Source organism: Agromyces atrinae, from assembly GCF_013407835.1.
Classification (GTDB): domain Bacteria; phylum Actinomycetota; class Actinomycetes; order Actinomycetales; family Microbacteriaceae; genus Agromyces; species Agromyces atrinae.
In genome coordinates this window covers 3,316,101-3,373,204 of the sequence record NZ_JACCBI010000001.1, presented here as the reverse complement: position 1 = coordinate 3,373,204, position 57,104 = coordinate 3,316,101, and the positions used below count along the sequence as shown (strand labels likewise).

The following is a 57,104-nucleotide window of genomic DNA, read 5'->3' as shown; positions in this document are numbered from 1 at the left end:
CGCGAGGTCGAGGATGACGACGTGCGCGCCACCCGCGACGAGGGCCTCAGCCGTGGCCCGCCCGAGCCCCGAGGCTCCGCCGGTGACGAGCGCTGATACTCCGTCGATGTTCATGAGAGCCTCTCGATGATCGTCGCGTTGGCCATTCCGCCGCCTTCGCACATGGTCTGCAGCCCGAACCGGCCGCCGCTCGCTTCGAGCTCGGCGACGAGGGTCGTCAGGAGGCGCGTTCCCGACGAGCCGAGAGCGTGCCCGAGGGCGATCGCACCTCCGCGCGGGTTGAGCTTCGCCGGGTCGGCCCCCGTCTCCCGCGCCCACGCGAGCGGCACCGACGCGAAGGCCTCGTTGACCTCGAACGCGTCGATGTCGTCCATCGAGAGCCGGCCGCGGTCGAGTACGCGAGCGGTCGCGGGGATGACGCCCGTGAGCATGAGGAGCGGGTCGCTCCCGGTCACGGCGAAGGCGTGGAAGCGTGCCCGCGGCCGCAGCCCCAGCGACGCGGCCCGGTCGGCGCTCATGATGAGGGCCGCCGAGGCGCCGTCGGTGAGGGGCGACGAATTGCCGGGTGTGATCGACCAGTCGACTTCGGGGAAGCGCTCGGCGAGGGCGTCGGTGCGGAACGCGGGCGCAAGACCGGCGAGCCGCTCGGCCGTCGTGCCCGACCGCACCGTCTCGTCGACGCGACCCTCGACGCCCGGCACGGTGATCGTCTCAGCGTCGAAGAGACCCGCGCTCGCGGCATCCGATGCCCGTCGGTGCGACTCGGCGGCGAAGTCGTCGAGTTCGCCGCGCGAGAATCCCCACCGTGCGGCGATGAGCTCGGCCGAGACGCCCTGGTTCACAAGTCCCTCCGGGTAGCGCTCGCGGAGGCGCGTGCCGTACGGGTCGGCCCCCGCGGCACTCGATCCGAGCGGCACACGGCTCATCGACTCGACGCCGCACGCGATGACGATGTCGTAGGCGCCCGACTGCACACCCTGCGCGGCGAACGTCGCCGCCTGCTGGCTCGATCCGCACTGCCGGTCGATCGTCGTCGCCGGCACCGAGTCGCGGAAACCCGCGGCGAGCGCGGCGTTCCGTGTGATGTTGTAGCTCTGTTCGCCGATCTGGCTGACGCACCCGCCGATCACGTCGTCGATCGTCGCGGGGTCGAGGCCGTTCCGCGCGACGAGGGTCTCGAGGACACCGGCGAGAAGGTCGACGGGGTGGATGCCACTCAGCAGCCCGCCCGGTTTGCCGCGCCCGCTCGGGGTACGGACGACGTCGACGATCACGGCTTCGTGGCTCATTCCCCCAGCCTATGTCGCGCCGCAGTAGCGTGGGTGGGGTCGATTCGTTCCGCCTGCCACCGGTGTCGCAGAATAGCGACACAGCCGAGACAGACCCGCCACCGCTCCGGTCGGCGCCGTTCCTAGCGTGGAGTCATGAACATCACACGGAGAAATCCCGCCCTCGCCTCCGCCCTCCTCGGCACCGCTCTCGTCGGCACGCTCGCCCTCACGGGATGCACCCTCGAGCTCTCGCCCGACGGCGCACGATCGACGAGCGCGACCTCGCCCGCTCCCGAGACCTCGGCGCCCGCCCCCGAGTCGACGGCTCCCGACGCCGACGAGCAGACGGATGACGGCGGCGAGGCCCTCACGGAGGGCGACGCCGTCGCCTCACGCGAGCAGTACCGCGCCGCCGCATCGCAGCAGATCACGTGCCCGACGGGCACGGTCGACGTGCAGGCGACCGCGCAGGTCATCGAACTCGTCGACGACTGCGATACCGTGACGGTCTCGGCCGACGGCGGCGTGCTCGTCGCCCGGTCGATCGGGTCGCTCACGATCACCGGCGCCGTCGCAACCGTCTTCGTCGACGACATCGGCTCGATCACCGTCGACGTCGGGGCCGATGCCGCGACCGTGCTGTGGGAGTCGGGCAACCCGACGATCACCGATGCGTCGATCGCCTCGACCCTGCTGCCGATCGACCAGATGGTGAGCGGACGATGAGCGCCGACGTCACGCCCTACACGGTGCACCCGACACCGCAACCGCCCGTGTACGACGCCCCCGTGCGCCGCACCAACGGCCTCTCGATCGCCGCGTTCGTGCTCGGCCTCCTCGGCTTCGCCGTGCTGCCCGTGATCTTCGGGCACATCGCACTGCGGCAGATCCGCCGGAACGGCGACGCGGGCTCCGCGTTCGCGATCGTCGGCCTCGTGCTCGGCTACCTCGCGATCGCCGTGTACCTCGTCGCGGGCATCGCGCTCACGAGCGGCATCATCTGGGCTGTGAACGCCTGATGACGACGTCGCCCCGCGTGCTCCTCGTCGACGACGAGGAACCGATCACCTCGACGCTCGCGCCGTACCTCGAGCGCAGCGGATTCGCGGTGCGCGTCGCGGGCGACGGACTCGAGGCCCTCGCCGCGCTCGAGGAGGGCCCCGCCGACATCATCGTGAGCGACGTGCTCATGCCGCGCCTCGACGGGCGGGCCCTGGTGCGCCGCCTCCGCGAGGCGTCGGACTGGACCCCTGTCATCCTGCTGACGAAGGTGGATGCCGCGTTCGAGCGCTCCGCCGCCCTCGACGAGGGTGCCGACGACTACCTCGGCAAGCCGTTCGATCCGCCGGAGCTCGTCTCACGCATCCGCGCCGTGCTGCGGCGCACGACCCCCGGCGAACGCACGCTCGCGACGGCCGGCCGGCTCGTGAGCGGCCCGCTCGAGTTCGACCGCACCGCCCGGCGTGTGCGGCTCGACGGAGTCGACGTCGAGCTCACGCCGCGCGCGACCCTGCTGCTCGAGTACCTCATGAGCCACCCCGACGAACTGCACACGCGCGAGCGGCTCCTCTCGACCCTGTGGGGTTTCGAGTTCGCGATCACGACTCGCGCGATCGACCACCGGGTCGCCGAGATCCGCCGTGCGCTCGGCGACGACGCGCAGAACCCGCGGTTCATCGAGACGGTGCAGAGCTCTGGGTACCGCTTCGCCGGAGAGGTGAGGGGAGCATGACCGCGAAGCGCGCCGTCCTCGCCGTCATCCCCCTCGTCGCGGGTGCCGTGCTTGCCGTCATCCTGCTCGTCGCGGACGCGAACCCGTGGCTGCGCATCGGCGTGCCGATCTCGACGCTCGCCCTCGGCGCGGGCGCGATCGTGTCAGCCGTTCTTCTCCTGCGGGGGCGCCGAGCAGGTCGTGAGCGCGCCGCCGTCGATCGTGCCGTCGCCGAGGCCCGCGAGGCCGAACGGCAGGAACGCCGGCGGTTCCTCGCGCGACTCGATCACGAGTTGAAGAACCCCGTCACGGCGATCCGCACCGCGCTGGCCGCAGCCCCGACCGACTCACCGCTCCTCGACGTCGCCGCCAAGCAGGCCGCGCGGGTGAGCGCCCTCGTCGACGATCTCGCGAAGCTCGCCGACCTCGAGACCCGGCCGATCGAACGTGCCGCCGTCGACCTCGAGAGCGTCGCACGCGACGCCGTCGATGCGGCCGAGGTCGCGCACGGTGGGCGCGATTTCCACGTCGAGTTCCCGACCGTGCCGTGGCCCGTGCCGCCCGTGCGCGGCGACGCCGACCTGCTCGTCGTCGCGGTCTACAACCTCGTGGCGAATGCCTCGAAGTACTCCGACCCCGGCGCCCGCATCGAGGTGCGTGCCTCCGAGGCCGACGGGTTCGTGAGCCTCGAGGTCTCCGACACCGGCTGGGGCATCGCCGCCGACGACCTCGCGGGCGTGTGGGACGAGCTCGCCCGCGGCCAGAACGCGCGTGGCGTCGACGGCTCGGGCCTCGGGCTCGCGATCGTGCGCGTCATCGCCGAACGCCATGGCGGCTCGGCCGTCATCCGCTCAGAGCCCGGCGTGGGCACCCGCGTCGTGCTCCGTCTGCCCGCGGTGTGAGCGCCGGCGTCTCGTGACGCTCAGGCGACCGCGTCGTCGACGAAGCGCACGTCGTACTCGGCGACGCGCTGCGGCACTCCCTCGAACGCGCGGGCGCGGCCCTCGGAGGCCATGTACGTCTCTTCGAGAGCCGTGAACGCCGCGACGTCGCCCTCGGCGCTGACCGCCCAGACGAACTCGTTCGACTCGCGGAGGCCATAGGCGAAGTCGATCGCGAAGCCCGCGGCGGGGCGCACGACCGGCATCCACTCGGTCCACCACGCGAGGAACGCGTCGTACTCCCCCTCGACGAGGCGGTAACGACGGAGCTGCACGGTGGTGGTGGTTTCGGTCATGGCCTCATTCTGCCAGGTGCTGGTCAGCCCCACCGAGGAACGCGAGCGCGGCGTCTTTGAACGTGCGCGACGTGAGCGTCGAGATGTGATCGCGGCCCGGGATCGACAGGAAACCGGCGCCCCACTCCCGAGCGAGCTCCTCGGCACCGGCCGGCACGGGGTCGTTCTCACCGGCGACGAACAGGACGGGGATGCCGCGCGGCTCGGTCAGATCGGCGCCGGCGACACCCGCGACGAGCGCCGCGAGGGCCTCGGGATCGGCGCCAGCGGCGAGGGCGGGAGCGAGCACCGCGGTGATCATCGCGTCGCTGGACGCTCGCCCCTCGCGCAGCAGCCCATCGACCTCGGCGAGATCCCAGCGGGCGAACAGCTCGTCGGGGCCCGCTCCACCGAGCACCAACCGACCGATGCGATCGGGCGCGAGCCGGGCGAAGGACGCGGCGACGCGACACCCGAGCGAGTAGGCGACGACGTCGACCTGATCGGCTCCGGCTGAGTCGATCACGGCGAGGAGGTCGGCTCCGAGCCGGTCGATCGTGTAGGCGTCGGCGACGGCCGGCTTGTCGCTCTGACCGTGACCGCGGAGGTCGACGGTGATGGCCGCGCGACCCGAGTCGACGACGGCGCGAATCCACCCCGTGCGTTCCCACGTGTCGACGGTGTTCGAAGCGAAGCCGTGCACGAGCAGCACGGGCGACCCGTTGCCGCCCGCGTGCACCTCGTAGGCGATGAGCGCGCCGTCGCGGGCCTCGGCGTAGAGCGTCACGACGCGAAGGCCTCGTCGGTCGTCGTGATGTCGACGCCGGCGTGCGCCATCTCGGCGAGAGCGGCATCGCTCGACTCGGCGGCGACGCCCGCGACGAGGTCGGTGAAGACGCGGATGTGGCGGCCGTGACTCACGCCGTCGAGCGCGCTCGCGCGCACGCAGTAGTCGGTCGCGATGCCCACGACGTCGACGTCGACGATGCCGCGGTCGGCGAGGATGTGGGCGACCGTCGCGCCCGAGTCATCCGTGCCCTCGAAGATCGAATAGGCCGGCTCGCCCTGCCCTTTTCGCACGTGCACGTCGACCTCGTCGACCGAGAGCTCGGGGTGGTACTCGGCCCCGTCGGTTCCCGCGACGCAGTGCTCCGGCCACGTGTCGACGTAGTCGGGGCTCTCGTGGAAGTGCCCGCCGTTGTCGTTGTCGGGGTCGTGCCAGTCGCGTGAGGCGACGACGAGCGAGTACTCGTCGGCGTGTGCGTCGAGGAAGCGGCTGATGCCCGCGGCGACCGCGTCGCCCCCGTCGACGCCGAGCGCGCCGCCCTCGGTGAAGTCGTTCTGAACGTCGATGATGAAGAGCGCCCGAGTCATCCCTCGATTATCTCTCTGGATGCGCGCTCGCGGGGCGAGGCGTCAGGAGTTCGAGAGGTTGTCGCCGCAACGGTAGATGCCCGCGGCGAACGCGTCGAGCGCTTGCTTCGCGTCGTCGGAGACGTCGCCGAGGGCGTACATCGCGAACGTGAGCGGAGTGCCGTCCTCGGCGTGGACGATTCCGGCGAGCGTGTAACCGGTGTCGATCCACCCGGTCTTCGCGAACACCGAGCCGTCGGCGACCGCGCTGTCTCCCGTGAAGCGGTCGGAGTACGAGAGCGAGCCGCGCGGGCCTCCGGCGATCGGAAGCGAGTCGAACACGAGGCCGAGGTTGCCCTCGCGCGCGTTGATCTTCACGAACAGCCGCGTGAGGTAGGCCGGTGCGACGGCGTTCGAGTCGCTGAGCCCCGAACCGTCGATGACGGTGATGCCCGTCGTGTCGATGCCGTACGGCATGAGTCCGGCGACGACGCCCGCCTGGATCGCGTCGAACGTGTTGCCCGAGCCCGACTGGATCGCGACGAGGCGCGCGAGCATCTCGGCGACCGAGTTGTCGGAGACGATGAGCGCCTTGTCGATGAGATCGGCGACCGACGGCGACGACACCTGACCGAGCAGGGCCGCGTCGGCCGGAGCCGTTCCGCGTTCGATGGTGAGACCGCCGCCGAGTGCGTCGGCGAAGGCCTCGCCGGCCTGACCGATGGGGTCAGCCGAACGATACGACGTGTTCGACGAGGGGTCGTCGCGGGCTCCGTCGACCTGCAGCGCCGTGATCGGCGACATGTACCCGAGCTCGCGCTCGGCGGGCGCCCACGTCGGGTGCCATTCGTCTCCGCCGAAGTACGACGCGTCGAGGATCAGCTTCGTCATCGGCGGGTTGTCGGGGTTCGCCTCCCATGCCTGCTCGACCTGGTCGGCGAGGTCGTCGAGGTGCGCGGCGCCCGGGTAGACGGTCTCCGTGCCGCTCGGCGTGCGCGAGAGTGTCACATCGCCGCCTCCGACGAGCACGACGGAGCCGGGCTCCGCACCCGCGACGACGCGGGTCGTCGCCCGGTAGTCGGGTCCGAGCACCGAGAGTGCTGCCGCCGAGGTCAGCACCTTCAAGACGCTCGCGGTGCGCGACGCGGTGTCGCCGCCGCGATCGAAGAGCACGGCGCCCGTCGAGGCGTTCATGACCTGCGCCTGCATGTTCGCGAGACGCGGGTCGGCCGCGAGCTCGGCGACCGAGCACGTGCGGATGCGGTCGGCGACGGGCAGGGGAATCGGAGCGGGGCGGGCCTCGGGAGTGGGCGTCGGAGTCGGCGTGGCAGCGACGGCCGGCGGTGCCTGCGGCGGCTTGCCGTTCAGCACTCCGGCGGCGAACGCTCCGCCCGCGGCGAGCACGAAAGCGACCGACACGGCGGTGATCTGGAGACCGACGCGATGGCGCACGGCGAAGCCGCGGAGCCCTGTTGCGGGCTCGCTTCCGTCATCCGTCAGGTCTGGCACCGTGAGAGTCTACGCGCGCGAACCTGATCAGACGCCGGATCGGAGTGCCGCGATGGGCTCGACCCGCGCGGCCTTCCGCGCCGGATACGCGCCGGCAGCGAGGCCCACGACGGCTCCGAGGAGCGCCGCACCGAGCACCATGACGAGGTCGATGATCGGCGTCCACTGCTGCAGGAGCGAGACCCCGACGACCGCGAACACCCCGACGGCGGCGCCGATGAGGCCGCCGAGCAGACCGATCACGATCGACTCGACCATGAACTGCGCGGCGACCGCGCGCCGCGTCGCGCCGAGGGCACGGCGCAGTCCGATCTCACCCGTGCGTTCCGAAACCGAGAGCAGCGTGACGTTCGCGATGCCGAGCCCGCCGGCGAGGAGCGCGATGACTCCGAGCACGAGGAAGACGATGTTGACGTCGGCCTGCACGCTCTCCTGGAGCTCCGATCCCGAACGCGGCGCCTGCACCGTGAAGTTCTCGGGGGTGTTCGGGCTGAGGGCGATCGGCGCCTGTTGGGCGACGACCCCGCCCGCGCCCGCGTCGATGCGCACCTGCAGTTCGTCGGCGGCGGGCAGCCCGAGATCGGCGCGGGCCGCACCGAGCGGGATGACGACGGAGTCGAGGATGTCGGGGCGACGCTCGACCCCCGCGACGATGCCGATGACGGTGTACGGGCGTTCACCGATGAAGATCGACGGTTGCGAGTCGACGCGGTTGATGCCGAGCTTCTCGGCGGCGCGTTCGCCGAGCACCGCGACACGATCACCCCGCTCGTCATGGCCCGCATCGAAGAATCGACCGGTGACGACCGAACCGCGGACGGCGTCGAGCAGGCCGGCCGAGCCCGCGAGGAGCGGCGGGCTGAACGTCTCGGGCGCAGACGGGTCATTGATCGGCACCGCCGTGATGCGGGCCTCGCCGAGCGGCACCTCGCCGATGAGCCCGGCGCGCTCGACGCCGACGAGGCGTTCGACGCGCTCGGGGGCGTCCCACGGCAAGCGGGCCGTCACCGTCTCTTCGCCCGACGCGTTGCGGGTCGAACCGGGCTTCACGATCACCTGGGTCGCCGCGACCGCGTCGAACTGCTTGCCGATCTGACCGGCCGCCGTCTGCGCGAACCCGATCGTGACGACGAGCGACGCGATGCCGAGCACGGTTCCGAGAGTCGTCATGACGAGTCGACCGGTATGACCGCCGATGCCGTGGCTGACCTCGACGAGGAGGTCCTGCACGGTGAAGCGGTCGGCGCGGGCGACCGCGGGGCGTTCGCTCGCGGCATCCGTCGTCGGGGTCTCGCCCGTCGCGCCAGTCTCGGGTACGGAAGTGTCTGTCTCGCCGCGTCGGCGACCGAATCGGGGCAGCTTCACAGTTCGCTCACCCGGCCGTCGTCGATGCGGATGCTCCGGCCGGCGCGACCCGCGACGACGGGGTCGTGCGTGATGACGACGAGGGTGAGTCCGTCGCGGTTGAGCTCTTCGAAGAGATCCATGACCTCGCTCGACGTCGTCGCGTCGAGGTTGCCCGTCGGTTCGTCGGCGAGGATGACGTGCGGCGATGCCGTGACGGCGCGGGCGACGGCGACGCGCTGACGTTCACCGCCCGAGAGCGTCGTCGGCAGGAACCCGAGCCGATGCCCGAGCCCGACGCGGTCAAGGGCCTCACGGGCGCGCGGCATGCGCTCGGCACGCGGCACTCCGCTGTAGAGGGTCGACAGCAGCACGTTGTCGAGCACCGTGCGCCGCGGCAGCAGGTGGAACGCCTGGAAGACGAATCCGATCGTGCGGGCGCGCAACGCGGCCCGAGCGTCGTCGTCGAGGGAGGCCGTCGACACCCCGTCGAGCCGGTACTCGCCGACGCTCGGACGGTCGAGCAGCCCGAGCACGTTGAGGAGCGTCGACTTGCCCGAACCGCTCGGACCGACGATCGACACGTAGTCGCCGCGGCCGATCGAGATGTTGACGCTCTTGAGCGCCTGAACCTCGGGCGGGCCGGGGAATGACCGCGTGACGTTCGTGAGCTCGATGACCGAATCGGTCTCGCTCATCGACCGACCACGACGAGTTCGCCCTCACGGATGTCGCCCGTGATCTCGACGAAGCCCTCGGCCGCGAGACCCGTGGTCACCTCGACGAGCCGAGTCTTCTCGTCGTCGTCACCGGCGACCTCGACGCGGGATTCCCCGCCGGGCCCCGCGGTGAGGGCGGCGAGCGGAACCGCGAGCACGGCGCCGTCGGTCGAGCCGATCGAGATGCTCACGCGCACGTTCTGACCGCGCAGCTGTTCGACCTGTTCGGGCGTCGGATCGGTGGGCGCGAGCACGACGTCGTAGCGCGGGCCGGAGCCCGAGCCCGCCTCGGCCTTCCGCGGTGCGACCGACGAGATCGTCGCCGCCATCTCGGTTCCGTCGGGGAGAGCGAAGGACGCCACAGCACCGACCTCGAGCAGCTTCGCGTCGCTCTCGGCGGCGGACGCGTTGATCGTGAGCGTCGCGCCCGAGACGAGCATCGCGGCGGCCTGGAGGATCGTGCCGCGTTCGACCTTCACTTCGTCGACACGTCGCGGCAGCGCCGAGAGGTAGAGCACCTCGCTCGCGGGCAGGAACGCGAGGGTCGAGTCCGACGCATCGGCGAGCACCTCGTTCGCGGCGTCGAGACCGGCGTAGGCGGCGTCGAGCGAACTCTGCGCGTCACTCGCGTCGCGCGGGGCGAGGGCTTCGTCGCGGCGGGCCTGAGCGAGCCGCAGCTGGTCCTCGGCATCGGCGACGGAGAGCTGCCCCTTGCCGGCCTTCGCCTCGGCGAGCGCGCGTTCGGCGGCCCGCACGAGGTTGTCCTGCTCGATGCGCTCGGCATTGCTCGGGCCGGCCTGAGCCTGGGCGAGCGCACGCCGCGCACTCGCGACACCGTCCTCGGCCGCGCGCACGCCGTCACGCGCACCACGAACGGCCTCGGCCGTGCCCTCGGGCGCGTCCGGGGTCGGGTAGCCGACCCGGTCGTAGAGGGCCGCGACGGCAGACGCCGTCGCCGAGTCGAACGTCGCCGACGACGGGTCGCCGACGTCGATGCCAATTGACACGAGGGCGGCCTTCAGCTGCAGCACGTCAGGGCCAGAGAGACCGACGCTCAACGTGCGGTACGCGGGCAGGTCGCCCGGCAGCACGATGACGGGCCGGCCGGTCACCTCGAGGGCGACGGATGTCGGTTCGAACGTCGCCCCGACCTCGGGCACGCGACCCGTGACGACCGCAGGGCCACCGAGACTGCCGGTCTCGATCTTGACCTCTACGGCGTCGGCGAACGCCGCGTCGCCGCGGATCGTGACGTCGTTCGAGAGTTCACGGCTCTCGATGGGCACGGTGATGAGCCCCGGTTCGGGCGCTGCGGCGTCGGCCGCGGCCTGACCGGGCGAGACGATGAGGAAGCTCACGCCGACACCGGCGATGAGCGAGACGATCGCGACGGCTGCGAGCACCCACAGGACGCGATTGCCCTGCAGCACGCGGCGCCATCCCGACACGGCCGGGTCGGGCTTCAGCGCCGCCTCGGTCGCAGCGGACTCGCCCTCGCCCTCGCCCTCGCCCTCGCCCTCGCCCTCGCCCTCGCCCTCGCCCTCGCCCTCGATGACGGTGGTCACACCGAGACCGTCGAGGCCGGAGTCATCCCCTCCGGTCGATGCGGGGCTGTCGGCGCTCTCGCCGCGCGACCGCCTCACCACCTACTTCTTACCCGTCGAGTACGCAGCGACGAGCGCGTCGAGCTCGGCCTTGTGGTCTTCGATGAACTGCTCTTCCTGAGCGAACTGAGCCGTGAGCTGCACGTTGTTGTAGTCGAGGTCCTTCGCGCAGCGGAAGTCGGCGAGCGCCATGTCGATCTCGCGCTCCTTGAGCTCCTTCAACACGGCGTCGTCGATCTGCTCGCCCTGCGACTCCTCGTAGAGCGCGTTCATCTCTTCGGAGATGCCCATGCTCGCCTCCGAGCGCGTCTTCAGGTCGGCGTAGCCGGCGTCGGCCATGCAGTCCGACCACTTCGCGTCGAGTTCGACGATCTCGGGGCGCTTCTGCAGGTCTTCCCACATCGCGCCCATCGACTCGACGAGCGGTGCGAACTCCTCGTCCTCCCAGTAGTTGGTGTCGCCCTGCACTTCGTGCTGAGCGGCGCCCTGGCAGCCGGCGGTCTCCCAGTTGTACTCGTACGATCCGTCTTCGCCGAGCTCCTCCTCAGCGGGCGGAACACCGTAGAGCGTGGCGTAGTAGGCCTCCTGCTCGGTCGCCGACAGCGACTCGACGTACTCCTGGTTGGGGTCGACGAACTCCTCGCCCTCACTCTCGGACTGCATCTTCTCGATGTCGGCCTGCGTCTGGACCATGCCCCAGCCGTTCGCAGCGACCCACTCTTCGGTGTTCTGGTCCTCGAAGTCCTCGGAGGTCATCATGACGCCCTGCGACTGGTCGACGGGCTTGTACTCGAAGCCCTCGTCGGACATGCACGCGGCGACGAGCTCTTCGCTCTTCTTCTGCTGCTCGGCCCACGCGTCTTCGTCGAACGCTGCGCCGCCGTTGACGGGCTCGAGGTACTTCGACAGCGGGCTGTCCTCCCACGACAGTTCGCCGTCGGTGCCGCTTCCGCCCGGCGACGAGCAGCCCGCCAGGACGAGCGCCGAAGCCACGGCGAGAGCTGAGAAGGTAAGCGGTCGGATGAGTCGCACGGAGTTCCCCCAGGATCGATCGAACCGGAACGAGCCGGTTCTTGCCATCGGACGCGGCCGTTCCGCCGGCGCCCGGGGTCGAGCCTAACGAGGCGCACCGACGGGCGGCATCCATCTCAGGGATGAATCAGGGTCGCTCTCCGGGTCGACCCCGGGGTCACCGCTCGCTGGGGTACACGAGCCCGATGATGCGACGGATCTCGTCGAGCGATTCCATGATGGCGACGCTCTCGTCGATCGGGAGCGCGCCTCCGCGCAGGTCTCCGTCGGCGACGAGCTTCTCGGCGGCGAGCGCCTGGAAGTGCATGCCCCGGCCCGTGACCTCCGACGCGAACGACTCGAGGACGGAGCCGTCGGAGCCGATGACCCGGAAGGTGGTCGGCGTGTACCAGACCTCGTCGATGTCGATGCGGGCGTCGGTGCCGAGCACCGAGGCGGTGTTCGGGCCCTTCGTGTCGCTCGCCGAGAGGGTCGTCGCGAGGCGTCCGCCCGAGTAGCCGAAGATCGTCGCGACCTGCGCGTCGGCGCCCGTCGCCTTGAAGCGCGCGTCGGCGAGGATCGACTCGGGGGCTCCGAAGAGGTCCCACGCGAACGAGACCGGGTAGATGCCGAGGTCGAGGAGTGCACCACCGCCGAGGGCGAGGTCGTTCAGTCGGTGCGACGGGTCGTCGGAGATGTCCTGCGTGTGGTCGGCGAGGAGCGTGCGCACTTCGCCGAGGGTGCCCGCCGCGATGATCTCGCGGATGCGCACCATGTGCGGCAGGTAGCGGGTCCACATCGCTTCGAGCGCGAGGAGGCCCTTCTCGGCGGCGAGATCGCGCACCGCGGCGGCTTCGGCCCCCGTGAGGGTGAAGGGCTTCTCGACGAGAACGTGCTTGCCGCCGTTCAGCATGAGGATCGCGTTCTCGGCGTGCAGCGGGTGCGGCGTCGCGATGTAGACGATGTCGACCTCGGGGTCGGCGGCGAGGGCTTCGTAGCTCGAGTGCACGTTCGGAATGCCGAATTCCGTCGCGAAGGCCTCGGCGGCCTCGGCGCGGCGCGAGCCGACGGCCTGAACCGTCAGGCCGTTCAGCTTCAGATCGTTCGTGAACGCGTGGGCGATGCCGCCCGTGGCCAGAATTCCCCATCGAAGTGTCATGGAGCCAGCCTAGCGGCGCGGTTTGCACACCACAGGATCGATGTAAACCCCCTGCTGCGGCGGTGCACCCGCGCCTATCGTGGAAACGATGTCGCCGCAGGCGCGGTGCGGAGAGAAGGGAATGTCATGGGCTTTCTGGACGATGCAAAAGAGACCGTCAAGGCCGGCGCCGAGAAGGTCGGTCGTGTCGTAGAAGACGGCGTGGATCGTGCCCGCGACAAGGTCGACGAGGCGAAGGCCGAAGCCGAGGTCAAGAAGACCGAAGCTCAGGCCGAGGCCGAGATCAAGAAGGCTGAGGCCGAGCGCGACTCCGTCAAGGCGCGCAACGAGGTCAAGGAAGAGCTTCGCGACAACTGACTCCAGTCGTCGTCGAACGGGTCCCGGCAATGCCGGGACCCGTTCGCCCGTTAAGGCCGTCGTGTGTGTCGTGGAGGGTCGACGTGGTCGCTCCCGGATTCGGGAACGCCGCGGGCCCTCCACGACGTGCCGGCGGCTCACCTCCAGCAGGATGCCGCTCGGATACTTCACGCTACTGCCGTGTCTGACCGCGCAACAGGGCTTGACACGCGAGTGAAAAATGCTCGACTATTCCGGCGACGATCGAATGAGAGCCGGGATGACGCGGACGAAGACGACCATCGCGACGAGCTCGACGAGGGTCTGGGTGACGACGACGGTCGGCGCGATCGCGAAGGTATCGGGCGCCGCGAGCGCGAGCGGGAGAACCACGAGCGAGTTCCGCGTCGCACCGCTGAAGACGACAGCTCGACGCGCGGGGGTATCGACCCCGAAGAGACGGCCGGTCACGTCGCCGAGCGGCACCATGACGATCGCGAACGCGATGAAGATCGGCACGGTGACGAGGAGCGAGCCGAGCGCATTCGACACGGCGGCGATCTGCGACGCGACGACCACGGCGAGTGTCGCCATCATGAGCGGGACCATGAGCGCGCCCATCGTCGACTCCACGGCTCGCGCCGCACGGTATCGACGGGCGAGGGCCTGTACCGCGGCGGCCGCAGCGAGCGGCAGCACGATGAGGGAGACGAACGCGACGACGAAGGGCTCGACGTCCATCATGGCGACGCCCTCGGCCCCGATGAACGTCACGAGGTAGACGGGCAGCAGGAGCATCTGGGCGATCATCAGCAGCGGCGTCGCCGCGAGGAGCCTCGTCGCCGCGCCGCCCGCGAGACCCGTGAAGACGATCACGTAGTCGATGCACGGCGTGAGCAGCACGAGGAGCACGCCGAAGACGAGGCCGGGATCGCCGCTCACGAAACGCGACAGCCCGAAGGCGACGATGGGAACGATGAGGAAGTTCAGCACGAGCACGGCGCCGAGGAACCGCACGTCACGGAGCGCCCGCCCGAGCGACGCGAACGGAACGGCGAGGAACGTGGCGAAGAGCAGCAGGCCGAGCACGGGCGTGATGGCCACCTCGAGGTGCTCGGACCCCGGAAGCACGAGGCCGATGCCCGCGCCGAGCGCGATGGCCGCGAGGTAGAGGGCGATCTGACGCCGCTCCATCCAGCCGACGGGGCCACGCGGCGGGGAGGCGACGGTCACGCCCCCACTCTAGGCCGCGCTCGGAGCCCGACACTGCTGCCGTTCGTGCGGATGCACGAGCGACGCCCCGGGCAAGGCCTCGATTCGCGCGGCGTGTCGGCGCGACATCCGCGGAACGGCAGGCGAAGCGGCAGGAGCGAGAACGACAGAAGGCCCCGAGTGGACTCGGGGCCTTCTGTGATGGAGCCGCCTGTGGGAATCGAACCCACGACCTTCTCATTACGAGTGAGACGCTCTGCCGACTGAGCTAAGGCGGCGTGGCCATGATCCGCTGGCGGAGCCATGGGCACGAGAGACTATGTTAGCGGGTTTCCGAGGACGGTTTGTACACGCGCGCCCCCGACGTCGGATGACGCATCAACACGTCGGATCGGAAGCCGGAACCGTGCCCTCGAGGAAGTACGCGTCGACTGCGTCGTCCACGCACGCATTCGACTTGTTGTACGCCGTGTGGCCTTCGCCCTCATAGGTGATGAGGTGGCCGCTCTCGAGCTGATCGGCGAGCGCGACAGCCCACTGGTACGGCGTCGCGGGGTCGTTCGTCGTGCCGATCACGATGATCGGATCGGCGCCCGCGGCGTGGATCTCGGCACGCGGACGGTCGCCCGTGTACGGCCACGATGCGCAGCCGATGTCGCCGTAGGTCATGAAGGTTCCCATGTACGGCGCCTGCGCTTCGATCGCGGCGGCCTTCTCGCGCATGACGGCGACGTCGTCCTGGTACTCGTAGTCGAGGCAGTTGATGGCGCTGAACGACTCGGTCGAGTTGTCGACGTACTGGCCCGACTCGTCACGACCGTTGTAGAGGTCGGCGAGGTAGAACGCGTAGTCGGCCTCACCCGCGAACACGGACTCGAAGAGCGAGTCGAGCGCGTACCAGGAGCTCTGGCTGTAGAGCGGGTAGATGATCGCCGTGAGCAGCGAGTCGGCTCCGAGCATGCGCCCGTCGGTCGCGCGGATCGGGTTGGCCGCGACGGAGTCGAGGAGCGCGCGCACCGTCGCCATCGCTTCGTCGGCCGTGCCGTCGAACGAGCACTCGTCCTGGTCGAGGCAGAACGTCAGGTAGGCGCGGAGCGCCCCCTCGAAGCCTTCGGCCTGCGCCCCCGACACCTCGGCGTTGGTCGCGGCCGGGTCGATGGCTCCGTCGAGCACGAGACGGCCGACCTTCTCGGGGTAGAGCTCGGCGTACGTTGCTCCGAGGAACGTGCCGTACGAGTAGCCGAGGAAGTTGAGCTTCTCGTCGCCGAGGATGGCGCGCAGCAGGTCCATGTCGCGTGCCGCACTGATCGTGTCGACCTGGCCGAGGAGCGCCCCGGTGTTCTCGGCGCAGGCCTCACCGAATGCCGTCGCCGATTCTCGCGCCGCGGCGATCCACTCGTCGCTGCCGCGCGGTGCGTCGATGATGCCGTAGAGGTAATCGTCCATCTCGGCGGGTTCGAGGCACGAGACGGCCGAGGAACGGCCGACGCCGCGCGGGTCGAAGCCGACGACGTCGTAGGCCTCCTGCAGCCGCTCGCTCGTCGCGTAGTCGACCGAGTCGGCGATGAAGTCGTAGCCCGATCCACCGGGACCGCCGGGGTTGACGAGCAGCGAGCCGACCTTGTCGCCCGTGGCCGGCTGGCGCACGAGCGCGAGCTCGATCTCGCCGGCCGCGGGGTCGTCCCAGTCGAGCGGAGCGGTCGCCGTCGTGCACTGGTTCGCACCGCACGACTCCCACACGAGCACCTGCGTGTAGAACGGCTCGAGAGCCGCGTCGACGTCTTCGCCCGTCGGCGTCGATGTGGCCGACGGCCCCGAGGGAAGCAGATCGAACGGCATGCAGGCCGAGAGCCCCAGGGTGATCACAGCCGCCATCGCCACGGCGATCAGCTTGGAGGTGCGGCGCATCATGCTCCCACTCGGTCGGGTCGGCGGATGGTCTGCACGAGCATGGCCTCGAGCGCGAGCGTGGGCGCCACGTTCGACTCGATGCGGGTTCGTGCGGTCTGAATGGCGTCGAGCGTCGCGAGCGAGTCGGCGGATGTCGACCCCTCGGCGGCGCGGCCGATCTCGGCACTGAGCTCACGGTTCACGAGCTCGGCACCGGTGCCGAGCTGCTCCATGAGGATGTCGCGGTAGAGGCTCGAGAGGTCGACGAGGATGCGGTCGATGCCGTCGCGCAGGCTTCGAGTGGCCCGGCGCTTCTGATCGTCTTCGAGAGCCTTGAGCTGTGATCGCAGCGCGGGCGGAACGGCCTGACCGGGTGCGATGCCGAGCGAGCGCAGGGCGTTGTCGCGCTCTTCGGCGTCGCGCAGTTCAGAGATCGCCTTGGCGTCGTCGCCCGCGATGGCGAGCAATCGGGCGGCCGCGTTCACCGCGTTCGAGACGCTGCGGATGGCGAGCGTCGTGCGCAGCGTCTCGTGCCTGCGGTCACGCGCCTCGGCGCTCGTCGCGAGACGGTGGGCCATGCCGATGTGGCTCTGCGCCTCGCGCGCGGCACGTTCGGCGACGATCGGGTCGATGCCGTCGCGACGGACCAAGAGGTCGGCGACGTCCGCGATCGAGGGCAGGGCGAGGCGAACACTGCGCACGCGCGAGCGGATCGTCGGGATGAGGTCGGCCTCGCTCGGCGCGCAGAGGATCCAGACGGTGCGCTCAGGAGGTTCTTCGAGCTCTTTGAGGAGGAAGTTCGAGGTCTGCTCGGTCATGCGGTCGGCGTCTTCGACGACGATCACACGGTGCCGGCCGATGGAGGGCGCGTAGTGCGAGCGCTTCACGATGTCGCGCACGTCGTCGCGCTTGATGATCACACCCTCGGTCGCGAGCACCTGCAGGTCGGGGTGGGAACGGGCTCCGACCTGAGCGGTCGTGCGCTCGTCGCCGTCGGGGTCGCCCGACAGCAGTGCCGAAGCGAAGGCGTAGGCGAGGTTCGAGCGGCCCGAACCGGGTGGGCCGGTGATGAGCCAGGAATGGGTCATCTGCTGGGTGGAGGCCGCGAAGGCACGCGTCGCGGCGTCGGATTCGTCGCCGGATGCCTGCTCATCGGCATCCGTCACGGTACGCCTGCTCGCGACGACGGCCGCAGCTCGGAGCACGGCGATGGCGCCCGCCTGGCCCGTCAGCTCGCTCCATACCGTCACGCGACCAGCCTACGTGGCCGCACAGACACCGTCGCCCGGGCGGTCGGGCTCAGAGCAGTCCCGCGACGCGCGCGCGGATGCGCTCGGCGATCTCGTCGACGGGGAGCGACGCGTCGACGACGAGGAACCGGTCGGGCTCGTCGGCGGCGAGCGCGAGGAAGCCCGCGCGCACGCGCGCGTGGAAGTCGGCGGCCTCGGCCTCGAGCCGGTCGAATCGCTTCTTCGCCGCGTCGAGTCGACCGCGCGCGACCGACTCGTCGAGGTCGAGGAGCACGGTGAGGTCGGGAAGGAGTCCCGCCGTCGCCCACAGTGAGAGCGCACGCACCTCGCGCGGATCGAGCACGCGGCCCGCACCCTGATAGGCCACGGATGAATCGAGATAGCGGTCCTGGATCACGACGTCACCGCGTTCGAGCGCGGGGCGCACCTTCGTCGCGATGTGGTGAGCGCGGTCCGCCGCGTACAGCAGGGCCTCGGCCCGCGGATCGATGTCGCCGCGGTGGTGCAGCACCAGTTCGCGGATCTCGAGACCGACGTCGGAGCCGCCGGGCTCACGTGTGCGGAGCACCTCGCGCCCGCGGGTGGCTACCCACTGCTCGAGCAGCTCAGCCTGAGTCGACTTGCCCGATCCGTCGCCGCCCTCGAAGGTGACGAAGAGCCCAGGGAACTCGCCCCGCACGACGGGGACGAGCTCGCCCGGCATCGTGCGTCGAGCGAGATCGGACGGGTGCTCGCTCACTTCTTCGGAGTCGCCTTCTTGGCCGGAGCCTTCTTCGCGGGTGCCTTCTTGGCCGGAGCCTTCTTGGCAGCCGGCTTCTTGACCGGTCCCTTGTCGCGCTTGATCTGCAGCAATTCGACGGCGCGTTCGAAGGTGATCTCTTCCACCGTGTCGCCACGCGGAATCGTCGCGTTCGTCACTCCGTCGGTGACGTACGGGCCGAACCGGCCGTCTTTCACCTTGATCGGCTTGCCGCTGACCGGGTCGGCGTCGAACTCCTTGAGGGCACTGGATGCCGCTCGCCCGCCGTACTTCGGCTGCGCGAGCAACTCGAGGGCACCGGGGAGGTCGATCTCGAAGATCGCGTCCTCGCTCGGGAGCGAACGGGAGTCGGTTCCGCGCTTGATGTAGGGGCCGTAACGACCGCCCTGAGCCGTGATCTCGGCACCCGACTCGGGGTCGACGCCGACGACGCGGGGCAGGTCGAGGAGGCGGAGCGCCGTCTCGAGGTCGATCGTCTGCAGGTCCATCGTCTTGAAGAGCGATGCCGTGCGCGGCTTCGGAGCCGCGGCCTTCTTGGCGGGCTTCTTCTTCGCCGCGACGACCTCACCGGTCTTCGGATCGACCGTCTCGGCCGCGGGCGCCTCCTCGGGCTCCGGCTCGAGCTCGGTCACGTAGGGGCCGAATCGGCCGTCCTTCGCGACGATCTCCTTGCCGTTCTCGGGGTTGACGCCGAGCACGCGGTCGGTCTGCACCGGAGCGTCGATGAGTTCGCGGGCCTTGGCGGGCGTGAGCTCGTCGGGTGCGAGATCCTCGGGCAGGTTCACACGGCGCGGGGTCTCGGAGCCCTCTTCGGCGACCTCGAGGTAGGGGCCGTACTTTCCAATGCGGAGCGTGATGTCGCCGTCGATGTGCACCGAGTTGATCTCGCGCGCATCGATCTCACCGAGGTTGTCGACGACCTGACGGAGGCCGCGGTGCTTGTCGCTTCCGAAGTAGAAGCTCGTGAGCCACTCGACTCGGTCGGCGTCGCCACCGGCGATGCGGTCGAGGTCTTCCTCCATCTCGGCGGTGAAGTCGTACTCGACGAGATCGGAGAAGTGGTCTTCGAGCAGACGGACGACCGAGAAGGCGATCCAGCTCGGCACGAGAGCCTGGCCGCGTTGGGTGACGTACCCGCGGTCGAGGATCGTCGAGATGATCGAGGCGAACGTCGAGGGGCGGCCGATGCCGAGCTCTTCGAGTCGCTTGACGAGGCTGGCCTCCGTGTAGCGCGGCGGAGGGCTCGTCTCGTGCCCCTTGGCCTCGAGTTCGGCGAGGTCGAGTTCTTGACCCTCGGTCAGCGGCGGGAGCTTCGCCTCACCGGGCTGCTCCTCGCTGTTGCGCTCCTCGTCCTTGCCCTCTTCATAGGCGGCGAGGAACCCGCGGAACGTGATGACCGTTCCGCTCGCCGTGAACTCGGCGAGCGTCTTCGAGGCACGCGGGTGCTCGTTCTCGGCCGTCGGACCGACCTCGATCGTGACCGTCGCGGTCGAACCCTTCGCGTCGGCCATCTGCGAGGCGACGGTGCGCTTCCAGATCAGGTCGTAGAGCTTGAAGTCGTTTCCGCGCAGCGTCGACGAAAGCGACGACGGGGTGCGGAACGTGTCGCCCGAGGGACGGATCGCCTCGTGCGCCTCCTGCGCGTTCTTCGACTTGCCCGTGTAGAGACGCGGCTTGTCGGGGATCGACTCGGCGCCATAGAGCGCCGTCGCCTGGGCACGAGCGGCCGTGATCGCCTGCTGCGAGAGCGAGGGCGAATCGGTACGCATATAAGTGATGTACCCGTTCTCGTAGAGAGACTGGGCGACGCTCATGGTCTGGCGAGCCGAGAAGCGGAGCTTCCGCGCCGCTTCCTGCTGCAGGGTCGACGTCGTGAACGGAGCGGCGGGGCGCCGGGAGTACGGCTTCGACTCGACCTTGGAGACGCGGCGGGCGACCGTCGTGTCGCGGAGCGCAGATGCGAGCGCCGAGGCGGCCTGCTCGTCGAGCACGACGGCGTCGCCCTTGAGGCGGCCGAGGTCGTCGAAGTCGCGACCGGTCGCCACACGCGAGCCGTCGAGGCGGACGAGGCGCGCGTCGAAAGCGGTACCGGCCTCCGGAGCGAAGCGCCCGATGAGGTCCCAGTATCCGGCGGCGACGAAGGCGAGGCGCTCGCGCTCACGGTCGACGACGAGTCGGGTCGCTGCAGACTGCACGCGGCCCGCGGAGAGGCCGGGTCCGACCTTCCGCCAGAGCACCGGCGAGACCTCGTAGCCGTAGAGGCGGTCGAGGATGCGTCGCGTCTCCTGCGCGTCGACGAGGGCGGTGTCGAGGTCGCGGGTGTTGTCCTTCGCCGCGAGGATCGCGTCCTTCGTGATCTCGTGGAAGACCATGCGGCGGACGGGGACCTTCGGCTTCAGCTCCTGCAGCAGGTGCCACGCGATGGCCTCGCCTTCGCGGTCCTCATCAGTTGCGAGGATGAGCTCGTCGGCGTCCTTGAGGGCGCGCTTCAGTTCGGCGACCGTCTTCTTCTTCGAATCGGACACCACGTAGTAGGGCTCGAAGCCGTGATCGACGTCGACGGAGAACTTGCCGAGCGGGCCCTTCTTGAGCTCGGCGGGCAGGTTCTTCGGCTCGATGAGGTCACGGATGTGTCCTACCGACGACAGCACCTCGTAGTCGTCACCGAGATAGCCGGCGATCGACTTCATCTTGGTCGGCGACTCGACGATGACCAGTTTCTTCGTGCCTGGCACCAGACTCCTCATGATTGTTTTCTACGGAGGGCTCCGGTCGGTCCGCCCCCCGACGGTGCACCCTCAGCCATGCGCGGAAGCTACGCTCCCGTCACCGCACACCATACACACAGTCTCGGCGAGATTGCCCAATCGGCGAGGCGGCGCAAGCCCCTTGCGCTTCGGAGGGAACGGAGGAAAATGACGGCATGGACACCCCAGCTGTGGCGACTTACACCGCGAAACTGATCGACGGGCCGCTCGAGGGAAAGACTGTTGCAACGGCCTTCCTCGGCGACGGCGGACCGCAACCTCGACTCGAGATCTCGGGCGACGGCAAGCACTACGTCTACTCACGTGGTGCAGGTCTCGAGTTCTCGACGCAGGACGACGAACGTCCGAGCGCCGTCGAGTACCGCTATATCGAGACCGTCTTCGACTGATCACTCCCACCCGGGCGGACCGGCGCGCGAGCGGGCGGTGACGGGCAGGCCGAGCACGACGAGGGATGTCGTCGCCTCGACCACCGGGCCGTCGATCGTGCAGCTCTCGAGCGTCGCTCCGCCGAGTACCGCGGCTCGTTCCGCGATCTCGCACGCCTCACCGTTGACGACTCCGGCGAGCACGTCGGCTCCGGCGAGGGCCGCCGCGTCGGCGGCGTTGGCCGCCGTCACCGTCGCGGGGAGCAGGGAGAGCACCGATACGGCTGCGCCGACGGCGAGGAGCACGGCAGCCAGCAGTCCGACGATCACGACGCTCGCTGCCCCACACTCGGATGCCAGACGTCGGTCGTCCCGCGTCACCTGAGCCGGCACGATCACGACCTCACCGTCCATGGCTCAGCGCGCACGACGCCGCCGACAGCGCGATCGGCAGAAGAGCGACTCCCGACCCCGATTCGACGCGTGCGCAGACGAAGTCGCCGTCATCCCAGGCCGAGAGCGACACCTCTCCCGCCGTCGTGCGAGCGATGGAGGTCGCGTAGCCCGCGTCATCCCCGCGGCCGAGCGCTCGCGCGGCGTCGCCTGCAGCGTCGGTCAATCGCACCTGCTGCGCGCCGACCATAACCGCGCCGAGGCAGAGCGCGAGCACGAGGGCCACCGCGGGGAGCGCGACGACGAGTTCGGCCGTCGCACTCCCCCGGTCGCTGCGCAGTCGACGAGCGAGGTCAACCCACCGAGAGCGCATTGCGCACGAGATCGGTGAGGATGCCGCGGACCTCGTCGCCGCGCAGGATGAGCACGAGGAGCCCGGCGAACCCCACGGCGGCCATCGTCGCGACCGCGTACTCGGCGGTCGCCGCTCCGCGCTCGTCGGCGAGTGCATCGACGGCTCGTGCGACATTCGCCCTGAGCCGCGAGACGGGCGCGCGCGAGACGGTGTTCTGCGGTTCCTTCATGGAAGTGTTCCTTTCTTCTGCCGCTCGGGCGGCGGTGGGTGGCACGAGTCAGGCGAGACCGTCGAACGTCGACGTGACGACGGCGATCAGGAGCGGGGCGACTCCGAGCAGCATGAACGACGGCAGAACGCACACGCTGAGGGGCAGCATGAGCTGGACCGCTGCGGTCGCCGCCCGCTCGCGTCCGGCGCTGCGCGCCTCGCGACGGCGTTGCTCGGCCTCGGCGCGCAGAAGTTCGACGGCCGGCACTCCGGCGCGCGTGCTGAGGTCGAGGATCTCGGCGGTCTGCGACTCGTCGACGGGCCGCCCCGAACCCGCGACGATGCTGCGTGCCCGCGAGACCGATGCACCACCGGTCATCGCGATGGCCACGAGTTCGATGTCGAGTCCGGGAGCCGGGTCGGCGCGCCCGGCCGCCCGCACGAGCGCGCCGTTCCATCGCCAGGCGGCGACGAGCAGCGCGACGCCGAGTGCCAGACACGCGAGCCCCAGAGGAGAGAAGAAGAGCACCTGAACCGTGTCGAATCCCATGATTGCGCCGAAGACCACCGCGATGACGGGCAACGCTGCCACGAGTCGCGCGGTCGAGCGCGGGCCGGCGAGCGCGACCTCGAGTTCGCGCTGCACCTCGGCGATGTCGCGGAGCGACGTCGCGATCGCCCGCAGACAGCCGGCGAGTGGCGCGCCGGATTCGGTCGCCACCGTCCATGCCGCGGCGAGGGCGTCCCACGCGCCCTTCTCGCGCGACGGGAGGCCGGCCGCCGCCGCGCTGATCGCGCTCCCGATCGGTACGCCCGCCCGAGCCGACCGAGCGACGGCGCGGATGACGGCGTCGACGTCACCCTCGGTCGACGCGTGGCGCCGCGCCGTCCAGCGAGCGAGCGGGCCTCGCCGCAGCACCGTGTCGGCGCCCTCAGTCGGAACCTCAGCGGCATCCGTATCGCCGTCGAGACGCGCGAGGTAGCCGAGCGCCGCGGTGGGCGCCACTCCGGCGGTCAGGAGCACGGCGAGACGTGAGGCGACGCCGGCGATCTCGTCGACGACGGTCACAGCGGCACCACCGAGAGGCGATCGCCGACGAGGGCGAACCGGCCGAGTCCGCCGATGCGACGGCCGGACGCATGCCGCTCGACGTGCACGACGAGATCGAACGCGCTGACCGTCTGACGTGCGAGCGCCGCGGCACCGAGGCCGGCGAGCGCGCCGAGCGCTTCGAGTCGCGTCGACACGTCGTCGAGCGAGTTGGCGTGCACGGTGCCCGCTCCCCCGTCGTGACCGGTGTTGAGCGCCGACAGCAGTTCGCGAAGCTCGGCGCCGCGGCACTCGCCGACGACGAGTCGATCCGGCCGCATGCGGAGCGCCTCGCGCACGAGGCTGTCGAGCCGCACTCCGCCCGCGCCCTCGAGGTTCGGTTGGCGGGCCTCGAGCGACACCACGTGCGGGTGCGTGATCTGGAGCTCGGCGAGGTCTTCGATCACGACGATCCTGTCGGTCGGTGACGCACAGCCGAGGAGTGCGGCGAGAAGCGTGGTCTTACCTGCACCCGCTGCGCCCGAGATGAGGATGTTCTCGCGGCGTTCCACGGCGTGGATCAGCACATCGTGCGCTCGGTCGTCGAACATCCCCGCGCCGTGCAGGTCGGCGAGAGTGCCGTGACCCGACCGCGGGATGCGCACCGAGATGAGCGTGCCCCGCGTCGACAGCGGGGGCAGCACGGCGTGCACGCGCACCCCTCCACCGAGCCGTACGTCGACGGCGGGCGTCGCCTCGTCGATGTGACGGCCTCCGTGCGCGATGAGCCGCACCGCGAGCGCCCGCACGGCCTCATCGCCGAGCGTCCAGCCCTCGACCCGCTCCGCGCCCTGGCCGTAGTCGGCCCAGAGGCCCGCCGCACCGTTCACGAAGAGATCGGTCGCGCCCTCGGCGTGATCCGCCAGCTCACCGAGTGCATCGAGGGCGTCATCCCGTTCGGTCGGCTCGGGTGGGCCGGCGGCCGGGGTGATCGTCGAGTCGATCTCCCCGGCCGTCGATGCCCCCGCCGATCGCCGGGAGGAGGCCGTCTGTGCCGGGCGGGCCGTCTCCCATGAGGGGGAAGCGATGAAAGCGGAGGGCATGAGACGACCGTAGAGACGGGCCGCACACCGCACACCGCGGCCGCATCGATCTGTGGAGGGCCCGCGCGCGTCATCCGTTGGGGAGGAGGGAAGCACCACTCCGCGCCACAACGAGAACAGGGCCGCCGGATCTCTCCGACGGCCCTGCGAGCTCTCACTCAAAGTAGGGGGCGGCACCCATTGGGGGGAACAGATGCCGCCGCGGCAGCGGAGGATTGGGGGGAATCACTCGCGCTGCTGGCCTGGATGTTTCGTTCAGGCGTATCCCAGTGTACGGGGTGCCCATGCAATCGCAAGTACCTTTTTCCGACGAATGAGGGGTTTCCACATTCGGCTCACGGCTGGCTCGCAGCATCGGACGATGTCGAGGATTGATCGACTCGTCGGGGTTCGCTCGCGCCCCGGCCGAGGGGATATCGTCATGGTGGGCAGGCGAACCCGTTGACGACGTAATCGCGAAGGAGCGAGCGAAGCATCATGAATGCGCAGATCGATCACAATCTCGAAGAGATCCGCCGGTTTCGACCGGCACCCGAGTTCGCAGCCCAAGCCGTGGCCTCGCCCGAACTGTACGACGCCGCAGCATCCGACAGGCTGGGATTCTGGGCCGATCAGGCACGAGAACTGCTCACCTGGTCGAAGCCCTTCACGCGCACCCTCGACTGGACGAACCCGCCGTTCGCGACCTGGTTCGACGACGGCGAACTGAACGTCGCCTACAACTGCCTCGACCGCCACGTCGAAGAAGGAAACGGCGACCGCGTCGCGCTGCACTTCGAGGGCGAGCCGGGCGACAGCCGGGCGATCACGTACGCCGAGCTCACGGCCGAGGTCAAGCGCGCCGCGAACGCACTCATCGCACTCGGCGTCGAGCCCGGCGACCGCGTCGCAATCTACCTGCCCCTCATCCCCGAGGCCGTCGTCGCGATGCTCGCGTGCGCGAGGATCGGCGCGGTGCACTCCGTCGTGTTCGGCGGCTTCAGCTCGCAGAGCCTGTCGTCGCGCATCGACGACGCCGAGGCCCACGTCGTCATCACGGCCGACGGCGGCTACCGCAAGGGGCGCGTGTTCCCCCTCAAGCCGACCGTCGACGAAGCGGTCGCCGCGGCCGAGACCGAGGTGCGCGCCGTCATCGTCGTCGAACGCACGGGCGCCGAGGTGGAATGGACCGACCGCGACGTGCGCTGGTCCGAGGCGATGGCGGATGCCTCGAGCGAGCACACCGCTCTGCCCTTCAACGCCGAGCACCCGCTGTTCATCCTTTATACGAGTGGCACGACGGGCAAGCCCAAGGGCATCCTGCACACGTCGGGCGGCTACCTCACGCAGACGGCGTTCACGCACAAGAACGTCTTCGACCTGCACCCCGAGCGCGACGTCTACTGGTGCACCGCCGACGTCGGTTGGATCACCGGGCACTCGTACGTCGTCTACGGCCCCCTCGCGAACGGCGCGACGCAGGTCATCTACGAGGGAACGCCCGACACCCCGCACGCCGGGCGCTGGTGGGAGATCATCGAGAAGTACGGCGTCACGATCTTCTACACGGCCCCGACCGCCATCCGTTCGTTCATGAAGCTCGGCCGTCAGATTCCGCACGGGTTCAACCTGCGCTCGCTCCGCCTCCTCGGCTCGGTCGGCGAACCGATCAACCCCGAGGCATGGATCTGGTACCGCCACGTCATCGGCGGCGGCTCGATCCCCGTCGTCGACACGTGGTGGCAGACCGAGACGGGCGCGATCATGATCTCGGCGCTGCCCGGGGTCACCGACCTCAAGCCCGGATCGGCGCAGGTCGCCGTGCCCGGCATCTCCATCGACATCCTCTCGGACGAGGGCGAGCCGGTCGAAGGCGTGGGCGGAGGCCTGCTCGTCGTCACCGAGCCGTGGCCGTCGATGCTGCGCGGTATCTGGGGCGACCCTGACCGGTTCCGCGAGACGTACTGGGAGAAGTTCGGCGACAAGTACTTCGCCGGCGACGGCGCACGCCGCGACGAGGACGGCGACATCTGGCTGCTCGGCCGGGTGGATGACGTCATGAACGTCTCGGGCCACCGACTGTCGACCGCCGAGATCGAATCGTCGCTCGTCGCCCACCCGTTCACCGCGGAGGCCGCCGTCGTCGGCGCCTCGGACGAGACGACGGGCCAGGCCGTGGTGGCGTTCGTGATCCTCAAGGAACGCCAGACCGCGGGGCTCGACATCGCGACCGCGAGCGAGGAGCTGCGCGCGCACGTCGCGAAGCAGATCGGCGCGATCGCCCGCCCGCGACAGGTGTTCATCGTCGGCGAGCTTCCGAAGACCCGCTCGGGCAAGATCATGCGGCGCCTCTTGCGCGACCTCGCCGAAGGCCGTCAGGTCGGCGACACGACGACGCTCGCCGACACGTCGGTCATGACCGCGATCACGGAGCAGGTGCGCTAGCGGGGCGGGTTGCGCCTGGATTGTAGGCTTTCAGCCGCTGTGTAGGTCGCATTGCCCCTGCCACGACCTACATAGCGGCGAAAGGCCTACATTGGCCAGCGGTGCCGCCCGTGCTCCACCGCTCGCAGCACCTCCGATTCCACCCATTCCCAGTCGCGGATCACCTGGTCGTAGGAGAAACGCAACACGGTGTACCCGCGCGACGTGAGCCGTGCATCTTCGGCGAGGTCCTTATTGCGCTGATGTCGGGAGGAGTGCGGACCGAACCCGTCGAACTGGAGCACGAGGCGTTCCCCGACGAGGCCATCGACGCGGTGTCCGTCGATCTTCACTTGCGGCACCATCTCGATTCCGAGCCGCGCGAGTCGCACGCGAGGCAGGCTCTCGATGCCACTGTCTGCACGACCGTCGACTGCTTCCACGATTCGACGGAACTGTGCCGTGGACGAGGCCGCGAGCTCTGCAAGTTCGTCAGACGAGAGCAGCCCGAGCCGGATGGATGAGTCGAACGCCGCAACGGCCATCTCCTCGGGCTGGCATCGAGCGATCTGGCGAAGCATGCGCGGCACCCCGACGATCGCCTCGCGCCGTCGCTGACCGTCATCCCAATGCGCACGAACACGACGGGTCGGCGAGGCGTCATCCCCCGCCGCCGACCGCCGAAGTCGAGGCTGATTGCCGGGGACGCTGACATGAAGCGCACCGTCATCGATCGCCCAGACGCCGCGCACGATCGCCGCCGAGATGCACCCGACTGCCCCACCGACGGTGATCGCCTGAGCAACGAGGGGGTGCGCACGCGGAGAGACGAACCAGTCGCGCCGCACGCGGCGAAGCGCGCCGGTCTCGAGCGCTCGTGTCAGTTCGGACGGGCGTACTCCCTGAGCGTGCAGCCGCGAACGATGAACGGCTCCGAACTCGGGAATGGTGATCGACGGCATCCACCCACCATCGCGCCGCCGGCTCGATACGGGTTCGACGGCGGCGACATCTGGGGGATCGTGCGGTGGGCGCGCCCCTGTGGAGGGATGTCACTGTAGGGGATCGTGCGGAATGTAGGCGCCACAAGCGACTCGGCGCCTACATACGTCTAGATCCCCTACAAACGCGGAGGGGTGGGTGGACAGGGTTTCGCGGGTGCGGACAGCGCGCGGGCCGGCCCGATGGTGAGGATGCCGATGACGAGGGCGCGGCCGACGGAAGACGGATGACGCGGGCTCGCGTCATCCGCTCGGCTCTACGCGAAGGCGACGACGATCTCGATCTCGACGGGGGCGTCGAGGGGCAGCACGGCGACGCCGACGGCGGAGCGCGAGTGCACGCCCGCGTCGCCGAAGATCTCGCCGAGGAGCTCGGAGGCTCCGTTGATGACGCCCGGCTGACCGGTGAACGCGGGGTCGGAGGCGACGAAGCCCGTGACCTTGACGATCTGGGTGACGCGGTCGAGCGAGCCGATCACCGACTCGACGGCGGCGAGGGCGTTCAGGATGCTGAGGCGCGCGTACGACTTGGCGTCGTCGGCGGTGACGGCCGCTCCGACCTTTCCGGTCGCGGGCAGAGCGCCGTCGACGAAGGGCAGCTGGCCCGACGTGTAGACGAGCGAGCCCGAGATGACGGCGGGCACGTACGCGGCGACGGGCGCGGCGACGGCGGGCAGTTCGATGCCGAGCTCAGCGAGTCGGTCGTGGATGCGAGACATCATTCTCCTTTGAACTGCTTGGCAGCCTGGGCTGCTGCTGCGGTGCCGCGAGCGGCGGCGTCGGCTCCGGAGGCGTCACCCACGGGGCGCTTGAGGTAGGCGACGAGACCGCCCTGCTCGTTCTGCACGATCTGAACGAGCTCCCAGCCCTGCTTGCCCCAGTTGTTGAGGATCGCTGCGGTGTTGTGGATCAGGAGGGGGGTGGTGATGTACTCCCACGTGGGCATGGCTGACCTCATTCGAGCGGTTTAACAGGGTTTGCGCTTAAGCTCCACTATATGTCTGCCCAAAAACGAACGATGAGCGGCGCCGTCGGCGGCCTGCTCGGTGTGGTCGGCCTTAGCGCCGCCGCCGGTGTGCTGGTGACCGTCGCGGTCACGCCCGCGCTCGCTGTGACCGGCATCGCAGCCAACAGCAGCATCTCGATGTTTGAGAACCTCCCTGACTACCTCGCCATCGACGACCTCGCTCAGAAGTCGACCATCTGGGCCACCAACCCGGTCGACGGCTCGCAGCTCGCGCTCGCCTCGTTCTACGACCAGGACCGCGAAGAGGTGCCGTGGGATGCCGTCAGCCAGACGGTGAAGGACGCCGCGATCGCGGCGGAGGACCCGCGCTTCTACGAGCACGGCGGCGTCGACCTCGCGGGAACGATCCGTGGTGCACTCGTCACGCTCTCGGGCAACGACGTGCAGGGTGGATCGTCGATCACCCAGCAGTACGTGAAGAACGTGCTCATCAACAACGGCGTCTCGCAGGCGACGACCGAGGAAGAGCAGGAGGCCGCGTACGAGGCGGCCACCGAGACGACACCCGAGCGCAAGCTCAAGGAGATCCGCTACGCGATCGCTCTCGAGAAGCAGTACTCGAAGGACGAGATCCTCCTCGGCTACCTGAACATCGCCGGCTTCGGTGGCCGTGTCTACGGCATCCAAGCCGCCGCGCAGTACTACTACGGCGTCAACGCGAGCGAACTGAACCTCACGCAGGCGACGAGTCTCCTCGCGATCGTCAACAATCCCGACAACCTGCGTCTCGACCAGCCCGACAGCGAGCGCAACGGCGTCAACTCGGTGAACTCGAAGGGTGAAGTCGTCCCCTACCTCCGCAACAAGGATCGTCGCGACTACATCCTCGATCGCATGCTGGAGTACGGCAAGATCACGCAAGCCCAGCGCGACGAGGCCGTCGCGACCCCCGTCGAGCCGAGCATCCACCCCTCGAGCACCGGATGCCAGACGGCCGGCGCATCGGGCTACTTCTGCGACTACGTGACGTGGGTCATCAAGAACCAGATGGATGACCCCGAGACCGAGATCAACGAGGGTGTGCGTCTGCTGCAGCAGGGCGGACTCGACATCTACACGACGATCGACCTGAACCTGCAGGATGCCGCCGACCGCACGATGCGCGAGAACGTTCCGTTCGTCGACGGTCGCTTCGACGTCGGCGCGGTCGCCGTCTCGGTCGAGGTCGGCACGGGCCGCGTGCTCGCGATGACGCAGAACAAGAACTACTCGCAGGACTCCGAGGTGCTGAACGCCGACCGAGGCTTCTCGGCCATCAACTACAGCACCGACTTCGACTACGGCGGATCGATGGGCTTCCAGCCCGGATCGACGTTCAAGGTCTTCACGCTCGCCGAGTGGCTCAACGAGGGTCACTCGCTGCTCGAGTCGTTCAACGGTTCGCGCAAGTCGATCAGCAACTTCCCCGGCGCGTGCAGCGGCGGCACCTATGTCGTCGGCGGCGGCTTCAACCCGCGCAACGACGACGGCCGCATCGCGAACAACGCCGTCGACGCCACCAAGTGGTCGGTCAACTCGAGCTACATGCAGATGGCCAGCCAGGTGCAGCTCTGCGGCATCAAGAACACGGCTGAGGCGTTCGGCGTGAAGCGCGCCGACGGCAACGAGCTCGGCAAGCCCGTCTCGAACCCCGAGGGCGAGTTCGCTCCCTCCGACGTGCTCGGCACGCAGGAAGTCGCGCCGCTCAGCATGGCGACGGCCTTCGCCGGTATCGCCAACAACGGCACGACCTGCACGCCCATCCCGATCGACCGCATCGTCGGCCCCGACGGTGAAGAGATCGCTGCACCGAAGTCGACGTGCTCGCAGGCGGTGGCCCCCGAGGTCGCGCACGCGATGGACTACGCCATGGAGCAGGTCTTCTCCGGCGGCGGAACCGCGACGGCGTCGAACACCGGCTCCGGCGTTCCCCACATCGGTAAGACGGGTACCACTGACGGCGCGAAGGACACCTGGATGATCGGTTCGTCCACGCGCGTCGCGACCGCCGTCTGGGTCGGCAACGTGACCGGTGAGGCGAACCTCCGTGACCTGAGCTTCGACAGCGGTGCGGCCGCGACGGCCCGTCACCGCATGTGGCCCGCGATCATGTCGGTCGCCGACCAGAAGTACGGCGGAGACGCCTTCCCCGACGCTCCCTCGAGCGCGTTCCGCCAGGTGCTCGTCGATCTGCCGAACCTCGCGGGTCTGACCCTCGACCAGGCGCGTCAGGCTCTCGAAGAGGCCGGCTTCCAGTTCGCCGACGGCGGTCAGCGCGACTCCGACCTCCCCGTCGGTCAGGTCATGGCGAGCGAGCCCTCCGGCCAGGCCGGTCGTGGCTCGGTGGTCACGGTCTTCACGAGTAACGGCAAGCTCAAGGTGCTGCCGAACGTCGTGGGCCAGAGCCTGCAACAGGCGACGGCGACGCTGACGGCGGCCGGGTTCTCGGTGACAGGCAACGGCAACGGCAACGTGACCGCGATGAGCCCCGCCGCAGGAACCCCCGTGGCTCCCGGCACCGTCGTGACGCTCACGGTCGGTGGCGGCGGCAATGGGAACGGCAACGGCAACCAGGGCAACGACGGATGACGCACTCCTCCGGGGGCGGCGCGCTCGGCCGAATCGCAACGGTGGCCGGCGTCGCCGCTCTCGCGACGCTCGCGTACGGCACGCTCGTCGAGCGCACGCGGTGGACCCTGCGGCGCGAAACGATCGCCGTCCTGCCGCCCGGGTCGACCCCGATCCGCATCCTCCACCTGTCCGACCTGCACATGGCGCCCTGGCAGCGGTCGAAGCAGCAGTGGATCCGTTCCCTCGCCGACCTGAAGCCCGACCTCATCGTCGGGACGGGCGACATGCTCGGGCACGAGCGCGGCATCGATGGTGTCGCGAACGCGCTCGGTCGCTTCCGCGGCATCCCCGGGGTATTCGTGAACGGCTCGAACGACTACTTCGGCCCGACGCCGAAGAACCCGTTCCTGTACTTCGCAGGCCCCTCGAAGCCGCACGCCACGGCGAAGCGACTCGACACGGAAGAGCTCCTCGACTTCTACCGTTCGCTCGGGTGGATCGACCTCAACAACGCGGCGGGAGCGCTCGACATCGAGGGCACCCACCTCGAGTTCTTCGGGGTGGATGACGCCCACAAGCACCTCGACCGCCTCGAGCTCATCACCGGCGCGATCGACGACCTCCGGGCTTCGGACCCCCTCGGCGACGAGTCGTGGCCCGACGGCCCCGATGCAGCCGAGCCGCGCCCGACGCTCACGATCGGTGTGACGCACGCTCCGTACCAGCGCGTGCTCAACTCGTTCGTCAACCACGGCGCTCAGGTGATCTTCGGCGGTCACACCCACGGCGGCCAGGTCTGCCTGCCCGGCTACGGCGCGCTCGTCACCAACTGCGACATCCCCCGTCGCCAGGCGAAGGGCCTCTCGGTCTGGACCCACGGTCTGCGCGCCGCGTACCTCAACGTCTCGGCGGGCCTCGGCACGTCGATCTACGCTCCGGTGCGCTTCGCCTGCCCGCCCGAGGCGAGCCTCATCACCCTCGTCGCGAGCTAGTCGGCTTGGTCGAAGGGTCGCCGTTTATCGGCTATCCTTGTGGAGGCCCATGTGGCTCCGGGGTGTGGCGCAGCTTGGTAGCGCGCGTCGTTCGGGACGACGAGGTCGCAGGTTCAAATCCTGTCACCCCGACGCAAGCCCTCATCTTCTGATGGGGGCTTTCGTCATTCCCGGGCGCACTGCGAGTTGCCACGAATGCACCGTGTGGGGCGCCCGCGACGGGGCATTCGCGGCAACTCGCAGGGGCGGGTCAGGACGCGAGCGCCCGCGCCGCGGCGACGAGCGTCAGGTGACTGAGCGCCTGGGGAACATTGCCGGCAGCGCGCCCCGCGCCGGAGTCGTACTGCTCCGCGAGGAGCCCGACATCGTTCGCGAGAGCGGAGAGCCGGTCGAAGAGCTGCTGGGCGTCATCCGCTCGTCCACTCCGCGCGTACTGCTGCACGAGCCAGAACGAACACGCGAGGAACGCGTTCTCGCCGCCCTCGACCCCGTCGACGCCCGATTCGGTGCGGTAGCGGCGCACGAGTCCGTCGACGACGAGGGTCTGCTCGATGCGCTCGACCGTCGCGAGCATGATCGGGTCGTCGGCAGCGCAGAAACCGATCATGGGCAACACGAGCAACGAGGCGTCGACCTCGTCGGTCTCGTCGTGCTGCCGGAACCAGCCGCCCGGGGCGACCCCGTCGGCGAGGATCGACGCACGGATCGCGTCGCGCACGAGTGCCCAGCGAGCGCGCGGCCCACGCCGCCCGCTGTCGATTCCCCGGATGCCGGCATCGAACGCCGCCCACGCCATGGCGCGTGAGTGCACGAAGTGGCGTGCCGGGCCGCGGATCTCCCAGATGCCGCGGTCGGGCTGCTGCCAGATCGTCTCGAGATGGGTGAGCAGCTCGACCTCGAGGGGCCACGACAGGTCGTCCTCGACGAGTCCGGCGTCGCGCGCGAGCCCGAGGGCGCGCAGGACCTCACCGAACACGTCGACCTGCGTCTGGGTGAACGCCGCGTTGCCGATGCGCACGGGGGCGGAGCCCCGATACCCCGGCAGCGAGTCGGCGACCCATTCGGTGAGCCGACGCTCCCCCGCGACGCCGTACATGATCTGCACGTCGGCGGGGTCACCGGCCACCGCACGGATCAACCAGTCGCGCCATTCGGCGGCCTCTTCGGTGAAGCCCGCGGCGAGCAGCTCCTCGATCGCGAGTGCCGCATCGCGTAACCAGACGAACCGGTAGTCCCAGTTGCGGGAACCCCCGAAGTCCTCCGGCAGGCTCGTGGTCGCGGCGGCGACGATCCCTCCGGTGTCGATGTTCGACAGCGCGCGGAGCACGAGCAGCGAACGGCGTACGAGGCCCGTCGACGACGATCCCGCCGCCCAGTCGGCCCACCAGTCGCGCGTGGTGCGCAGCGCGGCCTCGACATCGAGCGTGGCCGGGGGCGCGGCATACGACGGGAACCACGACAGCACCGTGTCGACGCGTTCGCCCGCAGTGACGGAGACGATCGCCTCGTGCGAGAAGCCATCCGCCTGCCACAGCAGACCGCGTACGACGAGCGCGTCGGGGCCCGCGACAGCGACGAGGCCGTCGTCACCTTGACGCACCCACGGCAGCGCCTCGGCGTAGTCGAATCGCACGCGCAGCTCGTGGCGCATGACGACGCGCCCGCTGACGCCCTCGATGCGGCGGACGACGTGGCTGCCGTCTCCGACCGGCATGACGTCGGTGACGCGCGCGACACCGTCATCCGTCGCCCACACCGTCTCGAGCGTGAAGGTGTCGCCGTCGTAGGCGCGCGAGACGAGCCGCGCATCGCCGACGGGGGCGAGCAGCCAGCGTCCGTGATCGGCATCGCCGAGGAGCGCGCCGAAGACGGATGCCGCGTCGAAGCGCGGCACGCAGAGCCAATCGATCGAGCCGTCGGCACCGACGAGCGCGCCCGTTCGACTGTCGGCGAGCAGCGCGTACTGGTCGATGTCGAGCGGCATCGGCTCAGCGCACGACGACGGTCGGCGCCTCGAGGTGAGCGAGCACTCCGTGACTCACCGAACCGAGCAGGAGGCGCGCGATTCCCGTGCGACCGTGGCTGCCGACCACGACGAGGGAGGCGTCACGAGCGGCGTCGGCGATGGCGAACGCCGGCTCGTCGACGACGACGACGTGGTCGACCGAGAGACCGTCGAGGTCGATGCCGTCGAGCGCGCGTTCGAGGGCCGCGCGACCGATGTGCTCGTAGTCGATCGGGTCGACGATGAGTGCCGGGCTCTGATTGCCGAGGCCGAAGTCGGAGACGGGCGGCACCGGCAGGGCGTGCACGGCGACGAGGGTCGCGCCGAGCGCTCGGGCCTCCTCGACCGCGAAGGCGAGGGCGCGCCCACCGAGCTCCGACTCGTCGACGCCGACGACGATGCGGTTGCGATCCGAGACGTCGACCGAGGGGATGACGGCGACGGGCACGGCACTCGCTGCGGCGAGACGGATTCCCCGTACGCCGCGCGAGCGCTTCGGCGACTCGTGCTCGGTCGTGCGGCGCCCGTCGGAGCCCTCGGCATCGCTGCCGATCACGAGGAGCGCCGCCGACTCGGCGAGGTCACCGAACACGTGCACGGTGTCGCCCTGCTCGAGAGACGCCTCGACCGCGACATCCGGCGCGACCCGGCGCACGACGTCGAGAGCTTCGTCGAGGATGCGCTGACCGTGGCTCTGAGCGGCGAGGAGGAGCTCGGCGTTGTCGGTCGCCCGAATGGCTTCATCGATGACGTGCACGACACGCAATCGCGCTCCGGTGCGCGCGGCACGTCTCGCCGCCCACTCCACGCTGCCGAGCGCCGCGGCGCTCCGATTGACTCCGACCACGATTTCGGTGTGCGTCATGACTCCATCCTGCCGCATGCGCCTCCGGCCGCGCGTGACCTATGCGGCGCCGAGCCCCGTCATGAGCGGGGTCGTGACGATCACAGGGTCGACCTCTCCGGGCGACGCCGAGATGAAGTGGAAGGTGAGCGTGACCGATTCGCCCGGGGCGAGAACCACGGGCGCGGTGTTCACCACCTGCGTGCCGAGGGGCACGCTCGCGTAGCCGACGGATGCTCCGTCGCGGGTCACTCCGCCGTCGAACGCACCATCGGGCGCGTAGACGGTGATGTTCGTTCCGATGCTCCCCGCGGGAACGCCGTAGTAGCCCGCGGCCGTCACCCGCTCGGGCAGTAGCGCTGCCGCGTCGGCGGGAGCGGTGCTCGTGAGGGTGACCTCGATCGCGACATCCGCTCGACCGTCCTCGCGCTCGACCGTCGCCGTCTGCCCGACGGAGACGTCGAGGTAGGCATCCATCTTCGCGCCGGTCGTGTCGTTGAGGTACACGCCGTAGCCCTCCGGACCGAGGAGCTTCTGGGCCGACAAGAGCCCTCCGAGCGTCGTCGAGGCAAGGACCGCCTGCTCGTCGTCGTGCGCGCTCCACAGCGCGATGCGATGTTCGTCGCCGGCGCGCGCCAGAGCGCGGAGCAGCGAGCCCGCGTCGGCGTTGCCGTTGGTGAGAGCGCTGAACACCGCACCCGAAGCCGACGCGAAGTAGTCATCCTGCGCGGCCTCGCCGGGGAAGCGCGAGTAGACGTCGACGAGGAGGTTCTGCACGGCGTTGTCGGCCGTCAACTCGTCGCCGTTCGCGAGAGTGACCGGCCCCGTCGCGGCGAGCAGGTAGCTCATACCGACGGGGTCGACGGCGATGACGCCATCGACCGTTCCGCCGCGTTGCGCCGTCCAGAACTCGGCGGCGAGGGCACCGGCCGTCGAGAAGTCCGGGTCCATGGTGACGTTCTGGATGAACTGACCGGCCGTCGTCCCGAAGATCTGGGTAGTGCTCGCGGGCACCGTCTGCGACGTCATGGCGCCGCGCGGGAAGGCGCTCGTGCTCACCTGGTCGACGAGGGTGATCGCGCCGGCCTCCGCGTGGATCTTCGCGAGAGCACCGGGGATGCCGCCGGCCGTGCGCAACTCGGCATTGTTCTGGAACAGGATGACGTAGTCGCGCGGTCCGTCGAGGCCGAGCATCGACGGAAGGAGGTGCGTGGCGCTCGCGAGCGCATCGGTGAGCGAATCGGCCTGCTCGAGGGCGTTGCCCAAGCGATCGGCGGCGTCGGCGACGGGTCCGATGAGCGAAGCGCGATCGATCTGATCGACGCGAACGGATGACGCGCTGACCACCCGCGCGGCATCCTTCGCCACCGGTGCGGCCTCACGCAGCGGCTCGAGATCGATGGCACCGCCGACAGGGCGGAAGGACGACGACTCGAGCGAACCGGCGAGTTCGGCGAGAGGCTCGATCGCTCCCGAGGAGACGGCGTGGAGTTCTTCGGAGAGAACGCGCACGGCCGCGAGGTTCGCACCCACGACGGGCACGACCTCGGCGGCGCGCCAGATCGGATCGCCTGTCAGGGCGACAGCGCTCTCGGTGCGATCGACCAGTCGGGTCGACGCGTCGAGGGCGGCATCCGGGTTCGCCTCACCGATGGCCGACTGCACGGCCATCGCCCAGGGAACGGCCGCCTCGAGCTCGCCCTTCGCGAGCCAGGCGCGAACGCCGACCCACGCCACGCACGCAAGAAGCAGCCCCAGGGTCACCGAAACGGTCCCGACGACGAGACGTCGCCGGGATCGCTTCGACGACCGGGCATCAGCCCGGTCCATGTTCAGCGCCGAGAGTAGCGGCGCGACAGCATCACGACACCGCCGACGGCCACCAGACCGAGGGCACCGAGGCCGATCGGCAGGGTGAGCGCGCTCACTCCCGTCGATACGAGCCCGGGCGTCTCGACACTGGCCGTCGTGACACCGGGAGGTGCCGTTGCGCAGTCGGGCGTCGCGTCGGGGTAGCTCAGCGGCACGACGAGGTCGGGGTTGACCTCGATCGTCGCACTCGTGAGGTTACGAGTCCAACCGAAGTTGCCACTCGTCTGCACCCACTGGCCGCCGACCTTGGTCCAGCCCGGCCAGCCACTCGGCTCGCCGTTCGCGTCGACGGACGCGCCGGGCCACAGGATCGTGCCCGAGAGCTGGCCGTTCACGAGGTCGCCGAGCACGATCGATTCGGTGTTCGTGCCGTCGCTCAGGATGAGCGTGGCGGTGTTGCTCGTCGACTGCGAGTCGGGATCCGTGAGGGCGATCTCGTAGGTGATGTAGGGAACGTTGCCGTCGCAGACGCTGGTGACAGCGGAACCTGCGAGCGACGGGTTCGCGGGAGGAGGAGTGGGTGGGTACTCCTCCGCGGACGCGATAGTCGGGGCGGCCACAAAAGCGGCAGCCAAAATGAGCGCAGCACAAGACTTGCGGAGCACGGGAGCCTCCGGGGTTCGGGTAAGCGTCTGCATTCGGGTAACAGACGCTCGCATTCTACGCGGATAGCATCCCCGCACGCAGCCCCCGGATGGGGGTGGTCGGGAGGCGCCCGGTTCGTGGCCCGTAGGGTCGAAGGATGCGACCGAGGAGGTAACCCTGACATCGACATGCACCACCCGGCGGCGCGCGCTCCCCGCGCGCGTCCTGCTTGCCGTCTATCTCATCGCGCTCGCCTGGATCGTCTTCATGCCGGCACGGACCGCGGGGCGAGTCATCGGCCTGGTCGACATCGTCGCGGGCTGGGCGGGTGCGTTCGGAGTGCCCTTCGACGTCGCGTACCCGGTGCTCGAGTTCTCGGCGAACATCGCGTTGTTCGTGCCCTTCGGCATCCTCGTCGCACTGTCGATACCGCGCTCGCGCCGGCGATTCGGGATGACGGCGGCTCTCGCCTTCCTCTCGAGCTGCGCGATCGAACTCATCCAACTGAGTATTCCTACTCGGGTGTCGACCGTCAGCGACGTCGTCGCCAACACGCTCGGCGGCATCATCGGCGCGCTGATCATTCGCGTGCTCACGCGCCGCGGCGCACCGACCACCGTGAACCCGGCGTGACCGGCCGGTGTCGCCGTGTTAACGGTGTGTTGCAGGGCCGCAGGGTGACCCCCTCTGCCGCGATACGCTGGGCGGGAACCCGTCATCCTTAGCTCTGGAGCAGTATTTTGAGAATCTCTGTGATCGGTTGCGGTTACCTCGGCGCGGTCCACGCGTCGGCGATGGCCGAACTCGGCCTCGATGTCATCGGTATTGACGTCGACGAGTCGAAGATCGCACGCCTTCAGGCTGCGGAGCCGCCGTTCTTCGAGCCGGGCCTTCCCGAGATCCTCGCGACGGCTACCGCCAGCGGACGCCTCACCTTCAGCACCGACATCGCCGACGCGAAGGGCGCCACCGTGCACTTCGTCGCCGTGGGCACGCCGCAGAAGCCGGGTAGCCACGCTGCCGACCTCCGCTTCGTCGATGCGGCCGTCGAGGCCCTGCTCCCCCACCTCAACCCGGGCGATCTCGTCGTCGGCAAGAGCACCGTGCCTGTGGGCACCGCCGAGCGTCTCGCCGCACTCGTCGAGCCGACCGGAGCGTCGCTCGCGTGGAACCCCGAGTTCCTGCGCGAGGGCTTCGCCGTGAAAGACACGATCGAGCCCGACCGCCTCGTCTACGGCGTGCGCGACGACCACGCCGTCGAGGTTCTCGACCAGGTCTACCGCGTCGCCCTCGAGGCAGGCACGCCGCGCATCGTCACCGACTACGCGACCGCCGAGCTCGTCAAGGTCGCCGCCAACGCGTTCCTCGCGACCAAGATCTCGTTCATCAACGCCATGGCCGAGATCGCCGAGGTCACGGGCGCCGACGTCACCCAGCTCGCCGACGCGATCGGACACGACGCACGCATCGGCCGCCGTTTCCTCGGCGCCGGCGTCGGCTTCGGCGGTGGATGCCTGCCGAAGGACATCCGTGCCTTCACCGCTCGCGCGGAAGAGCTCGGCAAGGGCGAGTCGGTCGCCTTCCTCAAGGAGGTCGACTCGATCAACCTGCGTCGTCGCGACCGTGTCGTCGATCTCGCCATCGACGCGCTCGGCGGGTCGGTCAACGACCGCAAGATCGCCGTGCTCGGTGTCGCCTTCAAGCCGCACTCCGATGACGTTCGCGACTCGCCGGCGCTCGACGTCGCCGTGCGTCTCAAGGGCCTCGGAGCGCGCGTCGTCGCGACCGACCCCGAAGGCATCGAGAACGCCCGTGCACGTCACCCGCAGCTCGACTACAACGCGAGCCTCGACGAGACCCTCCGCGACGCCGACCTCGTCGTGCTGGTGACGGAGTGGCCCGAGTTCCGCGGCCTCGACCCCGTCGCGACCGGTGAGATCGTCGCCGGCAAGCGCGTCATCGACGGCCGCAACTCGTACGACCCCGCCGCCTGGCGCGCCGCCGGCTGGGAGTACCGAGGCCTCGGCCGCGCCTGACCCCGAGTCACACGAAGCCCTCCTCCCGTTCGCGGGTGGAGGGCTTCGTCGTGTGCGGGCGTCGCGCTTACTGCCCTTGCACCAGCTTGTGCGCATTTGCGCCAGTCCGGCTGGCGCAATGGGCGCATAGTGGCGCAATCCCGCTGCCCCACCCTCACTAGCCGGGGGTCTGACGGATGACGCGTTAACGGCAGAACGCCCCGAGCCGAAGCTCGGGGCGTTCTGAACGGTGAAGCGGGCGAGTGTTACGCGCCAGCCTTGTTGCGACGCACGAACGTCGTCACGACGACGAGTGCGACACCGAGGAGCAGTGCTCCCGCAGCGGCCCAGATGACGACGACGGGAACGTCGAAGCCGGTTCCGGCGAGTCCGCCACCGGGGTTGGCCGAGTCGGAAGCGACGACCGTGAACGAACCGACAGCGGTGACGCCGCCAGCCGTGACGGTGATCGTGTAGGTGCCCGGCGTGCTGGCCTGAGCGGTGTAGGTGACCGATCCGTTGACGACCGGCTTGGAAGCCGTGCCCGCCTTCAGGATCGACAGGGTGACGGCGTCAGGGGCCGTGGCGGTGCTGGGACCGTCAGGGAGACCCGTGAACGTCAGGTTGGCCGTGTCGCCCACCGAAGCGGTGACCGTCGGACCCTGGCCGGCGTAGCCGGCGGCGTTGGCGCCGAGCGCCGGAATTGCAACGAACGCAGCGACTGCAATGAACAGCGCAGCAAGCTTCTTCTTCATAATGTGATTTCCCCTCAATTGGCGCGGTGGTTTTGCCCGATCACTTCACCGTGCGAGTCCCCTCAGAATAGGGCACTTTCACAGTCGATATCCAGTTGCCCTGTAACAAGCGGATTAATCATTGGCGTCACAAAAGTGTCGATTCCGGTTCGTTTCGGGTCGTTTCCGAGGAATCCGAACTCGAATTTCTGAGACTCTCCGGGCGCGAGCTCGACCGTGACCTTGCTCAGGGTGTAATCGGCCTCGACGGCCGGGTGGTACGGAGCTTCCGCGCCGTTACTGCGAACTCCGAGGTTGAACGAGCCCGGATAGCCGTAGACGGCGACGGTCGTCTTGATGTTTCCCGGTGCTGTTCCGAAGTTTCCACCACCCGTGATGTACCCCGGCAGCGAGGTCGCGGCGTCCCCGGGCGCGGTGTTCGTGAGTGTGACGTGCAGCTCGAAATTCGGTCGCCCATCATTACGACATGTCACAGATCCGGCGTCGAGGGTCACATCGAGGAAGTTGTCCATCTTCGAACCCGTTGCGTCATTGAAGTACACGCCGAAGGCTTCAGCCGTCGCCGTCGAGTCCGGCAGGTCACCCGCGAGCGTCGTGTCGGCGAGCACGCTCTGCTCGTCCTCCCGCGCGTTCCAGATGAGGATGCGATGTTCTTCACCACCCGTGATGAGAGCCTGGATGAGCTTCGAGGGTTCGACCGATCCTGATGCCAGGGCGTTGAAGACGCTCGAGGCGGCAGCTGCGAAGAAGGCGTCCTGGTCGGCGGGATCAGAGTAGCGCTGGTACGCCTCGAGCAGCAGCAGCTGCACCGCGTTCTCGCTCGTGAGCACGTCGCCCGTCGGCAGTTCGACCGGGCCCGTCGCCTCGAGCAGGTAACTCAGCATCACCGGGTCGGTCGCGATCACACCGTCGGCCTCGAGGCCGAACTGCAGCCGCCACATCTCGCGGGCGATGGAGGCGGCGAGGGGGAACTGCGGCGTGAAGTTCACGTCTTGAATCCAGCGCGCCGTGTTGTCGCCGTAGAGCGCGAGCGTGTCGATCGGCAGGTCGACGACCGGCGGATCGAAGCGCGGGAAGTCTTGAGAACTCGCCTGCTGCGCGAGGCCGAACCCTCCCTGATCGGTGTGGATGAGTGCGAGGGCGCCGGCGATGCCGCCGGTCGAGCGCAGTTCGGCGTTGTTCTGGAACAGCAGCACGTAGTTACGCGGCCCGTCGACGCCGAGCATGGCGGGCACGAGCTCGACGGCGTTGTCGAGCGCATCGAGGGTGGCCGACGTCTCGACGAGAAGATCGGTGAGTTCGCTACGCGCGTCGGCGAGAGGGCCGACGACGGGCTCGCCCGCGACGGCGCGCACGCGCTCGGTCGCCGCAGCCAGGGTGTCGGCAGCCGCCGAGACGCTCGGCCCCGCGTCGATCATGGGCTGCAGGTCAACCCGCCCGCCTGCGGGCGCGAAGTCATTCAGTTCAATGGTCGACGACAGCTCGGCGAGCGGTACGACCGCTCCCGAGGCGACGTCGTCGACGGATGCCGCGAGCTCACGCACCACGGTGAGATTCGGCCCGAGACCTGGGATGAGCTCGACGACGCGCCAGACGGGGTCACCGGTCAGCGCGGCCGCCTCTGCGGCGTGCGCGGCGAGCTTCTCACCGTCATCCACCGCCGCTTCACTCTCTTGAGCGAGCAGATGCTTCTTCATGCTCGTCGCGAGCGGCATGGCCGCTTGCAGCTCGTGGGTGGCGAGGAAGCCGCGCACGCCGACCCAGGCGAACGAACCGACGATGAGCACGAGAGCTCCGGCGATCGACCAGGCCCAGATACGGCGGGTGCGCCTCTTCACCGTTCGAGAGTGCCGTCGCGACGCACGGCTGTCTGTCGTGGGGCTCTCAGGCATGGGGTCCATTAGAACAGATGAGCTCGGCGTGATGTCGCACGCGGTGCATCTGTCGCGGGGCATCCGGGCGCAATATCATCGAACGCATCGCGCACGCAGAGGCGGGTTCGCGCGGTCTCGACGAGGGGGAGCAGATGTCGACAGATGGCCCGGGCGATCGCCCGTCGACCGAACGGAAGTCGGCGTCATCGCGCCGCGATTTCATGCGAGCGGCCGGTTTCGGGCTCGCCGGCCTCGCCGTCGGTGGCGCAGCGGTGGGCGGCGTGGCAGCGATCGCCAATCAGCAGGACGAACTCAACTTCACGCCCTTGAAGAAGCGCGACGAGCCCGGTTTCGATCACGTCGTCGTGATCATGTTCGAGAACCGTTCGTTCGACCACATGCTCGGCTGGCTCTACGCGGAGGGCGCGGTTCCCGCCGGTCAGACGTTCGACGGGCTCCACCAGGGCCAGTACTCGAACCCCGGCGCATCGGGCGAATCGGTCGCCGCGCACATCTACACCGGCCCGACCGACCTCATCATGGCGCAGCCCGACCCCGACCCGGGCGAGTTCTACCCGCACGTCAACACTCAGCTCTTCGGCACGATCGACCCCGAGAGCAACAGCGACCTGAACAACGCGCTCCAGGCGCCGTGGAATCTGCCGAAGGACACGACGAAGCCGACGATGGACGGGTTCGTGAAGGACTACATCGTCAACTCGACGCACACGCGCGGTCGCGCTCCGACACCCGAGGAGTACGCGGTCGTCATGGGCGGCTTCTCGCCGCCGATGCTGCCCGTTCTGTCGACGCTCGCCACGAGCTTCGGCGTCTACGACCACTGGTATGCCGCCGTTCCCTCGCAGACGTTCTGCAACCGCTCCTTCTTCCACGCGAGCACCTCGCACGGTTTCGTCACGAACTCCGAGAACGGCGGCACGCAGAAGTGGCTCAATGCCCCGGCCGTGCCGACGGTGTTCACGCGCCTCGAAGACGCGGGCAAGTCGTGGCGGGTCTACTACGACGCCCAGCAGGTCGTCTCGTTGACCGGGCTTCTCAGCGCGCCCTCCATCGAGAAGTACTGGAAGACGAACTTCCGCAGCATGGAGCAGTTCCATGAGGATGCCGCGAACGGCAACCTTCCCGACTATGCCTTCGTCGAACCGCGCATGGTCTTCGACCACAACGACATGCACCCGCCGGTGGCGAAGGCCGGCTCGAAGACGGCCGAAGAAGAGGTGCCCGAGCACGTCTCGGCATTCTCCGACATGCGCGCCGGCGAGCAACTGCTCGGCGAGGTGTACACGGCGGTGAGGAACGGGGCGTCGACCACGGGTTCGAACGCCATGAACACCGTGCTGCTCGTGACGTTCGACGAGCACGGCGGCATCTACGACCACGTCGCACCGCCGAAGGCCACTCCCCCGTCGGGCAAGCCGGAGGCCGGTGAGATGGGATTCACGTTCGACCGCCTCGGCATCCGCGTGCCGACGATCGTCGTCTCGGCCTACACGAAGGCCGGCACCGTCATCAACGACGAGATGCACCACGGGTCGCTCGCGAAGACGATCGCTCAGCTGCACGGCCTCGAGCCGCTCACCGAAAGGGATGCCGGCGCAACAGGCATCTTCAATGCGGTGAACCTCACGACGCCGCGTCAGCCCGCGACGTGGCCGACGGTGACGCCGGCCTACGTTCCGCCGAACCCCGACGCCGACCCGCGCTCTGACAAGGAGAAGGACAAGACCCGGCCGCTCACTCCCCCGGCGCTCGGCCTCATCGGCATCCTTCTGGCGAAGTACGAACCGAATGCACCGCTGCCCGAGAACTACGCCGACGCCTACGAGGTCTTGAAGAAGCACGGCGACGGGTTGTTCGGGGTGAAGGACTGACCCTCACCACCGGTGCGAGCGCTGCGCGAGAAAGACGCGGCGAAGGATGCCGGGGGCGAAGCGCATCGCGGCCGCGAGTGCTGCCTCACGCAGCCGCCGGTGGGCCACGAGCGTGGCGATGCCGCGCACGGTGATGAGTCGCCGCACGCGAGCACGCACCTCGTCAGCGCCGACGGCTCGGTCACCGAAGCGCCAGGTCTCGGCGAGCGCGATCTGGGCGATCGAGAAGTAGCCGAAGCGCACGACATCGACCGGTGGAAACTCCTCGCGGCCGAAGTCGTCGATCGCGGCCATCGCTCGGTCGTAGCAGGCGAAGAGATCGAGTGGTGTGGCGATCGAGCTGTTCGAGATCGACCCTGCTTGGTACACGTACTCGTAGACCGAGTCGGTGATCGTGACCGAGCGATCCGACCGAGCCGCGATGTCGATGACGGCGAAGTAGTCGGACTTCGATCGCAGACGGGGGAAGGGCGATTGGCCGACGACCGACCGGCGGAAGAGCTTGTTCCAGAGGTGCCCGCGAATCTCTCCTCGAAGCACCGCGGCGAGCGCGCCCTGCCGATCGAACTCGGCACCGGGTCGCGGCGCCGAGACGGGTACGCGCTCGCCGGATGCCACGATGAGCCGTTGCGCCTGAGCGATGACGACATCGGCGTCGTGTGCGCGCGCCGCATCGTGGAGCGATCGCAGCGCGTGCGCGGGCCAGCGGTCGTCGGCATCGACCATCCACAGGTACTCGCCCCGCGCATGACGGATGGCGACATTGCGTGCCTCGGCGGCACCGACGTTCGCACTGAGCAGCAACACGGTGAGGTCGAGCGTCGTGTTGAGCGTCGACAGCACTTCGCCGCTACCGTCGCGTGAGCCGTCGTCGACGATGATGACCTCGAAGCCGCCGTCGACCGGAAGAAGCGACTGAAGACCGGCGATGCAGCTCTCGAGGTGACCTAACGCGTTGAAGACGGGAATGATCACCGAGACGGCCGGCGCGCGACCGTCATCCGTCGGGGTCTCGTGCTCACCGCCGACGTCGACGCGAATCGTCTTCGCGCTCATCGCGTGACCTCCGGCTGCCAGAGGTCGTGCGGGAAGGCCGCACGCAGCGGCGCCGGGTCCCACTCGAGAGGCGGCTCTCCGCCGAGCGCAACCGCCTGCGCGACATCCGCGGCGGGCGTGTACCCGTCGCGTCCCGTCCCCCGGTAGTAGTCGTCGTACTTGAACGAGGGCTCCGTGCCCGGCTGGACGAGACGAGCGGGTATGCCGAAGGCCTCCGCGACGACGATGCCGTGCAGCGATGAACCGACGACGAGTCGGCTCGACGCGATGCGTTCGATGCACTCGACGAGCGGGCTGCGCGGGTCGAGGGCTTCTCGATGCGAGCGACGAGTATGCGCGAAGTCGTGCAGGTTGGGAACGATCGTGACATCCGCGATTCCCCGACGCTCACGTATCTCGTCACGATCGAAAAGATCGGCGACGAGGAGCCCGGGGTCGCCGAACACCGAGGGGGCTGCGACCCCTCGACGCTCGAGGAACTGCTGAGTGAGCGGGCCGCGGACGGCGCGAACGTCGAGTTCACCCGGGCCGAAAGCGACGTCGGCCCCGAGCGACTTGCCGTTGACGCCGGTTCCCCACACCGAATCGCCCGGCTCGGCCAGACGCATGATCGAGCCGACGGTGAGAAGTCGCAGCCCGGATCGCGTGGCGCGCGCCTGCCGATCGACGAGGCGATCGACGAGGAACGGCCCGATCAGGTCGCCGAAGTTGTCGACCGGCCGCCGCCCGATGCGCACTCCGAATCGGGTCACGGCGCGCTGCGGGTTCCAGTGCACGACGCTCACCCCTCGAACATCGACCTCAGCCACGAGCGAACACCTTTCGTGCGGGCACGCCGGGCACATGCGATCCGACGGCGAGATCGGGGTCGGGCGCATCGAGCGGCGTGCGCACGATGCGTGCCGACAGGAAGGCGAAAACGAACATCACGAGCATGAAACCGCTGTCGGCCAGGAGACCCCATCCGGTCACTCCGATGATGACGATCCCGGGCACGGCGGCCACGACCGCGACCGCAGCGGGGGTCGAGTCGCGACGGAGGAGCGCGGAGGCGGATCGGAGGATGAGCGCGAGAAGCGGGAACAGCACGAGGATGACGCCCACGATGCCGAGCTCGGCGAGAGCGAGCAGGAACGAGTTGTGCACGGGCAGACCGAGCGTCGTATACGGATCGACCTGCGACACCGTGCTGACGTACGAGTTCGGTCCGATGCCGAAGACCGGGGTGGCGGCGATCTGATTCAGTGCCGCCTGAAGCAGGAGGGGTCTCCGGCCGCCACTCGGGTCGACCTCGAAACGAAGAAGGAGGAGCCCAATGAACGGGAGGGCGGCGAGAGCGAGAAGGGCGAGGATGCCCACCCTGCGAGCCACCCTGCGCCCCGGGCTCAACAGAGCCCACAGGCCGATCAGCACCGCGATCGCCGCGAAGTTGGCTCGACCGAACGACAGTCCGATGAGCACGATGGCCGTCACGATCCCGACCCAGGAGATACGCCGGGTCAGCAGATCACGCGATCGTGTCGCCGGCAGCAGCAGCACGACGAGCAAGAAGAGCACCTTGCCGAGGGTGCCGGGGTGGCCCAGCGTTCCGTTGATGCGCGTGAGGTCGATCGCCCCCGTGAGCACGCTGCCGACATCACGCAGGCCGGCGAGCTGCAGGGCTGCGGCCGCGGCCTGGATGAGGATGATGGCGGTGACGACGATCGCCAGCACCCGCTCGTGGCGGTCGAGGCTCGAGAGAGCCGTCGACAGCGCCGACCCCACCGCCCACGCGAGGCAGGCCAGGGCGATGTGCAGGAATCCCGACCAGCGTTCGACGGTCGGCACCCATTCGCCGAGGAAGAGCACGAGCATCAGCACCAGCGCGGCGATATGGGGCAGCTGAAAGCGACTGAGCGGGTTGTTCGGCGAGGGAAGCAGGAGACACAGGACGAGAGCGAGTCCATACGTCGTGACGACGATGCCGCCATCGGCGATGCCCGAGTGCTCCCACTCGGGCGGGATGACCTCGATGATGACCCGCGGGAGCACGGCCATCGCGAGGAGCACACCGATGAAGAGGGTACGCGTCAGGCCGAGTGTGCCGAGGAGGGTGAGCCCGACGATGAGCAGGGCAGCTGCGATGAGTTCGGTCATTCGACACCCGCCGTCTCGGCATCGACCGTCGCCGCACCGCCGCCTCGGCCCCTGACCAGCGCCGGTACGCGCAGGAGCGCGAGAAGATCTCGACGCAGGCGCGGGATCGAGAAGGCGATGCCCGCGCTCGCAACGACCATCACCGCGAACGACGCGACGAGGTTCAGACCGAGCGGTAGACCGCTGAAGTACAGCTCGCCGGCCCCCCACGTGATGACGCCGGCGAACCCGTAGGCGAGGATCGTCCGCACGCCGTTCCACGCCATACGCCTGGCCGGAGCCCCGGCCGATCGCGCCGACCAGACGAGTCCGAAGATCCACAGGTACGCAAGACCGGCGGCGTAGGCACCGGCGAGCGTGTAGAGATCGCCGATCGCGCCGAGGAGCACGATCACGATGAAGACCGGCCGGCTCACGAGCGAATAGCGCAGCAGCGAGCCGGCCTTGCCTCGAGCAAGGAAGACCCAGTAGGTCGCGTAGTTCGCGGCTTGGAACACCCCGCCGATGGCGAGGATCTGGAAGAGGACGCCGGTCTGCTCCCACTGCGGTCCGAGCAGGAGCGCGACGAGAGCGGGGCCGGTCGCAGCGGCGAAGGAGAAGATCGCGACGACGGGGATCAGCAGGATGGTCTGCGCGGTCAGCAGGAACTCGGTGAAGCGTCGCGGATCGTCGCGCAGGCGCGAGAGCACGGGCAGCGCCACACGTGTCGCGGGTGCGTTGAGCTGGTTGAGCGGCATCATGAGCATCTGGAAGGCGCGGTCGTACGCGCCGAGCGCGCTCGGACCGAACCGCAGGCTGATGACCAGAGTGTCGACGTTGCGACTGATGTAGGTGACGATCTGAGACCCGAAGAGGGCGCCCCCGAATCGCAGCAGGGGTGACATTCCGCCGGTGCGACGCGGCAGCCCCGGCCACCAGGGCGTGACGATCACGAGCAGGACGAGCGCGATGACGGCCTGAGCGAGCTGTTGCAGCACGAGTGCCCCGTAGCCCGCACCGGCGAGGGCGGCGACGAGAGCGATGGCGAGGGCGGCGGCCTGCGCGACGACATCCGACACGGCCAGTCTGCCGAACAGCAGGTCGCGTGTGAGATGGGCGCGGAACTGCGTCGACAGACCATTGATCAGGAACACGGGCGCCAGCGCCTGCGCGATGAGTTCGAGCTCGGCGTGCCCGTAGAAGTCTGCGATCAGCGGCGCAGTGAGGAACAGGATGACCGTCAGGACGGCTCCGAGAACCGTGTTGATCCAGAAGAGGTTCGCGCGCTGCGGCGTCGTCAGCTCACGCGACTGGATCGCCGCCGACGACAAGCCGAAGTCACGCAGGAGTTCCCCGAAGCCGACGACCACGATGACCATGGCCAGAAGGCCGAAGTCCGCCGGGGCCAGGATGCGCGCGAGGACGATGACGCCGACGAGTTGGATCACGACGCGCGAGCCCTGCCCGGCGAGGGTGACGACGACGCCTCGGGCGGCACTCGATCCGAGAGATCTAGCCACCGTCACGCCCCGCGAGCACAGGGGCGACGCCGGCGACACGTCGGTACGCCTCGGCGTGCAGATGCCCGATGGTCGACCAGTCGCGCCCGACGAAGGGGGCGTGCGGCTCGTCGCGCAGGGCACCCGACGCGCGGGCCGCGTCGGCCAGACGGCCTTCGGTGAGCGGCCCGTCGTAGAGCGACAGCCACGCGTCACCGACCTCGGCTCGGATCGACTCGTTCACATCGCTTCTCGGAGCGAGCACGGGCTTGCCGAGCGAGAGAGCCACGAAGAGCGCGCCCGAGTTGTGCATCTGGGCGTAGGGCAGCACGACGAGCGATGCGCGACTGATCTCGTCGACGAGTTCCGCATCGGGAAGGAAGCCGTACCGGTGCGAGATGCGCGCATCGCGCGTCTCGGCCTCGGTGATCTGCTCGGCGACCGAGGCTTCGAACGGTTTGCCGACGAACCTCAGTGACAGGTCGTCGGCGGCGATCGCCCCGAACGCCTCGAGAAGCTGCGCGACTCCTTTATACAGACGGAGGTGGCCGAAGAGCAGAATCCGACCGTCGACGGCGTCGGTTCGATCGATGTCGGCGAACCGCTCCACATAGTCGGCGTGGGGAATCACGATCCGCTCTGCCCCGGCTGGCACCGGGGTGTGCGGGTTCAGGGTGATGAAGAGGTCGGTGGTGCGATCGATGGACCGGGCGAGGGCACGGCCGAGCACGCCGTCGGTCTCGTGCGGACGAACGTTGTGCACGGTCCGCACAATCCTCGTGCCGCGCCGTCGTGCGAGGGTGAGCGCCGACCATGTCAGGGCGAGCTTCGGAAGCCGAAGCAGCCTCCGCGGGCTGCGATAGAGCTTCTCGGGCCAGTGCAGGTGGAGGATGTCGTACCGGTGACGGAAGACCGCGCGCCACGAGAAGAAGTCGACGTCGATGTCGACCGGCAGGTCGGTCACCAGCTGATCGACATATCGCGTCGTGCCGTCGGGCGGTCGGAGTGCGAGGAGCACGCTCACCCGCTGTTCCATCGGTCGGGCCGTCATCCTGCCCGCCGTTCCGCTGCACGCACCACTCGCTCGCCCAGGTCGGCGATGGCCGACCGGGCGACGTCGAGGTGGTCGGGCAGTTCGTGTCGTCGATCGACGAGTCGCTGCAACCGCTCGGGGGCGTCGCCCGCCTCGGGGTCGTCGACCGCGAATCCCGTGAGGCCCGCGGCGGTGAGGGTGCGGCCGATCTTCGCGTCGGGAGCCGTGCCGAAGACGACGGGCACCGCGCCCTCGGTCGCACCGAAGACGAGCGCATGCAGCCGGTCGCCGAGAACCGCGATACTGCGGGTGTACAGACCGCGGACGAGCTCTTCGTACTCGGCATGCGAGACACCGGGCCAGTCGAGCACCCGCCCCTCCAGCCGCCTCGCCACATCGAAGGCCGCTTCTCGATCGCGCGCGACCTGGGGAACCGCCACGACCTCAGCGCCCTGCGCATGCGCGAACGCGCGTACGTTCTCGATCCACCGATCGGAGGGCGCGGGGCGGTCGCACCGGAGCGAGAGGGCGACGATGTCGCGGGGGGATGCCGCCCTGGCGCGCAACTGCTCGCTCGACTGCCCTTCGCCGAAGGCCCAGTCGGGCACGACGGTGCCGACTCCCGCGGCGGTGCAGCTCGCGTCATCCCGCCACGTGACGAGCGAACCCATCGACAGGCGCTGGCCGAGTACGCGAGCCCAGGGGCTCGCCGGGTTGCGCAGACCGTAACCGAGGTGGAGGAAGAGTCCGCCGCGACGCAGCCCGTCACGGATGAAACGACGATCCTCCGTCTCGAGACGCGCGACGGTGCCGGGCGACGCGACGAGCTCGCCCGCGTTCGCCCCGTAGGCCGTCCGTCCGGTGGTCGTGAGGCTGCGCAACTCCGCACCCCATCGCTTGCGCGACCGGTAGACGACGTCGTCGGGCTCGAGCTGCAACCCCGACTCGTAACTTCGATGGCTGTCGTCGACGAGCACGTGCAGTCGTCCGGCGCGGCGCAACGTGCGCAGCAGGCCGCGGCGAAGGCCCGAGTCACCCAGGTTGTCACGCTGCCCGTGACCGCTGACGAAGATGTCGAGGGTGTCGACGCTCATGAGGGCAGCTCCATGGATTCGGATCCGAGCCGCGCGTGTTCGCGAAGGCTCTGCACGAGAGTATGGCGCGCGCGCGTCGCCCGCACACGTCCGGCCGCGATGGCGGCGTCGTACTGCGCGCCCGCCGACTCGGAGGTGAGGAGCTCGTCGACCTGATCGCGCACGGTCGCGACATCGAACGAATTGACGTTGTGCACGTACTGCCCGATGCCGAGATCGTCGAAGGCGCCGAAGCCCTTCCGTTCGTAGGAGAGGTGGATGACGCGGTGGCCCGCGTTGATCGCCATGATCGCCGCGTGCAATCGCACGGCGACGACGACGCGGCGCGGGCCCTCGGGCGAGAGGTACTCGTCGCGCGACAGCGTGCGGCGCGGTGAGAGCGACGCCATCGCCCGCACGTCGTCGTTGCCGGCGCCCGTGCTCTGCACGTAGCCGTCGACCGTTCCGAGCGCTCGTCGTAGTTCGATGACTCCGGCGGAGACCTGACCGTGGACGGGGCGAACGGTGAGAACGGGAACGGGATCGGGAAGGCCGGGCGCCCTCTCGACGAACTCCCGCGTGAGGAGCGCGAGGTCGGGCGTGCGGGTCGTGTTCGGCAGATCGACCTCGGCGATGCTCCGCGGGTCGCGGAGGTGAACTTCATCGACGCGCGCGAGGTACCGGCGGAAGAACCAGGAACTGCCCGGCACACGGAATGGCCCGATGCTCTGCGGCAAATACACGACCGGTCCGATGCGGCGCGCAGCCGCACGCAACTGGTACCCGTGAGCGAGCACGGCGACGAGAGCCTCCCGCGGCCGCCCGGCGCGCAGATAGCCGCCGCCGACACCGACGACGAGATCGAAGGAGTCGATCTCTCGCAGTACCTTCCTCATGGGTGCCCGCGGCAGGTGCGGCACGAGGCTCGAGTCGACCACGGTGGCGTCGAGATCCGCGAAGGTCTCGGGGTGACCCGCGGCGAGGGTGAAGCGCGTGTCGGCTCCGAGCGCCTCACGGATGAGGCCGATCGTCTCGACGACGAGCAGCCCGTCGCCCGCGTTCGAGGCGCTGTAGCCGTGGAGGATCAGGACGTTCATCGGGCGCTCACCGCTCGATACACCGAGAGATGTCGCTCGACGCTGTCATCCCACGCGAATCGGCGCGCCCAGGCCGGGCCGTCGACGGGCGCCACCGCCCGCCACGCCGCGTCGCCGAGTGCGTCGACGAGTGCGCTCGCGATCCCTGCCTCGTCGAGATCGACGATCTCGCGCGCAGGGCCGGCGACCTCTCGCAGCGACCCGCGACGCGATGCGACAACCGGTGTGCCCGCGGCGAGCGCTTCGAGAACGGGGAGACCGAAGCCCTCGTAGAGACTCGGGAACACGAAGGCCTGCGCAGCCTGCATGAGCGCGATGCGATCGCTGTCGCTCACGAACCCGAGGTGGAGGACGTTCGGCGCCGACGCGATCGCGGCCATGGCCTCGTCGAAGTTCCAGGCGGGCTTGCCCGCGATGACGAGGGTGATCCCCGTGCGGGCGAGCTCGGGCCGGGAGAACGCCCTGACGAGCTCGACGAGGTTCTTGCGCGGCTCGATGTTGCCCAGGTAGAGCACGTACTCGGCCGGCACGATCGCGCGCAGCTCGGGCGAGAGGTCGGTCGGCGCGCTGAAGTGGTCGACATCCATGCCGTGCGGAATCGTCGTGATTCGCGCCGGGTCGATGTCGAAGACGGCCGCGACGTCGTCGGCGGCGGAGGTCGACACCGTGATGACGCGCTGCGTCGAGCGGATGGCTCGCGCGACGCGAGCACGCCAGAGCTTCTCCTGCAGCGGCGAACGTGCCACCGAGATCCACCGACTCGCCACACCGTGCACCGTCACGACCGACGCGCCTCGCGTCGGCAGCAGCGGCCCCGTGTCGGCCGAGTAGTGCAGGACCGCCCCGGGATGACGGCGGAGGCCGTACATCGTCTCGGCGAGTGCCGTCGTCGCGGGGTGCTTCCCGCTCGGGATGAGCCCGGTCTCGACACCGCGGCGCCGCAGTCCGTCACGCAGTTGCCGCGCGTAGGTCGTGTTGCCGCCGACGTGTCGCTCGACGATTCGTTCGGGAAAGTGCACTCGGAGTGCGTGGTCGCTCATCGCGTGGCGTGTTCTCTCGTGTAGCGGTCGTACAGGGTGTTCAACGATTCGACGTGCGCGGCGATGCTCATGGATTCATGGAGGGCGTCCGTCGCGCGCGCCGTCTGGAGGCGCTCGACCTCGTCATCCAGCACGGCGACGAGCGCGCGCGCGGCCGCAGCCTCGTCGTCGACGACCCGCAGTGGTGTGCCGTCGAACGCGGGAATGCGCCGCGCGATCACGGGCACTCGTCGCGCGGCGGCGTCGAGCACGCTGAGCGGAAAGCCCTCGTAGCGGGCGGAGTGGTAGTAGACCGCGGCCCGGTCGAGGTGGTCGACCAGGCGGTCGCCGTCGAGCCAACCCGTCACTCGAACCCCGGCGCTCTCAAGCCGGTCGCGCGAGCTCGTCGGCCCGGATCCGATCCATGTGAACGGCGTTCCCGGCCTCAGCCGATTGACGAGTTTCGCGACGCGGGCGAAGTGCTCGGGGTCTTTCTGGGCGCTGAGCCGACCCACCATGACGACCTCGTCGCCGACGCGCGCGCGAGCGGGCGCCACCGCAACGGTCGGCGCGTTCGTGAGGACGTGCACTCTGACACGGCGGTCGAGCGAGAGCGCGAGTCGAGCCTCGTGCGCTGACAGCACGACGACGCTGTCTGATCGCGCGGCGAGCAGCCGTTCCGCAGCGCGGTACGCACGCCGCACGATCGATGCCGTCGAGGGGTCGTCGAACTTGTAGCAGTGCGGTTGATAGACGACCGGCACGTCGAGCGGGCGGACGCGCGCGTAGACGCCCGCCCAACTCGAGTGAGCGTGGACCACGTCGGGCTTCACCCGTCGCACGCTGTCGCGCACGGCCCGCACTCGGGCGGCGACCCCGTCGGGCAGGTGCGTGGCGGTAGCGAAGTCGGGAAGCGGCGACGCGTCAGATCGAGCGCTCCACAGCAGGTGGTGCTCGCGATCGGGTGTCAGCAGCGCGATGGAGTCGATGGCTCGACCGACACCGGCGTTGTAGGCCTCCGTGATGTGCAGCACCCGGGTCACCGAGCACCGCCGGCGAGATCGGTCACTGAACCTCACCGTCGCCGGGTCGAACGACGACGCGAACGGTTTGCAGCAGAATCGCGAGATCGTTCGTGAGCGACCAGTTCTCGACGTAGTAGAGGTCGAGCCTCAGGGCGTCTTCCCACGCGAGCTTCGACCGCCCGCTCACCTGCCACAGCCCGGTCATACCGGGCGGAACCAGCAGCCGGCGGTGCGCCGTCGAGTCGTACAGCGCCACCTCTCCCTCGCGCTGGGGCCGCGGCCCCACGAGACTCATCGTTCCCGTCAGCACGTTGAACAGCTGCGGTAGCTCGTCGAGCGAGTAGCGGCGCAGCGTCGCGCCGATACGGGTCACGCGGGGATCGTTGCGCACCTTGAACAACGGTTCGCCCGTGGAGCCCTGCTCGGCGAGCAGCGCGTCGAGTCGATCATCGGCATCGACCTGCATCGAACGGAATTTCAGCATCGAGAAGGGCGCCCCCCGGCGCCCGATGCGCTCCTGCCGGTAGAACACCGGGCCTGCGCTCGTCGTCTTGATCGCGATGGCGAGGATGACGAAGAGGGGCGCGAGCACGACCACGAGAACGAACGAGACGACGATGTCGAGCAGGCGTTTCATGTAGAGCTTCGACCCCTCGAAGCGCGGCGTCTCGACGTGGAGCAGTGGCAGACCGGAGACGGGTCGCGTGTGGATGCGAGGGCCGCCGATATCGACCAGGCCGGGCGCGACGACGAGATGCTGCCGCCCCGGCTCGAGGCCCCAGCTCAGTTCGCGCACCCGCACAGGAGTCAGCTCGTCGGCGCCGGTAATCACGAGTGTGTCGGCACCGGTTGCGGTCATCGTCTCGAGCGCAGAGTCGAGAGTGCCGATGATCGGAACACTCGTGCCCGATAGGGTCTCGGCCTCGTCGGCGATCGGTACGCACGCACCGACGACGCGGTAGCCGGCGCGGGGTGCACGCGCGAGTTCACGCGCGATGACGGCGGATGACGACGACGTGCCCACCAGCAGGACCGTCGAGGTGAACTGCCCATCGAGTCGCTTCACCGCGAGCCATTGCCGCCAGAGCCATCGCGACGCGATCAGCACGGCGAGGCCCAGCGGAAAGGAGATGAGCACGTAGCCGCGCGCCAAGTCGAGCTTCACGAGGAAGGCGACGATCGCGACGACGCCGAACACGCGCACCGTCGCATCGGCGACGAGCTTGTACTCGACCGTGCCCGCACCCGCGACCCGAAAGCCCCGCGACCCGTAGACGTGCAGCGCACACATCCACATCACGATGATGCCGATCGAGACGGCGGTGTAGCTGATCGCGATGTCGTCTCGCGAGCCACTGAAGCCGACGGCCGTTCGGTCGAGACCGAGCCAGGCGAACTGCGCGCCCACCACGACCCAGATCAGAACGAGCGCATCGGTGATCGTGAGCTGCCAGGCATAGCGCCGACGCCAATCGTCGGCCGGGCGCGCAGCAGATGCGCGAACCCGGCTCTCGACCTGCTGCAGCACTGCATCTCCCCATCGGCTCGGCCGCCGCGAGGAAAGGGCACGGCAGCGTCGCCGAGTCTACAGAGAATGCAAGCGCTTACGGAAGATGGCCGGACCTCACGACGTTAACGTCGTGCAACAACTACTCACGTAATGCGGCGTCTGAGTGCCGAACTGCCAGTATCGAAGCTGTGAAAGGCATCATTCTGGCCGGCGGGTCTGGCACGCGACTGCATCCCATTACTCTCGGCGTTTCGAAGCAACTCGTTCCTGTCTATGACAAGCCGATGGTGTACTACCCGCTCTCGACCTTGATGCTTGCTGGCGTGAAGGAGATTCTCGTAATCACGACGCCGCACGACGCGGACCAATTCAGAAGACTGCTGGGGGACGGCTCACAGTTCGGAATCGAGCTGTCGTTCGCAGTGCAGCCATCTCCAGACGGACTCGCACAAGCGTTCACGATCGGTGCAGATTTCATTGGTACTGATCGGGTCGCCCTCGCGCTCGGCGACAACCTCCTCTACGGGCCCGGCTTAGGCTCGCAGCTCAAGCGCTTTGCAAACATCGACGGCGGCGCGGTGTTCGCGTACTGGGTTGCTGAGCCCTCCGCATACGGTGTAGTTGAGTTCGACGGCGAGGGACGGGCTGTCTCGCTCGAGGAGAAGCCCCTCAAGCCGAAAAGCAACTACGCAGTACCCGGGCTCTACTTCTACGACAATGGCGTGGTCGAGATCGCCCGGGGCCTGCGCCCCTCACCGCGAGGCGAATTGGAGATCACCGACGTGAATCGTACCTATCTCGAACGCGGGGCTCTCGCCGTCGAGGTACTCCCTCGCGGAACGGCCTGGCTCGACACCGGCACCTTCGACCAGATGACCGATGCAGCCGACTACGTGCGCACGATGGAACGTCGCACGGGACTACGTATCGGGGTGCCCGAAGAAGTCGCGTGGCGCGAGGGCTTCCTAACTGACGATGAACTGCGCACTCGAGCGGAGACCCTCGTCAAGTCTGGCTATGGTCGGTATCTGCTCGACACCCTGCAGAGGGGACGCTGATCGTGACTGCGCTCCTCGTCACCGGTGGTGCAGGTTTCATCGGCTCGAACTTCGTCCACCACGTCATCGAGCACACCGAGCATCACGTAACCGTGCTCGACTCATTGACGTATGCGGGCAATCTGGCGTCACTCGCTGGTCTTCCCGAATCACGGGTGTCGTTCGTGCATGGCGACATAACAAATGCTCCACTTGTCGACAGCCTCGTCGCCGAGACCGATGCCGTCATCCA

At 69.0% G+C, this 57,104-nt stretch carries 54 protein-coding genes and 2 tRNA genes (2 of these 56 cut by a window edge); 15 read left to right on the top strand and 41 right to left on the bottom strand.

Annotation, left to right across the window (positions count from 1 at the left end):
* Both BJ972_RS15570 and BJ972_RS15565 read right to left on the bottom strand, forming a co-directional pair.
* On the bottom strand, positions 1-114 hold the beginning of the coding sequence (locus BJ972_RS15570) for a 3-hydroxyacyl-CoA dehydrogenase (protein WP_129175505.1). Its footprint begins 672 nt before the window's first position; the window shows 114 of its 786 coding nt (coding positions 1-114); its start codon is at positions 112-114; its stop codon lies beyond the left edge, outside the window.
* Entirely contained in the window at positions 111-1,289 is a 1,179-nt protein-coding gene (locus BJ972_RS15565; protein WP_129175503.1) for a thiolase family protein, read from the bottom strand. The genes BJ972_RS15570 and BJ972_RS15565 overlap by 4 nt, the downstream gene beginning before the upstream one ends.
* Positions 1,290-1,424: 135 nt before the next feature.
* On the opposite strand from BJ972_RS15565, the gene BJ972_RS15560 reads away from it, so the two are divergent.
* The 4 genes from BJ972_RS15560 to BJ972_RS15545 are packed head-to-tail and all read left to right on the top strand — an operon-like array spanning position 1,425 to position 3,884.
* Positions 1,425-1,997, top strand: coding sequence for a hypothetical protein (locus tag BJ972_RS15560; protein WP_129175501.1), 573 nt, complete (start codon positions 1,425-1,427; stop codon positions 1,995-1,997).
* Complete coding sequence (locus tag BJ972_RS15555; RefSeq protein WP_129175499.1) at positions 1,994-2,290, top strand: DUF4190 domain-containing protein; 297 nt, start codon at positions 1,994-1,996, stop codon at positions 2,288-2,290. Before BJ972_RS15560 ends, BJ972_RS15555 begins: the two co-directional genes overlap by 4 nt.
* The gene (locus tag BJ972_RS15550; RefSeq protein WP_129175497.1) at positions 2,290-3,003 is read left to right on the top strand and encodes a response regulator transcription factor; all 714 of its coding nucleotides are present in this window, start codon (positions 2,290-2,292) and stop codon (positions 3,001-3,003) included. Before BJ972_RS15555 ends, BJ972_RS15550 begins: the two co-directional genes overlap by 1 nt.
* Complete coding sequence (locus tag BJ972_RS15545) at positions 3,000-3,884, top strand: sensor histidine kinase (protein WP_129175495.1); 885 nt, start codon at positions 3,000-3,002, stop codon at positions 3,882-3,884. Before BJ972_RS15550 ends, BJ972_RS15545 begins: the two co-directional genes overlap by 4 nt.
* Positions 3,885-3,904: 20 nt before the next feature.
* Here BJ972_RS15545 and BJ972_RS15540 read toward each other — a convergent pair whose 3' ends face one another.
* From BJ972_RS15540 to BJ972_RS15500, 9 genes are all read right to left on the bottom strand, one after another.
* The gene (locus tag BJ972_RS15540) at positions 3,905-4,219 is read right to left on the bottom strand and encodes a hypothetical protein (protein WP_129175493.1); all 315 of its coding nucleotides are present in this window, start codon (positions 4,217-4,219) and stop codon (positions 3,905-3,907) included.
* 4 nt (positions 4,220-4,223) lie between these two features.
* Positions 4,224-4,985: an alpha/beta fold hydrolase gene (locus BJ972_RS15535; protein ID WP_129175491.1), complete on the bottom strand. Its 762-nt coding sequence runs from the start codon at positions 4,983-4,985 to the stop codon at positions 4,224-4,226.
* The gene (locus tag BJ972_RS15530; RefSeq protein WP_129175489.1) at positions 4,982-5,572 is read right to left on the bottom strand and encodes an isochorismatase family protein; all 591 of its coding nucleotides are present in this window, start codon (positions 5,570-5,572) and stop codon (positions 4,982-4,984) included. The genes BJ972_RS15535 and BJ972_RS15530 overlap by 4 nt, the downstream gene beginning before the upstream one ends.
* A 42-nt stretch (positions 5,573-5,614) precedes the next feature.
* Complete coding sequence (locus BJ972_RS15525; RefSeq protein ID WP_241830830.1) at positions 5,615-7,060, bottom strand: D-alanyl-D-alanine carboxypeptidase/D-alanyl-D-alanine-endopeptidase; 1,446 nt, start codon at positions 7,058-7,060, stop codon at positions 5,615-5,617.
* A 27-nt stretch (positions 7,061-7,087) separates the two neighbouring features.
* On the bottom strand, positions 7,088-8,419 hold the full coding sequence (locus BJ972_RS15520; protein WP_257023000.1) for an ABC transporter permease: 1,332 nt from the start codon (positions 8,417-8,419) through the stop codon (positions 7,088-7,090).
* Between the two features lie 2 nt (positions 8,420-8,421).
* A complete protein-coding gene (locus tag BJ972_RS15515) occupies positions 8,422-9,102 on the bottom strand; it encodes an ABC transporter ATP-binding protein (RefSeq protein ID WP_129175487.1) in 681 nt (226 codons plus the stop codon).
* Positions 9,099-10,766: an efflux RND transporter periplasmic adaptor subunit gene (locus BJ972_RS15510; protein WP_241830829.1), complete on the bottom strand. Its 1,668-nt coding sequence runs from the start codon at positions 10,764-10,766 to the stop codon at positions 9,099-9,101. Before BJ972_RS15510 ends, BJ972_RS15515 begins: the two co-directional genes overlap by 4 nt.
* A 3-nt stretch (positions 10,767-10,769) precedes the next feature.
* The gene (locus BJ972_RS15505) at positions 10,770-11,759 is read right to left on the bottom strand and encodes a hypothetical protein (protein WP_164989949.1); all 990 of its coding nucleotides are present in this window, start codon (positions 11,757-11,759) and stop codon (positions 10,770-10,772) included.
* 157 nt (positions 11,760-11,916) lie between these two features.
* Positions 11,917-12,897: a Gfo/Idh/MocA family protein gene (locus BJ972_RS15500; protein WP_129175483.1), complete on the bottom strand. Its 981-nt coding sequence runs from the start codon at positions 12,895-12,897 to the stop codon at positions 11,917-11,919.
* A gap of 126 nt (positions 12,898-13,023) precedes the next feature.
* Between BJ972_RS15500 and BJ972_RS15495 the strand changes: the two genes are divergently transcribed.
* Entirely contained in the window at positions 13,024-13,254 is a 231-nt protein-coding gene (locus BJ972_RS15495) for a hypothetical protein (RefSeq protein ID WP_129175481.1), read from the top strand.
* A gap of 228 nt (positions 13,255-13,482) precedes the next feature.
* On the opposite strand, the gene BJ972_RS15490 is transcribed toward BJ972_RS15495, so the two are convergent.
* The 6 genes from BJ972_RS15490 to topA form a co-directional block, all read right to left on the bottom strand.
* The gene (locus tag BJ972_RS15490; protein WP_129175827.1) at positions 13,483-14,427 is read right to left on the bottom strand and encodes an arsenic resistance protein; all 945 of its coding nucleotides are present in this window, start codon (positions 14,425-14,427) and stop codon (positions 13,483-13,485) included.
* A gap of 220 nt (positions 14,428-14,647) precedes the next feature.
* Positions 14,648-14,723: transfer RNA gene (locus BJ972_RS15485), tRNA-Thr, on the bottom strand.
* Between the two features lie 100 nt (positions 14,724-14,823).
* Entirely contained in the window at positions 14,824-16,356 is a 1,533-nt protein-coding gene (locus BJ972_RS15480; RefSeq protein ID WP_129175479.1) for an alpha/beta hydrolase, read from the bottom strand.
* Positions 16,353-17,585 carry a DNA polymerase III subunit delta' gene (locus BJ972_RS15475; RefSeq protein WP_129175477.1) on the bottom strand — a complete coding sequence of 411 codons (1,233 nt, stop codon included), beginning with the start codon at positions 17,583-17,585 and terminating at the stop codon, positions 16,353-16,355. The genes BJ972_RS15480 and BJ972_RS15475 overlap by 4 nt, the downstream gene beginning before the upstream one ends.
* A 49-nt stretch (positions 17,586-17,634) precedes the next feature.
* The gene (gene tmk, locus BJ972_RS15470; protein WP_129175823.1) at positions 17,635-18,288 is read right to left on the bottom strand and encodes a dTMP kinase; all 654 of its coding nucleotides are present in this window, start codon (positions 18,286-18,288) and stop codon (positions 17,635-17,637) included.
* A gap of 32 nt (positions 18,289-18,320) precedes the next feature.
* Entirely contained in the window at positions 18,321-21,080 is a 2,760-nt protein-coding gene (gene topA, locus BJ972_RS15465) for a type I DNA topoisomerase (RefSeq protein WP_129175825.1), read from the bottom strand.
* 188 nt (positions 21,081-21,268) lie between these two features.
* Here topA and BJ972_RS15460 point away from each other — a divergent pair, with 188 nt between their 5' ends.
* Complete coding sequence (locus tag BJ972_RS15460; protein ID WP_218851022.1) at positions 21,269-21,502, top strand: hypothetical protein; 234 nt, start codon at positions 21,269-21,271, stop codon at positions 21,500-21,502.
* Here BJ972_RS15460 and BJ972_RS15455 read toward each other — a convergent pair whose 3' ends face one another.
* The 5 genes from BJ972_RS15455 to BJ972_RS15435 are packed head-to-tail and all read right to left on the bottom strand — an operon-like array spanning position 21,503 to position 24,572.
* Positions 21,503-21,880 (bottom strand): Rv3654c family TadE-like protein, encoded by a 378-nt coding sequence (locus tag BJ972_RS15455; RefSeq protein ID WP_164989948.1) that lies wholly within the window; start codon positions 21,878-21,880, stop codon positions 21,503-21,505.
* Between the two features lie 4 nt (positions 21,881-21,884).
* On the bottom strand, positions 21,885-22,247 hold the full coding sequence (locus BJ972_RS15450; protein WP_129175473.1) for a TadE family type IV pilus minor pilin: 363 nt from the start codon (positions 22,245-22,247) through the stop codon (positions 21,885-21,887).
* Positions 22,228-22,458 carry a DUF4244 domain-containing protein gene (locus BJ972_RS15445; protein WP_129175471.1) on the bottom strand — a complete coding sequence of 77 codons (231 nt, stop codon included), beginning with the start codon at positions 22,456-22,458 and terminating at the stop codon, positions 22,228-22,230. Before BJ972_RS15445 ends, BJ972_RS15450 begins: the two co-directional genes overlap by 20 nt.
* 48 nt (positions 22,459-22,506) lie before the next feature.
* Positions 22,507-23,508 (bottom strand): type II secretion system F family protein, encoded by a 1,002-nt coding sequence (locus BJ972_RS15440; RefSeq protein WP_129175469.1) that lies wholly within the window; start codon positions 23,506-23,508, stop codon positions 22,507-22,509.
* Positions 23,505-24,572 carry a TadA family conjugal transfer-associated ATPase gene (locus BJ972_RS15435; RefSeq protein WP_129175467.1) on the bottom strand — a complete coding sequence of 356 codons (1,068 nt, stop codon included), beginning with the start codon at positions 24,570-24,572 and terminating at the stop codon, positions 23,505-23,507. Before BJ972_RS15435 ends, BJ972_RS15440 begins: the two co-directional genes overlap by 4 nt.
* A gap of 477 nt (positions 24,573-25,049) precedes the next feature.
* Here BJ972_RS15435 and acs point away from each other — a divergent pair, with 477 nt between their 5' ends.
* On the top strand, positions 25,050-26,996 hold the full coding sequence (acs, locus tag BJ972_RS15430; protein ID WP_129175464.1) for an acetate--CoA ligase: 1,947 nt from the start codon (positions 25,050-25,052) through the stop codon (positions 26,994-26,996).
* An 86-nt stretch (positions 26,997-27,082) separates the two neighbouring features.
* Here acs and BJ972_RS17765 read toward each other — a convergent pair whose 3' ends face one another.
* From BJ972_RS17765 to sp36, 3 genes are all read right to left on the bottom strand, one after another.
* On the bottom strand, positions 27,083-27,727 hold the full coding sequence (locus BJ972_RS17765; protein WP_164989947.1) for an endonuclease domain-containing protein: 645 nt from the start codon (positions 27,725-27,727) through the stop codon (positions 27,083-27,085).
* A 506-nt stretch (positions 27,728-28,233) separates the two neighbouring features.
* Positions 28,234-28,695: a RidA family protein gene (locus tag BJ972_RS15420; RefSeq protein ID WP_129175461.1), complete on the bottom strand. Its 462-nt coding sequence runs from the start codon at positions 28,693-28,695 to the stop codon at positions 28,234-28,236.
* Positions 28,695-28,922, bottom strand: coding sequence for a Sp36 family protein (gene sp36 / locus BJ972_RS15415; protein WP_129175459.1), 228 nt, complete (start codon positions 28,920-28,922; stop codon positions 28,695-28,697). Before sp36 ends, BJ972_RS15420 begins: the two co-directional genes overlap by 1 nt.
* Positions 28,923-28,994: 72 nt before the next feature.
* On the opposite strand from sp36, the gene BJ972_RS15410 reads away from it, so the two are divergent.
* From BJ972_RS15410 to BJ972_RS15400, 3 genes are all read left to right on the top strand, one after another.
* Positions 28,995-31,571 carry a transglycosylase domain-containing protein gene (locus tag BJ972_RS15410; protein WP_241830828.1) on the top strand — a complete coding sequence of 859 codons (2,577 nt, stop codon included), beginning with the start codon at positions 28,995-28,997 and terminating at the stop codon, positions 31,569-31,571.
* A complete protein-coding gene (locus tag BJ972_RS15405; RefSeq protein ID WP_129175455.1) occupies positions 31,568-32,545 on the top strand; it encodes a metallophosphoesterase in 978 nt (325 codons plus the stop codon). Before BJ972_RS15410 ends, BJ972_RS15405 begins: the two co-directional genes overlap by 4 nt.
* 58 nt (positions 32,546-32,603) lie before the next feature.
* Positions 32,604-32,677: transfer RNA gene (locus tag BJ972_RS15400), tRNA-Pro, on the top strand.
* Between the two features lie 118 nt (positions 32,678-32,795).
* Here the strand turns inward: BJ972_RS15400 and BJ972_RS15395 are convergent.
* From BJ972_RS15395 to BJ972_RS15380, 4 genes are read right to left on the bottom strand one after another with little or no spacing between them, the layout of a single operon-like run.
* Entirely contained in the window at positions 32,796-34,529 is a 1,734-nt protein-coding gene (locus BJ972_RS15395; protein WP_129175453.1) for a glycoside hydrolase family 15 protein, read from the bottom strand.
* Positions 34,530-34,533: 4 nt separating this feature from the next.
* Positions 34,534-35,415: a universal stress protein gene (locus BJ972_RS15390; protein ID WP_164989946.1), complete on the bottom strand. Its 882-nt coding sequence runs from the start codon at positions 35,413-35,415 to the stop codon at positions 34,534-34,536.
* Between the two features lie 39 nt (positions 35,416-35,454).
* A complete protein-coding gene (locus tag BJ972_RS15385; protein ID WP_129175449.1) occupies positions 35,455-37,224 on the bottom strand; it encodes a DUF4012 domain-containing protein in 1,770 nt (589 codons plus the stop codon).
* A 2-nt stretch (positions 37,225-37,226) separates the two neighbouring features.
* Positions 37,227-37,826, bottom strand: coding sequence for a cell wall protein (locus BJ972_RS15380; RefSeq protein WP_129175447.1), 600 nt, complete (start codon positions 37,824-37,826; stop codon positions 37,227-37,229).
* A 202-nt stretch (positions 37,827-38,028) separates the two neighbouring features.
* Here BJ972_RS15380 and BJ972_RS15375 point away from each other — a divergent pair, with 202 nt between their 5' ends.
* Both BJ972_RS15375 and BJ972_RS15370 read left to right on the top strand, forming a co-directional pair.
* A complete protein-coding gene (locus BJ972_RS15375; protein ID WP_306457508.1) occupies positions 38,029-38,484 on the top strand; it encodes a VanZ family protein in 456 nt (151 codons plus the stop codon).
* Positions 38,485-38,591: 107 nt separating this feature from the next.
* Positions 38,592-39,887, top strand: a complete 1,296-nt coding sequence (locus BJ972_RS15370) for a UDP-glucose dehydrogenase family protein (protein WP_129175443.1) — start codon at positions 38,592-38,594, stop codon at positions 39,885-39,887.
* 245 nt (positions 39,888-40,132) lie between these two features.
* Here BJ972_RS15370 and BJ972_RS15365 read toward each other — a convergent pair whose 3' ends face one another.
* Together BJ972_RS15365 and BJ972_RS15360 are read right to left on the bottom strand one after the other, a co-directional pair.
* Complete coding sequence (locus BJ972_RS15365; protein ID WP_129175441.1) at positions 40,133-40,621, bottom strand: hypothetical protein; 489 nt, start codon at positions 40,619-40,621, stop codon at positions 40,133-40,135.
* Positions 40,622-40,683: 62 nt separating this feature from the next.
* The gene (locus tag BJ972_RS15360; protein WP_164989944.1) at positions 40,684-42,459 is read right to left on the bottom strand and encodes a DUF4012 domain-containing protein; all 1,776 of its coding nucleotides are present in this window, start codon (positions 42,457-42,459) and stop codon (positions 40,684-40,686) included.
* A 188-nt stretch (positions 42,460-42,647) separates the two neighbouring features.
* Between BJ972_RS15360 and BJ972_RS15355 the strand changes: the two genes are divergently transcribed.
* Complete coding sequence (locus tag BJ972_RS15355; protein ID WP_129175437.1) at positions 42,648-44,387, top strand: alkaline phosphatase family protein; 1,740 nt, start codon at positions 42,648-42,650, stop codon at positions 44,385-44,387.
* A gap of 3 nt (positions 44,388-44,390) precedes the next feature.
* Here the strand turns inward: BJ972_RS15355 and BJ972_RS15350 are convergent, their stop codons facing one another.
* Genes BJ972_RS15350 through BJ972_RS15305 form a run of 10 tightly spaced genes read right to left on the bottom strand, consistent with a single transcriptional unit; the run spans position 44,391 to position 55,832 of the window.
* Positions 44,391-45,443: a glycosyltransferase family 2 protein gene (locus BJ972_RS15350; RefSeq protein WP_129175436.1), complete on the bottom strand. Its 1,053-nt coding sequence runs from the start codon at positions 45,441-45,443 to the stop codon at positions 44,391-44,393.
* Positions 45,440-46,252 carry a polysaccharide pyruvyl transferase family protein gene (locus BJ972_RS15345; RefSeq protein WP_241830827.1) on the bottom strand — a complete coding sequence of 271 codons (813 nt, stop codon included), beginning with the start codon at positions 46,250-46,252 and terminating at the stop codon, positions 45,440-45,442. Before BJ972_RS15345 ends, BJ972_RS15350 begins: the two co-directional genes overlap by 4 nt.
* Positions 46,245-47,579, bottom strand: a complete 1,335-nt coding sequence (locus tag BJ972_RS15340) for an O-antigen ligase family protein (RefSeq protein ID WP_129175433.1) — start codon at positions 47,577-47,579, stop codon at positions 46,245-46,247. The genes BJ972_RS15345 and BJ972_RS15340 overlap by 8 nt, the downstream gene beginning before the upstream one ends.
* Positions 47,576-49,078, bottom strand: a complete 1,503-nt coding sequence (locus BJ972_RS15335) for a lipopolysaccharide biosynthesis protein (RefSeq protein ID WP_206736518.1) — start codon at positions 49,076-49,078, stop codon at positions 47,576-47,578. Before BJ972_RS15335 ends, BJ972_RS15340 begins: the two co-directional genes overlap by 4 nt.
* Entirely contained in the window at positions 49,071-50,108 is a 1,038-nt protein-coding gene (locus BJ972_RS15330; protein WP_129175429.1) for a glycosyltransferase, read from the bottom strand. Before BJ972_RS15330 ends, BJ972_RS15335 begins: the two co-directional genes overlap by 8 nt.
* Positions 50,105-51,184 carry a hypothetical protein gene (locus BJ972_RS15325; protein ID WP_129175427.1) on the bottom strand — a complete coding sequence of 360 codons (1,080 nt, stop codon included), beginning with the start codon at positions 51,182-51,184 and terminating at the stop codon, positions 50,105-50,107. The genes BJ972_RS15330 and BJ972_RS15325 overlap by 4 nt, the downstream gene beginning before the upstream one ends.
* Positions 51,181-52,260 carry a polysaccharide pyruvyl transferase family protein gene (locus BJ972_RS15320; RefSeq protein ID WP_129175425.1) on the bottom strand — a complete coding sequence of 360 codons (1,080 nt, stop codon included), beginning with the start codon at positions 52,258-52,260 and terminating at the stop codon, positions 51,181-51,183. The genes BJ972_RS15325 and BJ972_RS15320 overlap by 4 nt, the downstream gene beginning before the upstream one ends.
* Positions 52,257-53,300, bottom strand: coding sequence for a glycosyltransferase family 4 protein (locus tag BJ972_RS15315; RefSeq protein ID WP_129175423.1), 1,044 nt, complete (start codon positions 53,298-53,300; stop codon positions 52,257-52,259). The genes BJ972_RS15320 and BJ972_RS15315 overlap by 4 nt, the downstream gene beginning before the upstream one ends.
* Positions 53,297-54,313 carry a glycosyltransferase family 4 protein gene (locus tag BJ972_RS15310; protein ID WP_129175421.1) on the bottom strand — a complete coding sequence of 339 codons (1,017 nt, stop codon included), beginning with the start codon at positions 54,311-54,313 and terminating at the stop codon, positions 53,297-53,299. The genes BJ972_RS15315 and BJ972_RS15310 overlap by 4 nt, the downstream gene beginning before the upstream one ends.
* A 31-nt stretch (positions 54,314-54,344) precedes the next feature.
* Positions 54,345-55,832 carry a sugar transferase gene (locus BJ972_RS15305; RefSeq protein WP_241830826.1) on the bottom strand — a complete coding sequence of 496 codons (1,488 nt, stop codon included), beginning with the start codon at positions 55,830-55,832 and terminating at the stop codon, positions 54,345-54,347.
* Positions 55,833-56,002: 170 nt separating this feature from the next.
* On the opposite strand from BJ972_RS15305, the gene rfbA reads away from it, so the two are divergent.
* Both rfbA and rfbB read left to right on the top strand, forming a co-directional pair.
* Complete coding sequence (rfbA, locus tag BJ972_RS15300) at positions 56,003-56,872, top strand: glucose-1-phosphate thymidylyltransferase RfbA (RefSeq protein ID WP_129175419.1); 870 nt, start codon at positions 56,003-56,005, stop codon at positions 56,870-56,872.
* Between the two features lie 2 nt (positions 56,873-56,874).
* On the top strand, positions 56,875-57,104 hold the beginning of the coding sequence (gene rfbB / locus BJ972_RS15295) for a dTDP-glucose 4,6-dehydratase (RefSeq protein ID WP_129175417.1). It continues 769 nt past the right edge of the window; 230 of the gene's 999 nt are visible here — the first part of the coding sequence; the start codon lies at positions 56,875-56,877; its stop codon lies beyond the right edge, outside the window.

Bases quoted from the DNA above. Each gene is read 5' to 3' on its own strand.
- BJ972_RS15410 (WP_241830828.1), top strand. From the start codon at position 28,995: ATGAGCGGCGCCGTCGGCGGCCTGCTCGGTGTGGTCGGCCTTAGCGCC.
- BJ972_RS15460 (WP_218851022.1), top strand. From the start codon at position 21,269: ATGGACACCCCAGCTGTGGCGACTTACACCGCGAAACTGATCGACGGG.
- BJ972_RS15555 (WP_129175499.1), top strand. From the start codon at position 1,994: ATGAGCGCCGACGTCACGCCCTACACGGTGCACCCGACACCGCAACCG.
- BJ972_RS15550 (WP_129175497.1), top strand. From the start codon at position 2,290: ATGACGACGTCGCCCCGCGTGCTCCTCGTCGACGACGAGGAACCGATC.
- BJ972_RS15450 (WP_129175473.1), bottom strand. From the start codon at position 22,247: ATGCGCTCTCGGTGGGTTGACCTCGCTCGTCGACTGCGCAGCGACCGG.
- acs (WP_129175464.1), top strand. From the start codon at position 25,050: ATGAATGCGCAGATCGATCACAATCTCGAAGAGATCCGCCGGTTTCGA.
- BJ972_RS15420 (WP_129175461.1), bottom strand. From the start codon at position 28,695: ATGTCTCGCATCCACGACCGACTCGCTGAGCTCGGCATCGAACTGCCC.
- sp36 (WP_129175459.1), bottom strand. From the start codon at position 28,922: ATGCCCACGTGGGAGTACATCACCACCCCCCTCCTGATCCACAACACC.
- BJ972_RS15330 (WP_129175429.1), bottom strand. From the start codon at position 50,108: ATGACGGCCCGACCGATGGAACAGCGGGTGAGCGTGCTCCTCGCACTC.
- BJ972_RS15435 (WP_129175467.1), bottom strand. From the start codon at position 24,572: ATGCCCTCCGCTTTCATCGCTTCCCCCTCATGGGAGACGGCCCGCCCG.
- BJ972_RS15340 (WP_129175433.1), bottom strand. From the start codon at position 47,579: ATGACCGAACTCATCGCAGCTGCCCTGCTCATCGTCGGGCTCACCCTC.
- BJ972_RS15355 (WP_129175437.1), top strand. From the start codon at position 42,648: ATGTCGACAGATGGCCCGGGCGATCGCCCGTCGACCGAACGGAAGTCG.
- BJ972_RS15490 (WP_129175827.1), bottom strand. From the start codon at position 14,427: ATGGAGCGGCGTCAGATCGCCCTCTACCTCGCGGCCATCGCGCTCGGC.
- BJ972_RS15365 (WP_129175441.1), bottom strand. From the start codon at position 40,621: ATGAAGAAGAAGCTTGCTGCGCTGTTCATTGCAGTCGCTGCGTTCGTT.
- BJ972_RS15390 (WP_164989946.1), bottom strand. From the start codon at position 35,415: ATGACGCACACCGAAATCGTGGTCGGAGTCAATCGGAGCGCCGCGGCG.
- BJ972_RS15315 (WP_129175423.1), bottom strand. From the start codon at position 53,300: ATGAGCGACCACGCACTCCGAGTGCACTTTCCCGAACGAATCGTCGAG.
- BJ972_RS15325 (WP_129175427.1), bottom strand. From the start codon at position 51,184: ATGAGCGTCGACACCCTCGACATCTTCGTCAGCGGTCACGGGCAGCGT.
- BJ972_RS15565 (WP_129175503.1), bottom strand. From the start codon at position 1,289: ATGAGCCACGAAGCCGTGATCGTCGACGTCGTCCGTACCCCGAGCGGG.
- BJ972_RS15515 (WP_129175487.1), bottom strand. From the start codon at position 9,102: ATGAGCGAGACCGATTCGGTCATCGAGCTCACGAACGTCACGCGGTCA.
- BJ972_RS15395 (WP_129175453.1), bottom strand. From the start codon at position 34,529: ATGCCGCTCGACATCGACCAGTACGCGCTGCTCGCCGACAGTCGAACG.
- BJ972_RS15480 (WP_129175479.1), bottom strand. From the start codon at position 16,356: ATGATGCGCCGCACCTCCAAGCTGATCGCCGTGGCGATGGCGGCTGTG.
- BJ972_RS15405 (WP_129175455.1), top strand. From the start codon at position 31,568: ATGACGCACTCCTCCGGGGGCGGCGCGCTCGGCCGAATCGCAACGGTG.
- BJ972_RS15500 (WP_129175483.1), bottom strand. From the start codon at position 12,897: ATGACACTTCGATGGGGAATTCTGGCCACGGGCGGCATCGCCCACGCG.
- BJ972_RS15545 (WP_129175495.1), top strand. From the start codon at position 3,000: ATGACCGCGAAGCGCGCCGTCCTCGCCGTCATCCCCCTCGTCGCGGGT.
- BJ972_RS15350 (WP_129175436.1), bottom strand. From the start codon at position 45,443: ATGAGCGCGAAGACGATTCGCGTCGACGTCGGCGGTGAGCACGAGACC.
- BJ972_RS15530 (WP_129175489.1), bottom strand. From the start codon at position 5,572: ATGACTCGGGCGCTCTTCATCATCGACGTTCAGAACGACTTCACCGAG.
- tmk (WP_129175823.1), bottom strand. From the start codon at position 18,288: ATGCCGGGCGAGCTCGTCCCCGTCGTGCGGGGCGAGTTCCCTGGGCTC.
- BJ972_RS15385 (WP_129175449.1), bottom strand. From the start codon at position 37,224: ATGGACCGGGCTGATGCCCGGTCGTCGAAGCGATCCCGGCGACGTCTC.
- BJ972_RS15495 (WP_129175481.1), top strand. From the start codon at position 13,024: ATGGGCTTTCTGGACGATGCAAAAGAGACCGTCAAGGCCGGCGCCGAG.
- BJ972_RS15320 (WP_129175425.1), bottom strand. From the start codon at position 52,260: ATGAACGTCCTGATCCTCCACGGCTACAGCGCCTCGAACGCGGGCGAC.
- BJ972_RS15540 (WP_129175493.1), bottom strand. From the start codon at position 4,219: ATGACCGAAACCACCACCACCGTGCAGCTCCGTCGTTACCGCCTCGTC.
- BJ972_RS15445 (WP_129175471.1), bottom strand. From the start codon at position 22,458: ATGAAGGAACCGCAGAACACCGTCTCGCGCGCGCCCGTCTCGCGGCTC.
- BJ972_RS15560 (WP_129175501.1), top strand. From the start codon at position 1,425: ATGAACATCACACGGAGAAATCCCGCCCTCGCCTCCGCCCTCCTCGGC.